The 57391-nt window shown below is 58.4% G+C and carries 53 protein-coding genes, 1 pseudogene and 1 other annotated feature (1 of these 55 cut by a window edge); of the genes and pseudogenes, 32 read left to right on the top strand and 22 right to left on the bottom strand.

The window, feature by feature from the left end:
- The 3 genes from MA04_RS15815 to MA04_RS15805 form a co-directional block, all read right to left on the bottom strand.
- Positions 1-166, bottom strand: the beginning of a protein-coding gene (locus MA04_RS15815) for a glycerophosphodiester phosphodiesterase family protein (RefSeq protein WP_163125796.1). The gene continues 1136 nt to the left of window position 1, outside the view; only the first 166 of its 1302 coding nucleotides appear in the window; its start codon is at positions 164-166; the stop codon falls past the left edge of the window.
- 423 nt (positions 167-589) lie between these two features.
- Positions 590-3415, bottom strand: a complete 2826-nt coding sequence (gene uvrA, locus MA04_RS15810) for an excinuclease ABC subunit UvrA (RefSeq protein WP_163125794.1) — start codon at positions 3413-3415, stop codon at positions 590-592.
- Between the two features lie 132 nt (positions 3416-3547).
- Complete coding sequence (locus tag MA04_RS15805; RefSeq protein WP_014996079.1) at positions 3548-4195, bottom strand: LuxR C-terminal-related transcriptional regulator; 648 nt, start codon at positions 4193-4195, stop codon at positions 3548-3550.
- A gap of 231 nt (positions 4196-4426) precedes the next feature.
- On the opposite strand from MA04_RS15805, the gene MA04_RS15800 reads away from it, so the two are divergent.
- The 6 genes from MA04_RS15800 to MA04_RS15775 all read left to right on the top strand — a co-directional run bounded on the left by MA04_RS15800 (position 4427) and on the right by MA04_RS15775 (position 11841).
- Positions 4427-5794: an MFS transporter gene (locus MA04_RS15800; RefSeq protein WP_163125788.1), complete on the top strand. Its 1368-nt coding sequence runs from the start codon at positions 4427-4429 to the stop codon at positions 5792-5794.
- Between the two features lie 67 nt (positions 5795-5861).
- Positions 5862-6380, top strand: a complete 519-nt coding sequence (gene ssb, locus MA04_RS15795) for a single-stranded DNA-binding protein (RefSeq protein ID WP_022995824.1) — start codon at positions 5862-5864, stop codon at positions 6378-6380.
- 179 nt (positions 6381-6559) lie between these two features.
- Complete coding sequence (locus MA04_RS15790) at positions 6560-7840, top strand: tyrosine-type recombinase/integrase (protein WP_013743912.1); 1281 nt, start codon at positions 6560-6562, stop codon at positions 7838-7840.
- Positions 7833-9374, top strand: a complete 1542-nt coding sequence (locus MA04_RS15785; RefSeq protein ID WP_013743911.1) for a site-specific integrase — start codon at positions 7833-7835, stop codon at positions 9372-9374. Before MA04_RS15790 ends, MA04_RS15785 begins: the two co-directional genes overlap by 8 nt.
- Positions 9367-11376 carry an integrase gene (locus tag MA04_RS15780; protein WP_013743910.1) on the top strand — a complete coding sequence of 670 codons (2010 nt, stop codon included), beginning with the start codon at positions 9367-9369 and terminating at the stop codon, positions 11374-11376. Before MA04_RS15785 ends, MA04_RS15780 begins: the two co-directional genes overlap by 8 nt.
- A gap of 36 nt (positions 11377-11412) precedes the next feature.
- Positions 11413-11841 (top strand): hypothetical protein, encoded by a 429-nt coding sequence (locus MA04_RS15775; protein WP_041682769.1) that lies wholly within the window; start codon positions 11413-11415, stop codon positions 11839-11841.
- A gap of 777 nt (positions 11842-12618) precedes the next feature.
- Here MA04_RS15775 and MA04_RS15770 read toward each other — a convergent pair.
- Positions 12619-13847, bottom strand: a protein-coding gene (locus MA04_RS15770; RefSeq protein WP_394356160.1) for an IS3 family transposase whose coding sequence is annotated in 2 segments (ribosomal slippage) — positions 12619-13559 and positions 13559-13847 — 1230 coding nt in all. Because the reading frame shifts where the segments join, the coding sequence is not laid out codon by codon here.
- Positions 13453-13569: a sequence feature (AL1L pseudoknot), on the bottom strand. It overlaps the preceding gene by 117 nt.
- Before the next feature lie 51 nt (positions 13848-13898).
- Between MA04_RS15770 and MA04_RS15765 the strand changes: the two genes are divergently transcribed.
- The 3 genes and pseudogenes from MA04_RS15765 to MA04_RS15755 all read left to right on the top strand — a co-directional run.
- On the top strand, positions 13899-15566 hold the full coding sequence (locus MA04_RS15765; protein ID WP_013743901.1) for an integrase: 1668 nt from the start codon (positions 13899-13901) through the stop codon (positions 15564-15566).
- Between the two features lie 28 nt (positions 15567-15594).
- Positions 15595-16035 (top strand): hypothetical protein, encoded by a 441-nt coding sequence (locus MA04_RS15760; protein WP_231586609.1) that lies wholly within the window; start codon positions 15595-15597, stop codon positions 16033-16035.
- 195 nt (positions 16036-16230) lie between these two features.
- Positions 16231-16470, top strand: a pseudogene (locus tag MA04_RS15755) (integrase core domain-containing protein); the annotation flags it as partial.
- Between the two features lie 232 nt (positions 16471-16702).
- Here MA04_RS15755 and MA04_RS15750 read toward each other — a convergent pair.
- The 6 genes from MA04_RS15750 to MA04_RS15725 form a co-directional block, all read right to left on the bottom strand.
- Complete coding sequence (locus MA04_RS15750; protein WP_013743899.1) at positions 16703-17572, bottom strand: LysR family transcriptional regulator; 870 nt, start codon at positions 17570-17572, stop codon at positions 16703-16705.
- A 4-nt stretch (positions 17573-17576) separates the two neighbouring features.
- Positions 17577-18578, bottom strand: a complete 1002-nt coding sequence (locus MA04_RS15745; protein WP_026485313.1) for a phosphonate dehydrogenase — start codon at positions 18576-18578, stop codon at positions 17577-17579.
- Between the two features lie 19 nt (positions 18579-18597).
- On the bottom strand, positions 18598-19398 hold the full coding sequence (gene phnC / locus MA04_RS15740; protein WP_041682765.1) for a phosphonate ABC transporter ATP-binding protein: 801 nt from the start codon (positions 19396-19398) through the stop codon (positions 18598-18600).
- Positions 19399-19431: 33 nt separating this feature from the next.
- The gene (gene phnE / locus MA04_RS15735) at positions 19432-20280 is read right to left on the bottom strand and encodes a phosphonate ABC transporter, permease protein PhnE (RefSeq protein WP_013743895.1); all 849 of its coding nucleotides are present in this window, start codon (positions 20278-20280) and stop codon (positions 19432-19434) included.
- 123 nt (positions 20281-20403) lie between these two features.
- Positions 20404-21300 carry a phosphate/phosphite/phosphonate ABC transporter substrate-binding protein gene (locus tag MA04_RS15730; protein WP_013743894.1) on the bottom strand — a complete coding sequence of 299 codons (897 nt, stop codon included), beginning with the start codon at positions 21298-21300 and terminating at the stop codon, positions 20404-20406.
- A gap of 24 nt (positions 21301-21324) precedes the next feature.
- A complete protein-coding gene (locus MA04_RS15725; RefSeq protein WP_003118418.1) occupies positions 21325-22185 on the bottom strand; it encodes a phytanoyl-CoA dioxygenase family protein in 861 nt (286 codons plus the stop codon).
- A 317-nt stretch (positions 22186-22502) separates the two neighbouring features.
- Here MA04_RS15725 and MA04_RS21805 point away from each other — a divergent pair, with 317 nt between their 5' ends.
- From MA04_RS21805 to gspD, 4 genes are all read left to right on the top strand, one after another.
- Positions 22503-22730: an SRPBCC domain-containing protein gene (locus MA04_RS21805; protein WP_121739573.1), complete on the top strand. Its 228-nt coding sequence runs from the start codon at positions 22503-22505 to the stop codon at positions 22728-22730.
- A 1023-nt stretch (positions 22731-23753) separates the two neighbouring features.
- Complete coding sequence (gspN, locus tag MA04_RS15720) at positions 23754-24473, top strand: type II secretion system protein N (RefSeq protein ID WP_262461483.1); 720 nt, start codon at positions 23754-23756, stop codon at positions 24471-24473.
- Positions 24474-24682: 209 nt separating this feature from the next.
- Positions 24683-25549 (top strand): type II secretion system protein N, encoded by an 867-nt coding sequence (locus MA04_RS15715; protein WP_240342743.1) that lies wholly within the window; start codon positions 24683-24685, stop codon positions 25547-25549.
- Between the two features lie 94 nt (positions 25550-25643).
- Positions 25644-27752, top strand: a complete 2109-nt coding sequence (gene gspD, locus MA04_RS15710) for a type II secretion system secretin GspD (RefSeq protein ID WP_163125786.1) — start codon at positions 25644-25646, stop codon at positions 27750-27752.
- Between the two features lie 96 nt (positions 27753-27848).
- Here the strand turns inward: gspD and MA04_RS15705 are convergent, their stop codons facing one another.
- Both MA04_RS15705 and MA04_RS15700 read right to left on the bottom strand, forming a co-directional pair.
- Positions 27849-28904 (bottom strand): hypothetical protein, encoded by a 1056-nt coding sequence (locus MA04_RS15705; RefSeq protein ID WP_163125784.1) that lies wholly within the window; start codon positions 28902-28904, stop codon positions 27849-27851.
- Positions 28891-30387, bottom strand: a complete 1497-nt coding sequence (locus MA04_RS15700; RefSeq protein WP_022995819.1) for an adenylate/guanylate cyclase domain-containing protein — start codon at positions 30385-30387, stop codon at positions 28891-28893. The genes MA04_RS15705 and MA04_RS15700 overlap by 14 nt, the downstream gene beginning before the upstream one ends.
- Positions 30388-30747: 360 nt before the next feature.
- Here MA04_RS15700 and MA04_RS15695 point away from each other — a divergent pair, with 360 nt between their 5' ends.
- Positions 30748-31725: an alpha/beta fold hydrolase gene (locus tag MA04_RS15695; RefSeq protein WP_163125780.1), complete on the top strand. Its 978-nt coding sequence runs from the start codon at positions 30748-30750 to the stop codon at positions 31723-31725.
- 147 nt (positions 31726-31872) lie between these two features.
- Here the strand turns inward: MA04_RS15695 and MA04_RS15690 are convergent, their stop codons facing one another.
- Positions 31873-33879 (bottom strand): SDR family oxidoreductase, encoded by a 2007-nt coding sequence (locus tag MA04_RS15690; RefSeq protein ID WP_163125778.1) that lies wholly within the window; start codon positions 33877-33879, stop codon positions 31873-31875.
- 252 nt (positions 33880-34131) lie between these two features.
- Here MA04_RS15690 and fabR point away from each other — a divergent pair, with 252 nt between their 5' ends.
- From fabR to MA04_RS15665, 5 genes are all read left to right on the top strand, one after another.
- The gene (gene fabR / locus MA04_RS15685) at positions 34132-34764 is read left to right on the top strand and encodes an HTH-type transcriptional repressor FabR (protein ID WP_163125776.1); all 633 of its coding nucleotides are present in this window, start codon (positions 34132-34134) and stop codon (positions 34762-34764) included.
- 116 nt (positions 34765-34880) lie between these two features.
- Positions 34881-35240, top strand: a complete 360-nt coding sequence (locus tag MA04_RS15680; RefSeq protein ID WP_163125774.1) for a putative quinol monooxygenase — start codon at positions 34881-34883, stop codon at positions 35238-35240.
- A gap of 108 nt (positions 35241-35348) precedes the next feature.
- A complete protein-coding gene (locus MA04_RS15675; RefSeq protein ID WP_163125848.1) occupies positions 35349-36278 on the top strand; it encodes an AAA family ATPase in 930 nt (309 codons plus the stop codon).
- Positions 36279-36288: 10 nt separating this feature from the next.
- A complete protein-coding gene (locus tag MA04_RS15670; RefSeq protein ID WP_163125772.1) occupies positions 36289-37644 on the top strand; it encodes a VWA domain-containing protein in 1356 nt (451 codons plus the stop codon).
- A 134-nt stretch (positions 37645-37778) separates the two neighbouring features.
- On the top strand, positions 37779-38330 hold the full coding sequence (locus tag MA04_RS15665; RefSeq protein ID WP_163125769.1) for a porin family protein: 552 nt from the start codon (positions 37779-37781) through the stop codon (positions 38328-38330).
- A gap of 56 nt (positions 38331-38386) precedes the next feature.
- Here MA04_RS15665 and MA04_RS15660 read toward each other — a convergent pair whose 3' ends face one another.
- Together MA04_RS15660 and MA04_RS15655 are read right to left on the bottom strand one after the other, a co-directional pair.
- A complete protein-coding gene (locus MA04_RS15660) occupies positions 38387-39712 on the bottom strand; it encodes an ABC1 kinase family protein (protein WP_163125767.1) in 1326 nt (441 codons plus the stop codon).
- A 233-nt stretch (positions 39713-39945) separates the two neighbouring features.
- Complete coding sequence (locus MA04_RS15655; protein WP_163125765.1) at positions 39946-40377, bottom strand: hypothetical protein; 432 nt, start codon at positions 40375-40377, stop codon at positions 39946-39948.
- Between the two features lie 267 nt (positions 40378-40644).
- Between MA04_RS15655 and MA04_RS15650 the strand changes: the two genes are divergently transcribed.
- Positions 40645-41025 (top strand): hypothetical protein, encoded by a 381-nt coding sequence (locus MA04_RS15650; protein ID WP_014996058.1) that lies wholly within the window; start codon positions 40645-40647, stop codon positions 41023-41025.
- 275 nt (positions 41026-41300) lie between these two features.
- On the opposite strand, the gene MA04_RS15645 is transcribed toward MA04_RS15650, so the two are convergent.
- The gene (locus MA04_RS15645; RefSeq protein ID WP_163125763.1) at positions 41301-41486 is read right to left on the bottom strand and encodes a hypothetical protein; all 186 of its coding nucleotides are present in this window, start codon (positions 41484-41486) and stop codon (positions 41301-41303) included.
- 191 nt (positions 41487-41677) lie between these two features.
- The gene (locus MA04_RS15640) at positions 41678-42508 is read right to left on the bottom strand and encodes an SDR family oxidoreductase (RefSeq protein ID WP_163125761.1); all 831 of its coding nucleotides are present in this window, start codon (positions 42506-42508) and stop codon (positions 41678-41680) included.
- A 199-nt stretch (positions 42509-42707) separates the two neighbouring features.
- On the opposite strand from MA04_RS15640, the gene MA04_RS15635 reads away from it, so the two are divergent.
- Complete coding sequence (locus tag MA04_RS15635; RefSeq protein ID WP_163125759.1) at positions 42708-43724, top strand: AraC family transcriptional regulator; 1017 nt, start codon at positions 42708-42710, stop codon at positions 43722-43724.
- 41 nt (positions 43725-43765) lie between these two features.
- On the opposite strand, the gene MA04_RS15630 is transcribed toward MA04_RS15635, so the two are convergent.
- On the bottom strand, positions 43766-44155 hold the full coding sequence (locus MA04_RS15630) for an MAPEG family protein (RefSeq protein ID WP_022996682.1): 390 nt from the start codon (positions 44153-44155) through the stop codon (positions 43766-43768).
- A 137-nt stretch (positions 44156-44292) separates the two neighbouring features.
- Here MA04_RS15630 and MA04_RS15625 point away from each other — a divergent pair, with 137 nt between their 5' ends.
- On the top strand, positions 44293-44706 hold the full coding sequence (locus tag MA04_RS15625) for an HIT family protein (RefSeq protein ID WP_262461472.1): 414 nt from the start codon (positions 44293-44295) through the stop codon (positions 44704-44706).
- Complete coding sequence (locus MA04_RS15620; RefSeq protein WP_262461470.1) at positions 44694-44885, top strand: CPXCG motif-containing cysteine-rich protein; 192 nt, start codon at positions 44694-44696, stop codon at positions 44883-44885. Before MA04_RS15625 ends, MA04_RS15620 begins: the two co-directional genes overlap by 13 nt.
- A gap of 18 nt (positions 44886-44903) precedes the next feature.
- Here MA04_RS15620 and MA04_RS15615 read toward each other — a convergent pair whose 3' ends face one another.
- Genes MA04_RS15615 through MA04_RS15605 form a run of 3 tightly spaced genes read right to left on the bottom strand, consistent with a single transcriptional unit; the run spans position 44904 to position 46806 of the window.
- Positions 44904-45188 (bottom strand): SelT/SelW/SelH family protein, encoded by a 285-nt coding sequence (locus tag MA04_RS15615; RefSeq protein ID WP_163125751.1) that lies wholly within the window; start codon positions 45186-45188, stop codon positions 44904-44906.
- A gap of 8 nt (positions 45189-45196) precedes the next feature.
- Positions 45197-45790: a YajG family lipoprotein gene (locus MA04_RS15610; RefSeq protein WP_262461469.1), complete on the bottom strand. Its 594-nt coding sequence runs from the start codon at positions 45788-45790 to the stop codon at positions 45197-45199.
- A 44-nt stretch (positions 45791-45834) separates the two neighbouring features.
- Entirely contained in the window at positions 45835-46806 is a 972-nt protein-coding gene (locus MA04_RS15605) for a polyprenyl synthetase family protein (protein ID WP_163125747.1), read from the bottom strand.
- Between the two features lie 247 nt (positions 46807-47053).
- On the opposite strand from MA04_RS15605, the gene rplU reads away from it, so the two are divergent.
- The 4 genes from rplU to proB all read left to right on the top strand — a co-directional run bounded on the left by rplU (position 47054) and on the right by proB (position 50138).
- Positions 47054-47365 (top strand): 50S ribosomal protein L21, encoded by a 312-nt coding sequence (gene rplU, locus MA04_RS15600; RefSeq protein ID WP_014996048.1) that lies wholly within the window; start codon positions 47054-47056, stop codon positions 47363-47365.
- Positions 47366-47392: 27 nt separating this feature from the next.
- Entirely contained in the window at positions 47393-47653 is a 261-nt protein-coding gene (gene rpmA / locus MA04_RS15595; protein ID WP_014996047.1) for a 50S ribosomal protein L27, read from the top strand.
- A 156-nt stretch (positions 47654-47809) separates the two neighbouring features.
- Positions 47810-48994 (top strand): Obg family GTPase CgtA, encoded by a 1185-nt coding sequence (cgtA, locus tag MA04_RS15590; protein WP_262461464.1) that lies wholly within the window; start codon positions 47810-47812, stop codon positions 48992-48994.
- Between the two features lie 34 nt (positions 48995-49028).
- The gene (proB, locus tag MA04_RS15585; RefSeq protein ID WP_262461462.1) at positions 49029-50138 is read left to right on the top strand and encodes a glutamate 5-kinase; all 1110 of its coding nucleotides are present in this window, start codon (positions 49029-49031) and stop codon (positions 50136-50138) included.
- Between the two features lie 80 nt (positions 50139-50218).
- Here the strand turns inward: proB and rpsT are convergent, their stop codons facing one another.
- Entirely contained in the window at positions 50219-50488 is a 270-nt protein-coding gene (gene rpsT, locus MA04_RS15580) for a 30S ribosomal protein S20 (protein ID WP_026949548.1), read from the bottom strand.
- Positions 50489-50824: 336 nt separating this feature from the next.
- Here rpsT and murJ point away from each other — a divergent pair, with 336 nt between their 5' ends.
- The 5 genes from murJ to fkpB all read left to right on the top strand — a co-directional run bounded on the left by murJ (position 50825) and on the right by fkpB (position 57230).
- Entirely contained in the window at positions 50825-52411 is a 1587-nt protein-coding gene (murJ, locus tag MA04_RS15575; protein ID WP_262461460.1) for a murein biosynthesis integral membrane protein MurJ, read from the top strand.
- A 75-nt stretch (positions 52412-52486) separates the two neighbouring features.
- Complete coding sequence (gene ribF, locus MA04_RS15570) at positions 52487-53419, top strand: bifunctional riboflavin kinase/FAD synthetase (RefSeq protein WP_097058765.1); 933 nt, start codon at positions 52487-52489, stop codon at positions 53417-53419.
- Positions 53416-56232, top strand: a complete 2817-nt coding sequence (gene ileS, locus MA04_RS15565) for an isoleucine--tRNA ligase (RefSeq protein WP_262461458.1) — start codon at positions 53416-53418, stop codon at positions 56230-56232. Before ribF ends, ileS begins: the two co-directional genes overlap by 4 nt.
- Entirely contained in the window at positions 56225-56770 is a 546-nt protein-coding gene (gene lspA, locus MA04_RS15560; RefSeq protein ID WP_262461457.1) for a signal peptidase II, read from the top strand. Before ileS ends, lspA begins: the two co-directional genes overlap by 8 nt.
- The gene (fkpB, locus tag MA04_RS15555) at positions 56760-57230 is read left to right on the top strand and encodes an FKBP-type peptidyl-prolyl cis-trans isomerase (protein ID WP_262461455.1); all 471 of its coding nucleotides are present in this window, start codon (positions 56760-56762) and stop codon (positions 57228-57230) included. The genes lspA and fkpB overlap by 11 nt, the downstream gene beginning before the upstream one ends.
- Positions 57231-57391: the final 161 nt, after the last annotated feature.

Below are 57391 nucleotides of genomic sequence, written 5' to 3'. Positions count from 1 at the left end.
GCGGCCCCAGTTCCACCGCGCCGGCGACATGGGCAGGGCGGTGGCGGTCGGGACCGTGATCGGCACCGTGGCCATAACCGTTGCCTTTGCCGTTGTTGGCACAAGCGGCGGTAGCCAGACCGAGCAGGGACAGGGCAAGCATGGAACGAGTCAGGGTCGAACGCATGGTGGGAACTCCCTTCTTGAGTTATTGGGGGGGACTTCCCAACCTAGAAGTGTTCTATGACGATCCGGTTAGCGTCGTCTCCCCGCCCGGACCGGATGTCTGAAGTGTGCACTGCGTCACGATCCTCCGGGAGAAGGGGCCTTTCAGGGCAGGGGGTTCCATCCAGACCCGCTGCGAGTGAACTTCGGCGTTCTGGGCTTCAACAACGACGAACCTTTCTGGAAAGGGAGAGGGTGCCCTCCATCCCGGTGTGGTGGTTTGCTCGCGGTGGAAAGGACATCCGTATTCGTCGCCGGTCACCTCGAAGTGGAACCGTGCCAGGCCTTTGTGGGACGCTGCTTCACGGCGTTCCGCAAAGGCCTGGCACGGCTCCGCTGTCTCTGATGGAGGGTAAGGCCGTTTTCCGCTAAAGCGCGATGAACCTTATTTTTTCCCCAGTAGAGGTTTCAGAAAGCGTCCGGTGTGGCTGGCTTTGACCTTGACCACCTGTTCCGGGGTGCCCTCGGCGATGATCTCGCCGCCGCCGTCACCGCCCTCCGGGCCGAGATCAACGATCCAGTCGGCGGTCTTGATCACGTCCAGGTTGTGTTCGATCACGACGATGCTGTTGCCGTGGTCGCGCAGCCGATTGAGTACGTCCAGCAGTAGCTGGATATCCTGGAAATGCAGCCCGGTGGTGGGTTCGTCGAGAATGTAGAGGGTGTTGCCCGTGTCGCGACGGGACAGTTCCCGCGCCAGTTTCACCCGCTGCGCCTCGCCGCCGGACAGGGTGGTGGCGGCCTGGCCCAGCTTGATGTAACTCAGACCCACGTCCAGCAGTGTCTGCAGACGCCGTTGCAGGGCCGGCACTGCGTCAAAAAACTCACGACCTTCCTCTACGGTCATGTCCAGCACTTCGTAGATGTTCTTGCCCTTGTAGGTGATTTCCAGGGTTTCCCGGTTGTAGCGTTTGCCTTCGCACACCTCGCAGGGAACATAGATGTCTGGCAGAAAGTGCATTTCCACTTTGATCACGCCGTCGCCCTGACAGGCCTCGCAGCGGCCGCCCTTGACGTTGAAGCTGAAGCGGCCGGGCTTATAGCCCCGTGACCGGGCTTCCTGGGTGCCGGCGAACAGCTCCCGCACCGGTGTGAAAATGCCGGTGTAAGTGGCCGGGTTGGAACGCGGGGTGCGGCCGATGGGGCTCTGATCGATATCCACTACCTTGTCGAAGTGGTCCAGACCCTTGATCTCCCGGTACGGAGACGCGCGCAGGGTAGTGGCCTTGTTCAGGCGGGTAGCGGCCACCGGGTACAGGGTGTGGTTGATCAAGGTGGACTTGCCGGAACCCGAGACGCCGGTAATGCAGGTGAACAGGCCCACCGGCAGTTTGAGATGAGCGTCTTTGAGGTTATTGCCGCTGGCGCCGGTGAGCTCCAGCCAGCGGTCGTTGGCGGCGACCCGTTTTTTTGGCACGGCAATGGCGCGCCGGCCGGACAGATAATCGCCCGTCAGGGACCGTGGATTGCTAGCCACGTCTTCCGGCTTGCCCTGAGCCACAACCTGCCCACCGTGCACGCCGGCGCCGGGGCCAATGTCGATGACATGGTCCGCCATACGAATGGCGTCCTCGTCATGCTCCACCACCAGCACGGTGTTGCCGAGATCACGCAGCCGGGTCAGGGTGCTGAGCAGGCGCTCGTTGTCGCGTTGGTGCAGGCCGATGGAGGGTTCGTCGAGCACATACATCACCCCTACCAGGCCGGCGCCGATCTGGCTGGCCAGGCGGATACGCTGGGCCTCACCGCCGGACAGGGTCTCGGCGCTGCGCTCCAGGGTCAGATAGTCCAGGCCGACATTGACCAGAAACTGCAGACGATCGCGGATTTCCTTGAGAATCTTCTCGGCGATTTCGCCCCGGCTGCCGGCCAGTTTCAACTGATCGAAATAGTCGAACGCCTTGCCCACCGCCATGCGTACCACCTGGGGCAGCGTGATCTCGTCGATGAACACATGCCGGGCGGCTTCCCGAAGCCGGGAACCGTGACAGCTCGGACAGGTGGACGTGGACAGGTAAGTGGCCAGGTCCTCGCGTACCGCCTCCGATTCGGTTTCCCGGTAGCGACGCTCCATGTTGGGGATGATGCCCTCGAACGGATGGTTGCGGCTGATGATGTCTCCGCGGTCGTTGAGGTAGCGGAATTCCACGTTTTCCTTGCCGGTACCGTAGAGGATCTTCTTGCGAACGGCTTTGCTCAGCTTCTTGAACGGCACGTCCATATCGAAGCCAAGGCTGTCCGCCAGAGAGGTGAGCATCTGGAAGTAATAAACGTTGCGGCGATCCCAGCCGCGAATCGCGCCCTCGGCCAGAGACAGTTCATCACTGGTGATGACCTTGTCCTCGTCGAAGAACTGTTTGACGCCAAGACCGTCGCAGCTCGGGCAAGCGCCGGCCGGGTTGTTGAACGAGAACAGGCGCGGTTCCAGTTCCGGGATGGAGTAGCCGCAGTGCGGGCAGGCGAACTTGGCGGAGAAGGTGGTTTCATCGCCCTTGCCGTCCATGGGGGCGATCACTGCGATGTCATCCGCCAGGTGCAGGGCGGTCTCGAACGATTCGGCCAGACGGTTCTGCAGATCCGGGCGAACCTTGAAGCGATCCACCACCACTTCGATGGTGTGCTTCTTGTTTTTGTCCAGGGTGGGGGTGTCGTCCATATCGTAGATGAGGCCGTTCACCCGCGCCCGCACGAAGCCCTGGGCACGCAGTTCATCGAACAGATGAAGATGCTCGCCTTTCTTCTCCCGCACCACCGGCGCCAGCAGCATCAGCCGGGCGCCGTCTTCCATGGCGATCACCTGATCCACCATCTGACTGATGGTCTGGGCCGCCAGCGGCGTATCGTGCTCGGGGCAACGCGGCTCGCCCACCCGGGCGAACAGCAGACGAAGATAGTCGTAGATCTCGGTAATGGTGCCCACGGTGGAGCGCGGGTTATGGCTGGTGGACTTCTGTTCGATGGAGATCGCCGGACTCAGCCCTTCGATGTGGTCGACATCAGGCTTTTCCATCATCGACAGGAACTGCCGGGCGTAGGTGGACAGTGACTCCACATAGCGGCGTTGCCCTTCCGCGTAGAGCGTATCGAACGCCAGCGATGATTTGCCGGAACCGGACAGGCCGGTGATCACCACCAGCTTGTCCCGTGGAATGTCCAGATCCACGTTTTTCAGGTTATGGGTACGGGCACCGCGCACCAGAATGGTATCCATGGGTACTGCCACCTACTGTCAAAATGAACAGTGGAGTATAGGGGAAATGATATGAAGGAGAAAAGAAATGAACGGCCGGACGGCAATGCCGTCGAAAGGGCCGACACGCCGATGCGTGTCAGCCGGGGCGGATTACAGGTTTTCCTGGGCCCAGTTCACGGCCTGCAGGCGGTTGGAGGCGTTGATCTTTTTGAAGATGTTGTAGATGTGGGTCTTGATAGTGTGCGGGCTGAGGTTCAGAGCAGTGGCGATTTCAGAGTTCTTGGCGCCGGTGGCCATCACCTTCAGCACTTCCACTTCGCGATCGGTCAGGTTCACCTCGCTGCGTGAGAAGGTCTTGTTGAAAGCGCGGCTCTTCACCAGGTATTGCTGCAGCACCTTACGCGGGAACCACAGTTCGCCTTCGAAGATCGCCTTGATGCCCTTGGTCAGCAGACCCTGGGGGCAATCGTGCAGGAAACCGCCGTTGACCATCGGCAGCCCGGCCAGGCGCGACAGGGAAGCATCGTCGTCCACATTGAAGACGCCGGTGAGCACGTCGCAATCCAGGCGCTGATCCACGGCCAGGAGGTGATTGATGACGTCGTTGACGTCCACCGAGTGGTAATCCACCAGGAACAGGTTCTGCTCCGCTCCTGCGAGATCGTCTTCGGCTACCATGTCGACCGTTTTCACGGCGGTGGCGGGAATGGACTCCTTAGCGAGAAACTCGGTAAGCAGGGCGTTTTGCAGGTGCTGGTTACCAACCACGTACACCTTCTGAGCGGGGATTTTATCCATGGAGTCTTCCGTGATGCGCTGAGGCTATCGGAGTGGCTACGAAAAATACCGTATTGTGCAAAAATCTATCACCCCTGGCGGGGCGGTTCAATTTGCTATTGCCTTAAGTGACAAGGTTTTACAGGTTCGAGCTTGACCAGGGGACCGCCGAGACGTTTTGTCCCCGCCCGGTGCCGGGGGAATCTGATACACTTGCCGCCCCCTAACCAGTCGCACCGGTTGCCAATCACCATGACGGACGAGTCCACCGCCGCCCTGCGGCGCACGGAAATCAGTACCAGCAGCTCTCTGGCCGCGATTTTTGCCCTGCGCATGTTCGGGTTGTTCATGATCCTGCCGATCTTCGCCGTGTTCGGTGGGCAGCTCGAGGGCGCCACGCCACTATTGATTGGTACCGCCATCGGCGCCTACGGCCTGATGCAGGCGTGTCTGCAGATCCCCTTTGGCATGCTCTCGGACCGCTTCGGGCGCCGCCCGATGCTGCTGATCGGCCTGGCCCTGTTCATGGCCGGCGGGGTGGTGGCGGCGCTCAGCGACACCATATACGGCGTCATCCTGGGGCGCGCCCTGCAAGGATCCGGCGCCATTGCCAGCGTCATCATGGCGTTGATTGGCGATGTAGTGAGCGAGCGCAACCGCACCAAGGCCATGGCCCTGATCGGAATGTCGGTGGGCGGTTCCTTTATTCTGGCGCTGATTCTGGGACCGCTGCTGGCTCACTGGCTGGGGCTCAGCGGTCTGTTCTGGCTGACCGTGGCGCTCGGTGCCGTGGCGTTGCTGGTGGCGTTGCGGGTGCCGGCGCCCAAGGTCATGCTCGATGAGGCCCTGCCGCCATCGCAGCGGTTCCGGCAAGTGCTCGGTAGTCCGGACCTGCGCCGTCTGGATCTGGGCATCCTGGTGTTGCACCTGACCATGACCGCGTCCTTCGTGGTGCTGCCCAAATTATTGCAAACCCGGCTCGGTTTGAGCCTGGATCAGCATAGTCTGTTGTACCTGGTGGTTCTGGTGGCCGGTTTCCTGGCCATGATTCCGTTGATCATCGCCGCGGAGCGCCGTGGCGCGGTGCCGATCAAAAGAGCGGCGGTGGCTCTGCTGATCGTCGCCGAGGTGTTGCTGGCGGTGGCGGGCGAGACCCTGTGGCACTTCGTGCTGGCCCTGTTTGTCTATTTCATGGCCTTCAACCTGCTGGAGGCCCTGCTGCCCTCCATGGTTGGCCGCGCCGCGCCGGCCGGCACCCGTGGCACCGCCATGGGCGTGTATTCCACCAGCCAGTTCCTCGGCGTGTTCATCGGCGGTCAACTGGGCGGTGCCCTGTTTCAGTGGGTGGGCGCCGAGGCGGTTTTCTATGGGTGCGCCGCCATGGCGCTGTTCTGGTTGTGGCGTCTGGTCGGCATGAAGGAACTGCCAAAGCTCGATAACCGGGTCATTCAGCTGAACCCCGCTGACGACCCGCGCCATACGGTGGAGCGGCTGCGTGCCGTGCCTGGCGTGCTGGAAGCGGTGGTGGTCGCCGAGAAGCATCTGGCCCTGCTGAAGGTGGATAACCAGCTGCTTGACGAGCGCGCGCTCCAGGCCCTCGCCGCCGAAGGGCAAAACTGACAGAATACCTGTTTATCCAGTTACGCCGCCGCAGGGCGGCCCGTCGAATTTGAGGGAGTGAAAGGCCATGGCGAGAGGGGTGAATAAAGTGATACTGATCGGCAACCTGGGTGCCGATCCGGAAACCCGCTTCATGCCCAGTGGCGGGGCGGTGACCAATGTCCGCCTGGCCACCTCGGAAACCTGGAAGGACCGGCAGACCGGTCAAATGCAGGAACGTACCGAATGGCACCGGGTGGTGTTCTTCAACAAGCTCGGCGAGATCGCCGGTGAATACCTGAAGAAGGGCAGCAAGGTCTACATCGAAGGTTCGATCCGTACCCGTAAATGGCAGGGGCAGGATGGCCAGGACCGCTACACCACCGAGATTGTCGCCAACGAAATGCAAATGTTGGACGGCCGTGGTGACGGCGGTGGCGGCTTCGGTGGCGGGGACCGCCAGGGCGGCGGGGCGCCCCGTCAGCAGCAAGGAAGTTACGATCAGGGCGGCGATGACTACAACCAGGGCGGTGGCCAGAGCAGTGGCGGCCAAGGTGGTGGTTTCGGCGGCCCGGCAGACGATTTTGACGACGATATCCCGTTCTAAGGCTTACCACTCTCTTGAGTGTCAACAAAACCCAGTAGCTCGTTGAAGCTACTGGGTTTTTTCTTTTTGGCAGGTAAATTGCCCACATCTCTCAAGTCTTAGTAAGGCGTACTGTATTTGCAGTGTAAACAACATATGTTTAGTGTTCTGTCTTATCGAAAGGACAACCTCTTAAACATATGCAAGCAAGGTCTTATCGTGTCGTAATGGTGGTTAAAGCAGATGGGGAGCGCTTCCCCCTGCTGACACGTGATGGCATGCCCTTGTGGGCTACCACGCTGTATAGCCTGACGGAGCTGCGCGCAAAGAATAGAGCAACCAAAACGCTTGAGGCGCATCTGCGGGCTCTGGCGCTCTTCTATGTATTCCTTGATCAGCACGGGATTGATCTTGATTACAGAATTTCTGAAGGCGAGACGCTTCACATGCATGAGGTGGATGAGCTGATTCAAAATTGCAGGCTGCAAATGCGCGAGGCCTATCAAAACAACGCTGCTGCAGATTCTTTGTCTCCGGGGTTTCGAATAGGCAATTTGGAACGGTTTAGAAAAAGCCCCGATATGCGTCGGCAGAAAAGCGTTGTTCCACATTTGGCGGCTACGCGCATACAGGCAATCTGTAACTATTTTGAGTGGCTGATGCTCGACAGGATAGACCGAATTAGGGCTAATCCAAATTTACGTCAGATGCTAGAAACATCCTTTCAGCGTACCTTAAATGCGCTGAGAGCACGGAGTCCCAGAATTGATCTGCGTGGGAAGGTCCTAGAGCGAGAAGGGCTTAGCCTTGAGGCACAGAGGCGATTATTGGAAGTTATTGATCCTTGGTTTCCGGGAAATCCTTGGCGCAACTGGGGTGCAAAAGTACGCAATCAACTAATCATCGAGTGGTTGTATCGCCTGGGGGTGCGCAGAGGAGAGTTGCTGGGAATTCGCATTGGTGATATAGATTTTCGAAAGGGGCAGGTCACGATTCACAGGAGGGCCGATGACAAACAGGACCCCAGGAAAAATCAGCCAAATGTAAAAACAAAGGCTCGGGTGCTGAGCGTTGATCAAGATTTATTGAAAAAAACGCAGGAATATATCATGAACTTTAGGCGCAGATTGGAGGGCGCTCGAAGGCATGATTTCTTATTTGTCACAGTGGATACCGGAAAGCCAATTTCCATCCCCGCGTTCGACAAAATTTTCAAGGTGCTTAGAAGCAGCGGAAATGATCTGCCTGTACTGCTATTTGCTCATCTTCTTCGTCACACATGGAATGACAATTTTTCACGGCAAATGGATAAAAATGAAGTGCCCGAGGACAAAGAGAGAAAATATCGATCCTACCTCATGGGATGGTCTGAAACCTCTGGAACAGCCGCTACGTATACGAGACGGCATACGAGAAAGGTAGCAGAAAAAATATCCCTGTCGATGCAGGCTCGTGTAATCGGTGGAGGCCGTGATGCATAGTACAGCCATATCTCACGTTAACAATGTGGATTCTGGCCTTCTTCCCGAGATTGCGTATTCGCGTTCCGGTGTTGCGTTTAATCCGCGAGAGGGAGTGTGGAAATTCAGGGATGCCGTGAATGATGTTCGTCTGAACTTCGACGATCTTCCAATATCTGATTTACTAAAGACGAGCTTAAAGAAAACGTTGCTTTGGTATATGCAAGACCGAGCCTCATCATCAGCAATGTCGCATTTAGGTGGGTTTCGTAAATTTTGTATATTTGTTAGAGAAAATACAAGCTCGATACTGGAGTCGATTGATGAGAATGCATTGATTAGCTATCGAGCAAGCTTGCCTGTAAGCAAGAAATGGCAGTTTGGGGTGCTGTCGACATTGCTTAGGAAATGGGTGGGCTTGAACCTTCCTGGTGTGACGGAGGTTGCCGCTAAACTGCTGTCCGATTTAAGGAATCCAGGAATGCAGAAGGGGAAATCTATCCTTAATTCTGATCCTATCCATGGCCCTTTGAATGACATAGAGTTTCAGATGGTGTCCTCTGCCATGAAGAAGACATACGAAGATAAAACCCTACAGCTATCCGACTATGCCCTGCTTCTGCTGGTAATGGGGTTAGGGCAAAGGCCTGTCCAGTATGCCTCTCTCAAGGTTTGCGATGTTTGTCGTATTGAGACCGAGCATGGACTAATAAGCTACCTGCTGAGAATGCCTCGTGCAAAACAGAGATTGCAATTGGCGAGGTCGCAGTTCACAAATAAGCTGCTCAATCCCGAGTTGGGAGGGTATGTGTGGGCTCATGCTGAGGAGGTGAGGAAAAAATATTCTATTTTTATCAGTGATGTAGAAGAGTGTCCTCTCTTTCCCGATCCATTGCATGCACGGCATAATTATTTGCCTGGTTTTGAGCTTCATCAGACATCACAGGAACTAGGTGCACACCTCACGAAAATAGCAAATCGTCTGCGGGTGATTTCGCCACGTACCGGAAAATTCATAAATCTAACGACGTACCGTTTCCGTCGCACAACAGGGACGCGAGCTGCGCAGGAGGGCTATGGCGAGTTAGCGATTGCCGCACTGTTGGATCACACAGATACACAGAATGTTGGTGTGTATATTGAAGCGCTGCCCGATATCGTTAAGCGCATTGACAAAGCAATAGCGTTGTATATCGCGCCTCTGGCACAAGCGTTTGCTGGGAAACTTGTGGATCGAGAACAGGACGCTGAGCGTGGCGGTGACCCCAGCAGCAGAATTACGAGTCCGGTTATCGACGCCAAACCCATGGGGAGCTGCGGTAGCTACGGATTCTGCAAGGCGTTGGCTCCCCTGGCTTGTTACACCTGCGGCGACTTTCAACCTTGGCGGGAGGGGCCTCACGAAGCCGTCTTAGACTATTTGTTGGCCGAACGAGAGCGTTTGGGCAAGTCAGCAGATATGCGTATAGCTGCAGTTGAGGATCAAACCATTTATGCGGTGGCTGAGGTGATCCTATTGTGTCGTAAGCAGTTGCAGGGTGATAGAAATGGCTGAGATTATCGTTTTTCAACCTCGCCCTGAATTGGATGCCGCTCAGAATATGCGAGGATTTATAACTTCCTGTCGAGACCTGTTGACGGTGTTTGGCACGGATTTGGATTTTGATGCTTTGGTTTGGGACGTGACGGAGTATCTGGAAATTAAGGGACGCGGAAAGAAAAGGCATCGATTGATATTCTCGACATTGGAAACTATGGAACAGTCAGATCCTCAACCTTTTAGTGAGCCATTTCTGTCTTTTTCTAAGTCGTATATCCGCTATATGCACGGAGTCAGGCCGACAAAAAATATTGCCTTCCGTTTGGCAGCTTTGCGTGCTTTGCATTCTGCATTGAACGAGTCTAGCAGTTGCAATCCTGTGCACCTTAAGCCGATACATTTTAATCGTGCAGGTCAAATGATTAGCGAGAGATACAAGATGACCACGGCATACAGAATTGCCGGTCAACTGGAAATGGCCGCAGATTTCCTGTCAGAAAATACACTAACCTCAGTCAGGTTTTCCTGGAGGAACAGTCTTCCTCGGCCTGGTGATGCTGTTAGGATTGGTAAAGAGTTTGAAGTCAAGAGGCTGCAGAAAATACCGTCGCAGGAGGCGTTGGATGCATTACCGAAAATTTTTCGGATGGCGTTGAGCCCTCCAGATGTGCTGTTTTCGTCCGTGGCTGCAATCCTATGTGCAGCTCCAGATCGCGTTAATGAAGTGTTGTCTTTAGCGCATGATTGTGAGGTGTGGGAGAAGGGAACGGGTGACGATGATCTTGTGTATGGCTTGAGGTGGAGTGGCAGCAAGGGAACTGGGGAGATAACTAAGTGGCTAATTCCCTCTATGGCTTCCGTAGTGCAAGAGGCGATTGAGAAAATTCGCCGTGTTACATCAGAAGCACGAACCATTGCGATATGGTACGAAGAGAATCCTCACGGCTTATATTTGCCAGACGAGATGGAATATTTACGAAACAAAGATTTATCCATGCTCGAAGTGGCCGATATAATCGGGTTGTCCGGTGCTGAGAGTTCGTCGCGTCAATGGTGCAAAAATAATAAAGTGTCCCTTATCAGTATGGGTACAGGATATGTAGCGCGGTTTTCTGATGTTGAGAGGGCGATATTGAGATATCTGCCGGCTTCATTTCCTTATGTAGATCATGGGCATTCCTTGAGGTTTAGTGACGCGCTATTCGTTGTTCAGCGTAATGGAATGCACATGCAGCGGGGGACGTATCGTTGCATGATTGAACCTGTCACGATAGATCAAATTAATTCAGGATTTGGCTCAAGAGTTAGGCATGGCTTTCCGTCAATTTTTACTCGACTGGGATTTGCTGCGCTGGATGGCTCCCCTCTAAAGGTTACCAGTCATCAGTTTAGGCATTATTTGAATACATTAGCCCAAAGCGGCGGCATGAGTCAGCTCGATATTGCAAAGTGGTCGGGCCGAATTGATATCCGACAAAACGAGGTGTATGACCACATGTCGGCTCAAGATATGTTGGCTCAGATACGTGAGGCGGCTGGAAACGAGAAAAATATAAGTGGGTCGCTAGCTAAAATCTCCCCTAACATGCCTGTTTCACGAGAAGACTTTGTGAAGTTAAGGTTTCCCACCGCACATACGACTGATCTCGGCTTTTGCGTACATGATTTCACGATGAGTCCCTGTTCGCTGCATCGAGATTGCATTCATTGCGAAGATTTAGTCTGTATTAAGGGCGATGAGAGTCAGGGCATGCGTGTACGAAAAATGCTGGATGAGTCTCGTGCCCTTCTTAAGATAGCTCAAGAAGGGGAGAGCGAGGGCTATGCAGGTAGCAATCGCTGGATAGAGCATCAAAAATCCACAGTTGAGCGTCTTTCGATGCTATGCGCTTTGGTGGAAAACCCAAAAATCAGACAGGGGGCAGTATTGCCACTTTCCCTGATGCAGAAGAAAGTGCTAATTGAAAAGGAAGGTACGTCTGTTTCTCGGATCTCCTTTTCTCCTAAATCGCGCTAGCTAATTGATAGGGAAAACGTCTGACGAGCGATTGATATGGCAGAAAAGAAGCGAGCTAAAAACCTTTCGGAATCGGATATCGACAGGATCGTAGATATTCTTGATGGTTGGAGTGGCACTCCCCTAACTTGGAGCTTTTTAATTGACGAAATCGAGCGGAAACTATTTCGGCGCTACACTAGGCAGGCATTAAATCGCTACCATAGGATTAAATTGGCATATGCAGTAAGCAAAGAACGTCACCTGCCTCAGGCATATGAAAATGAGTTGTTGCATCCCGAACTCAGGGTGGCGCTTGAGCAAATAGAAAAATTAACTGCACAGAACCGGAGATTGGAAGAGGAAAACCAGCAGCTTTTGGAACAGTTCGCACGCTGGGCATATAACGCATATCAGGCTGGGATAAGCGAGGCGCAGTTAAATCGAGATCTGCCCCCGGTTAACCGAGGTCAAACAACGCGATAAATCGGAGTATTTTTCAGTAGCTTTGCGTCGATTGCGGGGGCAGGTATGACCATTGATGTAGCGGCACTGAGGCTACGTGAGAATGGCGAAAAGCACCCAATGATCCTCGATATATTGCAGAAATGCCGTACGAATTCGCGTTCAACCGAGACTTGGGGGGATCGCTTTGAGTGTCTGATGTGAGCCCTTTTGACGCTTAATCCTCAGTATTTGTCGATTTTGAGGCGCTATCGACCGTTGATTACTTGACGGGAGAGCTTAGGGATGCCGCAGGTTGCTTACAGGCCTATAATACTGTATAAATATACAGTATTATAGGCCTGTGTTTGTGAGCTGCAACGCATCTATAGATCAGACCCTGGCAATTTGACGTCTGGACGTCAAATTGCTATGCTTAAGCGCTATGGAGGAAGGTATGTTGCGTAATGCCCCTGGGAGTGTACGAGATTCGATCGTGGAGTTTCTGTCCACAACGACGAGCGCATCAATTCACGACATTCAGGAAGCCGTCGAGTCTCGGATTGGTAATGTCTCAGCATCCTCGGTGCGCTCCTACCTTAATCTCAATGTGCCTGGGGTTTTCGAGCGCGTGGGTAGAGGGACCTACCGGCTGACTGGTCAAGTGAGCCAGCCTACGGCCGACGTGTCCGACATTCCGATTTTTCGGCATGGACTTGCAACGCTGTACCACGCAGACTGTTTTGACTGGCTTAGGGAGCAACCCTCGCAGTCGGTACATGAACCGCCCCGGGTTCCGTGGAGGCTGGTTGGTTTAAGTTAGACCTTGAGGGCGACCTTTTTAGTCAGTTGCCGATAATAATTTTCTTCGGCTTCTGCCGGTGGAATATACCCGATTGGCTCCAGCAGTCGGTGATGATTGAACCATGACACCCATTCCAGAGTAGCCAGTTCGACCGATGCCTTGGTTTTCCAAGGGCCTCGACGGTGGATCACTTCGGCCTTGTATAAGCCGTTAATAGTCTCTGCCAAGGCGTTGTCGTAGCTGTCTCCACGACTACCCACCGAGGGCTCGATACCGACCTCAGCGAGTCGCTCTGTGTACCGGATAGAGACGTATTGAGAACCCCGGTCACTGTGATGCACCAGACCATCGGTCTGCGCCGGTTGACGGTCGTACAACGCCTGCTCCAACGCATCGAGCACGAAGTCGGTATGCATGGAACTGCTGACACGCCAGCCCACGATACGGCGGGCAAACACGTCAATCACGAAGGCCACGTACAACCAGCCTTGCCAGGTCGATACGTACGTGAAGTCCGATACCCACAGCTGATTAGGACGGTCGGCTTTGAACTGCCGATTCACGTGGTCCAGTGGGCATGGTGCCGACGTGTCGGCTACGGTGGTGCGAACCGACTTGCCGCGCCTGGCTCCCTGGATGCCCATACGTTGCATCAACCGCGCCACCGTGCAGCGTGCCACGGCGTGCTCTTCACGGTGCAACTGACGCCAGACCTTATCGGCCCCGTAGACCCTCATGTTCCTCTCCCAAACCCGCTGAATCTCAGGCATCAGAACCGCATCTCGCTTGGCGCGTGCACACAGTAGCTGCGGATTCCTTTTTTGTGCGGCATAACGTCGGTAGCCTGACGGGGCAATCTGCAAGACCTTGCAAAGTGGCTCGACCCCGTAAGTTTCCCGATGCTCGTCAATAAACCGTCGGATTACTTCAATCGGCGGTCGAGCTCCGCCTGGGCAAAAAAAGCGCTCGCCAGTTTCAAGATTTCATTGGCTCGGCGCAACTCCTTGACCTCGCGCTCCAGTTCTTTGACACGCTCGCGCTCGGCGCTAGGCACCCCGTCGCGCACGCCGGAATCGATCTCATGCTTGCGCACCCATTCGTTCAGCGTTTGCGCCACACAGCCAATCTTAGGCGCAATCGATTCGATGGTCGCCCACAGCGATGGATACTCGCCCCGGTGCTCCAGAACCATACGTACGGCACGCTCGCGCACCTCAGGGGAAAATTTGTTTTGCTTCTTCATAGCTCCATTTTCTCAGATGTTGGAGCCTCTACAAAACCCGGGGCGGTTCAGATGGCGGGCGAATGTTTCCAGGGTAGCGCTTTTGGTACTGGAAACCAAATTGAGCGAATTGCGTCTTTCTTAGAAAGGCACCGCCTTGTCATGATTCCATCCAATAACTGGCAGAATCCTATAAAACGACAACGGGATAGGGGCAGAGTCGGTAAGCAATTTGATGAGGAGCGCGCCGCAAAGTTGCCTTCGGAAGCGGCGTTAGAAGCGCTTCCGAAAGTCTTCCGGCTTGCAGATGAAACTCCCTACGTGCTGGTGTCATCTATTGCTGCAATCCTGTGCGCTGCTCCTGACCGAATTAATGAGGTCCTCCTTTTGTCCGTTGACTGTGAGGTACGGCAAAAGCAATCGGATGGATCGGAGGCCTATGGTCTTCGGTGGTGGCCTGCCAAGGGCGCTGACCCAATGGTGAAATGGATCGTTCCGTCCATGGTCGATGTGGTGGTAGACGCGATTGCGAAGATACGCAAACGCACAGATCACGCTCGTAATGTAGCGCGATGGTACGAAGAAAATCCGAATCAAGTTTATTTATCGACCGAGTTTGAATACTTGAGAGGGCAAGAGTACCTTAAGAACATTGAAGTCGGACGGGTTCTCTTCGGAAAGGACGTGGACCGGAGCATCATAAATTTGTGGTACCGGAACAAAAACATAAAGACAGCCACTATTGGCGGGGTACGGTGCTATCGCTTCGTTGATATTGAGCGCAATGTACTATCCATGCTCCCATTGCACGCTCCTTGGCTAAACAAGGATCTCGGTCTGAAGTATAGCGACGCACTCTTCACTGTATGTAGAAATGACCTAGCGGCGGATAAGGCTACTTGGCCTGGGGTTGTTGCGACAGTAAGCATCAACCAGGTGAACAACAGGCTGGGCCCGAAAACAGGCAGTCACCATGAAACCATCTTTAGTCGTTACGGATTTACAGAGCCTGACGGTAGCCCGATCAAGGTTACGACACACCAGTTCCGGCACTATCTAAATACACTGGCACAAGCGGGGGGGTTGAGCCAGCTCGATGTTGCCAAATGGTCCGGACGGAAGGACATTCGCGAAAATGCGACGTATGACCATGTGTCCGCTGATGAGCTAGTATTAAAGATTCGTGGTGCATTAGGGGATGACAGCCAGATGTTTGGCCCGTTGGCCAATCTTCCCAAGCGCATCGTAATTCACCGAGATGAATTCGCCCGCCTTAAAGTTCCGACTGCTCATACTACCGAATTCGGTGTGTGTATCCATGATTACACCATGGCTCCCTGCCAGCTACATGCTGACTGCCTCAATTGTTCTGAGCAGGTCTGCGTAAAAGGCGATGAGGTTCGGTCAGCCAGGATTCGGGATGAGCTGGTGACTGCTAGAGAGAATCTAGAGGCAGCCAAGCAGGCTCATGCTGACGGTTACTTTGGAGCTAGTCGGTGGGTAGACCATCACGAGCTGACGGTAAAAAGGCTGGCTCAATTGTGTGCCCTTCTTGATGACCCCAGTATTCCTCATGGTGCGGTCATCCAACTGTCAAACCTTCCTGTCCCGTCAAGAATCGAGCAAGCCAAAGTAGCTCGGGCCGCTTTAACGCACCGGCCGGAGCCCTCTCCTAGTGCGATTATATCGACTGAAACCATGCGCAACCTGATGCTCGCGATGGAGAAAAATGATGGCTAGAAATAGGCCGAAAGTTCGAGCACGTAACTTGGAAGACCAGGATATAGAAGCCATAGTTAGCATTCTCGACGGCTGGGAGGGGAAGCTTACTTGGGAATTACTCATTGAGATTGTCGAGCAACGACTTAACGCCCGATACACAAGACAAGCCCTAAATCAGCGGGTTCGCATAAAGCAGGCCTTCCAATTAACGAAGAGCCGCGTTGCAGGGCTTCCAAATGCTCGGTCAAAAAGCTCCCTTGGCTTGGGAGCTACAGAAGCACAGGCGCTTTTAGAACGTCTTGAGCGTATTGAGGCCGAAAATGCCCGGCTTAAGGTCGAGAACGAAAGACTGCTGGAGCAGTTTGTTGTGTGGGCTTACAACGCTAGCAACCGGGGCCTGGATGCCCAGTTGCTGAGCCAACCGCCGCCAAGAGTTCACCGAGATCAAACTAAACTCGGAGTTGTCCGAAAGGCTGCCAAGTTGTAGTTGACCTTACTGCGAGATTACGAGTTATTAATAAGCTTGTATGGGGCGATGCGGGCGTCGGTCTATGGCCCTGCACAGTACCAGCTCAATACCGTCTAATCTGTACCTGCGCAACCGATACCATCTCACAGCGAAGAGAGGCTCCGGCAGGCAAACTTCTGCTGAAGGAGTTAGCTTTTCGGTATCCCCGCTATGGGCAAGCCATGGCAGCACGGCACCACCGAAAGTTTCAATGGCAAACTGCGTGACGAGTGCTTCAGTCTGGAATGGTTTCGCAACCGGATCGAGGCCAGAATCGTCATCGCGGATTGGCGGCGCCATTACAACGAGGTACGACCGCATTCCAGCTTGGGCTACCTGACGCCGTTGCAAATGGCCCAAAGCTTGAGGAACTGTTTATCAATCCATGCCATTTCCCAAATGGCGGTGGTATGAAAAAACGGAGCAGGTCACTTTATCGGGATGAGAGGCTAGACTTCAAAGGTTTTGTCCTCAAAATTTCAAGAGCCAGTCGTTTGACTGGCTATTTTGTTTGTTGCCCTCGCCCATATCTTTCACTCCGTCGTAGCCGAAGCTGCCGTGGAAAGAATCGGTGTGGCGACGCCACAGCCCGAACTTCGGCGCCCAGGGTCGGCGGCGGCATTACAAGCCGAGCTCACAAGCCGATTTAGTGCGGACGGCTCAAAAGTATGTCGACGAAAGCAGCGATGGACGGATGCTTCAGCATGCCATTCCGAAACACGATGTAGATCTCCTTCCGGGGCGGATCGCCCTCAAAGGGAACCGTTGAAAACAAGACAAGTCGGGACTCGTTCTCGACGGACGCTTTCATCACGACTGATATCCCCAGTCCTGCCTGCACAGCACTTTTTACAGCGGCGGTACTGCCCAGTTGCAAGGAAACACTCAGCGTATTTGCCCGTGTACCGAGATACTGCCGAAGGACCCGTCCGGTGCCCGAGCCCGCCTCGCCTCCGATCAAGACTTGGTTTTCAAGCTGGTTCGGCCCAACACTCCGCATGCCCGCCCACGGATGCCCCAGCGGTACGATAAGTACCAGCTCTTCTCGTCGCCACAGCTTGGCAGCGAATCCCGGGCGCTCGTCCCATCTTTCGACGACAGCGATGTCCAGGTCGTAATTCTCTATGGTCCGCGCTATCGCCTCGTTTCTATCGATGACCACCTTGACTGAAAATGGCGTTCGCTCTTCAAACTCTTTTATATATGGCTGAAGCAAGTATATGCCCGTGTTAGAACTCGCACCAATCGTGATTTCATCTTTCTTTTCAAATAGAGTTCCGGCTTTACACGCCAGGTTGACGAGCTGTTGCGCATACGGCAAAAAAGTTTCACCCTCGGCTGTCAAGCTGCAACCGGCATTGCTTCGCACGATCACTTCCATCTTAAGCGACTCTTCAAGCTTCTTGATATGCTGCGTCACCGTCGACTGCGAAATGTCGAGTTGTTTTGCGGCGTCGCGGAAGCCCCCGGCTGCGACTACGGCCAGAAAACTCTCAACGTGATCGAGATTAATCACTCAGTCATCTCCCCGCTCCAACATGGTTGACCGCTCCGCGTGGAATGCGCCCTTGCAACGCTTCGAGGATACTGAGGGCGGCTTCACGCTCGATTTCCATCCGTACCGATTTGACCGCCGAACCCAGGTGAGGCGTAAAGAATGTGGGTAAAGCAGGATCAAGCAATTCGTCAGGAATAGAATGCGGCCTGTCGGGACGCGCCCATTCCTCCATCTCGAAGACGTCTGCGGCGTAACCGCCCAGATGCCCCGTCCGAAGCGCATGCACCACGGCCCGCTCATCTACGATGGAGCCGCGACAGGCATTGACGAGGTACGCACCGGGCTTCATGCGGTCTAATGCCCGAGCATTTATGGTGTGGTGGGTATCTGACGACATCGGCAGCATGGGAATGATGAAATCGCTTGTCGCCAATAGCTGGTCCAGCGATGTTCTGCTCGCATTCCATGCCCTTTCCGACTCTTGCGGCAAAGGCTGCGGATCCGTGTACTGAATTTGCATATCGAAGGCGGCCAGCCGCTTTGCGACCGCCCGCCCGACCGCTCCCGTCCCAATGATGCCGGCGGTTTTACCCGTCAAACCTGTGCCATAAAACCGCGGGGTCCAACCATTGAACTGGCGTGATCGAATGTAATTATCACCTTGCAGCATATTCCGTGTGATGCTCAGCAACAGGCCAATCGTTAGTTCAGCTGTGGGACTCGTAAGCAAATCAGGAACAATCGTAAACCAAATCCCATGGCGGGTACATGCCTCGACATCAAAGTTGTCATATCCTTTAAGCGCGGCGCCGATGACCTTCAGATTGGGGCACGCGGATAGAAAATCCGCATCTATGCTATCCGGCATAAACACCATCATCCCGTCCGCATCATTGGTGCGCAACAGTACCTCTTCCCGCGACATGGTTGAATCGGACTGATTGGAAATTACTTCAGCGGCGGTCTCAAGGAGGGCCAGCGTGTCAGGGTGGATTCGATGCGTTGTTACGATTCTTGGTTTCATGGGACCTCTGAGGAACGAACTACGCGACATGCCGCTGCAACGGCTCGTCTCTGTCGCTGTGTACGGCACGCTGCTGATAAATGGATCGTATCTTTTGCATCATGCCTTGATCATTCGGTTGGTTAGCCATATTCAAACTGATTCGCCCATCCCGCAATCCCACGACTCGATCAGACACTTCAAGTGCCAGGTCTACCTGGTGCAGGCTGCACAGGACCGCGACATTAAGATCTGTAGCCGCGGCTTTCAGCGTTTGCAGAACCGAGCGCGCCGTCAGCGGATCGAGGCTGGAGACGGGTTCGTCCGCAATAATAATCTTGGGCTTCTGCGCCAAGGCTCGCGCTATCGCAATACGCTGTTGCTGACCGCCTGACAGCAGTTGCGTAGGCGTGTTTGCATAATCGAGCATGCCGACCCGGTCCAGACATTCGAACGCGAGCACTTTGTCAGCCCGGCTGAAGCTTTTCAATGTGACGCGCCAAATGGGCATCTCTGCCAGACGCGCACCCAATACATTCTCGAGTGCTGAGAACCTTTTCACCAGGTGCAGTTGTTGGAACACGAACCCGATCTGGCCACGTACTGCCCGCAGACGCGCCGGAGACAGTTCATGTATGGATTCTCCGAGCGCCACGATAGAACCGGAGTCAATCGGCTCAAGGCCAGTGAGACATCGGAAAAGCGTCGACTTCCCTGCCCCGCTTGTGCCGAGCAAGGCAACCATTGAGCCGTGACGTACTTCGAAGTCAATCGATTCCAGGACAACTTTATTGCCGTATGACTTACCGACATTCTTTAACTGCAACGCTACATCTTTCATTGCGAACCGCCCTTCCAGTAATACGTGAAGCAATCAGTTATTCGCAGGGAGAGTTTCGAATCCCTCGCGTTTTGTGTCCAATATCAAGTACCTGAGCCGGTCACTGATGAAATCGATTGCCGACACCATCAGCAATACAACCGCCAGTACCGTAATCATCTTGTTGAATTCCAACAAGTCCACAGTATCTTTCAGGGTCTGCCCAATTCCACCTGCGCCTACGATGCCCAGTACTGTGGACGTTCTGACACTGAATTCCCAAATGTATAGAACGCTCGCGATCAGGTGCGGCATAACATCCGGGATCAGACCGTAGCGGATAATCTTTGCCCTGCTGGCACCGGTCAAGGCGAGCGCATCCAATGGCCCTTGGTCAACGGGCTCGATGGCTTCAGCAAACATTTTGCCGATTGCCCCTACCATGTGGAAAGTAATGGCCAGTACGCCGGAGAACGGACCGAAGCCCACTGCTGCTACAAATACAAGTGCATAGACAAATGTCTCCGTGCCGCGGCTGGCGTTCAGGATGGCGCGGGATACCCGATAGGTCCACTTGTTCGGACAGGTATTACGCGCAGCCATGAGTGCCAGCGGAAATGCCATGATTGTGGCGAATATCGTGCCAATCGTCGCCATGGCGAGCGTCTCGCCAGCCCCTTTTAGAATGACGTCCAGGTCGCTCAGGTCGGGTGGAAACATCTGCACGACGAATGACCATAGTCTCGGTAAACCGGCGCCTAGCTTCTGGAATTCTATCTGACACACGTACCAGGCCACTGCCAGCAAACTGAGTACTACGACCGACGTTGCAAAATGCCGCTTTCTCCTGGCTACGTCCCTCTTGACATTAGCCAGCATGACTTCTTCGATTCGCTGATTCATTGGTTCATCCTCTGTGGTATCGCGATGCGCGCCCGTATGTTCGTGCAGCGGAGACAAGGAGCTGGCGTGCGTCAGTCCACCTTGTCGTCCGCTGCCCTCATCCAAGAACGGACCCCTCGTGCTTTATAGTTTTCCCAGGATGCGGCCGGCGTCTTCGATTACCTTGTAATCGCTGTGCTTTGCCTTCACGAAGCCGTTATAGCCCGAGCCCATCAGCGACTGTGCTTTCTCTTCGGACAAGGACGTCAGTATTTCCGTGATGCGCGCTTTCAGAGCAGGATCAAAATCCTTCGGCACGGATATCGCGTCGTTCGGCAGCTTGCTGGATTCCCACACGATCTTGGACTTCGAAGGATCGATTTGACCCGCTTCGATCATCCCGTTCCGGCCCCGATCCATATCGGATCCGAGGTCGATCAGTCCGTGCTGAATCTGTGATTCGTTCTGGCCAAACGTGGCACCTTCACGATATTCAAAATAGCTCGCAGGGTCGATGCCGATGCTCTTGAAGTACGCCATCGGGATGAGCCAGCCAGAAGTGTTGCCCTGATCACTGAGTGACAGCTTCAAACCCTTCGCGTCCTCGGGCCATTTTTTGATCGGCAGATCGGCGCGACCGACAATGAGGGCTTTGTAGAACGGCTCCCCGCGGTACTTGGCCGTTGCAAGCACTTCGGTGCCGGCCTTTTTATTCGACAAGACATAGCCCCAGGGTCCGAGCCAGCCCACATCGACATGGCCATTTGTCATTGCCACAGATATTGCCGCCCAGCTTTCCGGGGAGACGATTTCATAGGTCGCGCCGAGCTGGTCGGCGAGATACTTGAATATCGGCTCAAACTCTTTGATGGTCTGGCTAGGCGTTGGACGCACCGGCGCAATTGCAAAACGCAGGTGAAGTTTACCATTGACAACCTCAGCTGCCTGCGCGGGTGTGCACACTATGATTGTGGCGATAAAGGCAAGAATGGCGCGCGTTAACGCCTTCTTGAATTTCGAAAACAGAGTAAAAACTTGCATTATGACCTCAGTGAGTTAAAGACTTCAGTAGTACTTTTGAGTCAAAGCTCGTTGACTTTCAAAGATGCGATCACCGTACATCGACAACGGATACGGGACAGTCAAAGGGAGTTCCACCATGCGCGGGAATACGGTGGATCGGCCAGAGACCATGAGGCTTTCATAATCCCCATAGTTGCCACAGCCCAGAAGTGGCCAGGCATCAGCCGCGGCATAGCCGATGAGCAGAAAACGCCGCCTGATCGTTGAGTGGTTTGGGCCTGAACCATGAAGGGTCCGGACGTGATGCAACGTGACAGTTCCTACGGGTCCCGTCAGTAACTCCCCTTCTGTCGGGTCGAGCGCTTCGTCCCAGTTGGAGCGAGAGATCGCGTGGCAAAACTCGCCCGTCTCGACGTTCCGGTGGTCGTACACTTTTCCTTTGTGGGAGCCTGGCAAGCATGCCATCGCGCCATTTTTCTCACTTGTCTCGTCGAGGAAAATTCCGAGAGTAAGAAAATCATCGTTTGTGTGGGGATAGAATGCCCAGTCCTGATGCCACTGGACTGGCGCGCCTGATGGCGGCTTGAAGTTGATTTTGCTATTGTGCAAACGGATGTTTTCGCCCAGGAAATGCCGAAGCAAATCGACGATTTTTTCCGACCTGACCAAAGAATCTATTGCATCGAAATAAAGGTGAGGATTCTCGACGCGACGCAGTAGCTTCGTCGTCTCGCCATTCTTCTTTTCGAACTGGTAAGTCTCATTGTCCGAAGCTACGCCAATAGCTCCCAATTCAATTTGCTTGACGTCTTCAAGAATCTTCGCTACTTCCTCCGCGGAGAAAAAGCTTTCAATCTTCGTATATCCCTTGTCGAGATATTCGCGTTGCTGCTCTGCAAACATGGTGATGCTCCGAGGTCTTCCAACGAATAATCGGGAGGGCAAACTGCGGCTCCTTCCGGCATGCTGATTCGATCATGTAATCAATAAGTAACTTTGATCTACAGATCGATCATGAAAGGATGGTAGATCGTCGGTATGACATAGGCATGACAGCGGGACGCGGAATGCAACACAGAAGGATGGTCGCAGCGCCTGGCAAGCGCCGCCCGTGTCGCTTTCTGCCTACGTCACAATAGGCCTTTGCACGATAATATCTGCTGTTCACCCCCGCAAATGGCAGTGAACAACCCGCTGCCACCAAACTGGAGAGAGCCGCTATGCAACTCACCGTCGAGACGAACGTACGAGCCCCGATTGAACGGGTGTGGGAGGCGTACACCACACCCGACGAGATAATTCGCTGGAATGCGGCCTCAGATGACTGGCACACCACCAGGGCCATTGTGGAGGAGTGCATGCGGTGCCATCAGTGGCGGTCGCTCAGAGGACGGCGCCGAGTATGTGACAGAGGCCATCCTTTACTTGGAGGATTCCAATCCGCATGACAATCGAGCCGTTCGAGTGACTATTGAAGGACAGAGAGTAGGGTATCTGTCGCGACAGAATGCGCGCCTTTATCGAAAGCAATTAAAACAATTGGGCCATGCGCAGATCGTCTGTAAGTGTGATGCAATGATAGTCGGCGGGTGGCACCGTTCACCTGCGGATGCGGGGCACTTCGGTGTCAAGCTTGATCTGCCAGTTGTATAGTTCCTGCCTGTCCATTCAAGCCTATACGCTTCACGGGTTCGTGGAGGACTGTAAACAACCTCGTTGGTCGGTCGGCATTTGTTTACATAAACTTTTTCTCAGTGCTCTCCCTATTGAGAAAAGCCCCATTGTTGCTGGGGAAATTTAGAAGTTTACAAACTTAGGTATACATAACCGTTCTGATTGTCCCGCCACCCGCCCAGGGGCCTTTGGTCCCTGGGCGTCCCCCGGCGCTTGCCGACGTTTCCATTTCCTGAAATCCCCGGTTCCGTGAATATTCCATGACAAAATGACGGTCATGGCGGTCACGGCTCGTCTTGTTAATGCGGTTCACCTGTTGGCGGCATGTTGCCCGCCGTCGATGTGGTCGGGCGGCATCAAGCATCAATCCAGACAATTGGCATATTCTCGTTGCCCCCGCTCCCGGGGCAACGATCTTTTTCCGCTGCGCTATGCAGGCCTCCTTCTCTCTTGTTTCGGCACCGCCTGTCACGGTTGGGTCATAAGTATTCGCCCCGGGTTGGGCCGTCATGAGCGTGTCATTGTGATGGCCCACCCTGGCGCCCCTTCTTGTGAAATCGCGCCGTCTTGCCTACCGCGCGGCATTGGCCGTATTTGATCAGGTGCTAGCAGGCTCCGGATTGAGGTACAGTTAGCGTTTCGGCTTCGTTAGTGGCGCGGTCGTACCAGCCGGTCCGTCGGGATTCGGCCAGGCAAGTTCATTGGGGTAGTGGATTCATGACCATGGATGCCATGAAAAATAAACGTCTGTGTCAGCACCATCGTGTGCCTGGCAGGATGTCGGATGTTGGATCGAAATGATGCGTCGTGGTTTCGCCTTGGGGGCGGTGTTTGTTGTCAGCCTGATCCTGTTTCTCATTGTGTTGATGCCCGCGGCGGTGCTGGTGGAACGTATTCCGCAACTGCGCCTGGGCGGTGCGCCGCTGACCCTGGCCGACGCCCGGGGCCGCTGGTGGAGCGGCTCCGCGGCGGTCAGTTGGCGCGATCAACAGGGGCGGGTGCGCTGGGAGGTCAATTGGCACGGATTGACGCCGGGGCTTGATCTGGCCATGGTATCCAACGATTTGGATGTGCAAGGCTGGTTGGGCGTTGCCTGGGGCGACTGGCGCCTGGAGCAGTGGCGCGCCAATGTGCCGGTGGCCATGGTGAGCCGCTATATTCCCCAGGGTCAGGCCGATGGCACGGTGAGGATGACACTGATTGCCCTGGAACTCGCCGATGATGCCGTGGTCGATGCCAAAGGTACCCTTGATTACAGTGGGGGCACGGTTGGCTGGGGACGTGGTGAGTCCGCGCCGGTACCGCCACTTCAGGGACGTCTGAGTATGGTGGAGACCGGTCCGTCGCTGGTGGTGACGGACCCCGAACAGAAGCAAGTGTTCGCCGCGCGGGTGGCGGAACAAAAACTGAACGTACAAGTATTCAGGGCGTGGCCCCAATTGCTCGGGGTCAGCCAGGGGGGGGATCCCTCCGATGTGGTGTTCCAGATGAGTCAGCCGTTCCCGCCAGGACGCTGAAATATAGCACTGGAAAAAAAACCGCATTTTTTATATTACGGTAATGTGTCCGCTGTAGGGTCGGTCGATGTCGGCACGCGTGAACGTGTGTTGATGTGGCGGGCCCGGGTGAACAAGGACATCCGGCCAGCCCTGGGGCGTCGGTTCCGGTACGGGAACGGCGGATATCAGTGGCGGTTGGTATAACGATAACGGGAAGTGACGCTTTTATGATTCAGTGGGCCCAAAGGGGAAACGCGCAGCAATGGCAGCCTCCGCTCCGTTTGGCGGTGATGTTGCTGTTGCTGGTGGGGCTCGCTTATGTGATCGCACAGACCGTCTGGCTGCTGAGTTACGGTCCCAATGACCCGGTACCGGAATCAGGGCTGCATACTGTGTCCGCCTCCGGGCAGGGCGGAGACCGTCGTGGTATCTCCCCGTCGGAAATGGAATCCTGGAACCTGTTCGGGGTGTACCAGGGGCAGGAGGAAGCCAGCGACAAGCCCGTCGATGCTCCGGATACCCGCCTTAAACTGCAACTGCTTGGTATCTTCCGCAGTCTGGACCGCACCCAGTCTTCCGCCATCGTTGCTGAAAGCGGCGGCGATGCCGAACTATACCGCATCGGCGATGCCCTGCCGGGCAATGCCACCGTCGAAGAAATTTACGCCGACCGTATCATTCTCAAACGCGTGGGGCAGTTGGAAACCCTGCGTTTGAACGAGCTGGCCGCGCTCGGCGGGGTTTCGGCATCGTCGCGGCCACCGCCTCCCCCTCCGCCAAGACGGCCCCAGGAGCCGTCACCGTCCGCTGAGGCGGACCTTGGCCAGCAGCGCACCACCCTGATTCGCCAGCTCGGTCTCAAGGCCGTCGCCGGTGGCGAGAGTCAGGGGTATTCGCTGGGCTCTTCCGCGCCAAAACAACTGATTGAGCAGGTCGGCCTGAATCAGGGCGACGTGATTTTGTCGGTGAACGGGTACCCCCTGGGCACCGAGGAAAATGACCTGGCGGCGTTGCAGTCGTTCCAGGAGTCCCAGAGCGCCACCATCGTGGTACAGCGTGGCGATCAGGAATTCACCGTGAGTTATCCACCGTAGCGAGACCTTTATGGAGCCCCTGAAACAGCACCGCGGAGTTTCTGCCAAGAGGCTCCTGGCACCGGCCCTAGGCAGCCTCCTGGCTGTCCTTGTTGTGTCCGTGAGCCTGCCGGCCCACGCGCAGCGCGCCGGCCAGGACCAGGTGGTGCAGAATGCCGATGGCAAGACATGGACCGTCAATATTCGCAATGCGGATATACAGGCGTTTATCAGCCAGGTGGCGGAGATGACCGGCAAGAATTTCGTGGTCGACCCGCGGGTCCGGGCCCGGGATGTGACGGTGATATCCAATCAGCCGCTGACGGCCGCCGAGGTCTATGAGCTGTTCCTGTCGGTATTGCAGGTGCACGGTTACGCCGCGGTGCCTTCCGGTGATGTGGTCAAGATCGTCACCAACACCACCGCCAAGCAAAGCAACTTGCCGATGACCGAGGCCAACGAGGCCGGCGGTGAGGAACTGGTGACCCAGGTGATCGCGGTGCAAAACTCTCCGGTGGAGGAGTTGGTGCCGGTACTGCGTCCCCTGGTGCCCCAGTACGGCCACCTGGCGGCGGTAGGCTCCGCCAACGCCCTGATTATCAGCGACCACGCGGACAACATTCAGCGCCTGCGCGCCATCATTCACCACCTCGACAATACCGAAAGCGAGGAGGTGGAAATTGTTCAACTGCGGCACGCTTTTGCCGGCAACATGGTGTCGTTACTCGATCAACTGGTCAGTAGCACGCAGGCGGCCGGGGGCGGTAATCGTCGTGCACCGAGAACGGAGTCCGCCACGGTGGTGGCCGATGAACGCACCAACCGCCTGATCCTGAAAGGCGATCGGGCCACCCGGGCGCGTTTGCTGCCATTGATCACGCGGTTGGATACGCCGTCTTCCGCCTCCAGCCGGGTTCAGGTGATTCGCTTGAGCCACGGCGATTCCGAGGATATGGCCGAACTGCTGATGAATTTCGCCCAGGGGGCGGCGGCGGTGCGCAAGGGCGGGGAAAGTAGCGGTGCCGCGGGCGGTGCCAGCGGCGCCGCCGTGGCCGGCACCGGCGACAATAAAGTGTCGATCCAGGCGGATGCGTCACTCAACGCTCTGGTGATTCGCGCCGAACCGGAAATGATGAACGAACTGCAATCGGTGATCAGCCAGCTGGACGTGCGCCGCACCCAGATCCTGATTGAGGCGGCGATTGTCGAGGTCACCGGCGATAAGGCCGACAGTCTGGGCTTTCAATATCTGGCCGGTAGCAGCAGCGGTGGCTATGGCGGTGTCAATTTCTCCGGTCAGGGGCTCAGTGTGCAAGGGCTGATTCAGGCCATGCTTACCGACGATCCCACCAATCTGACGCTGGGCGACGGTATCGCCGCCGGTTTCGGCGAAACCGATGCGGATGGCAACCTGCGTTGGGGCGCACTGGTTCAGGCCCTGGCCAGCACCACCAATACCAACCTGTTGTCCACGCCCAGCATCCTGACACTGGATAATCAGGAAGCCTCCATCATCGTGGGGGAGAACGTGCCGTTCATTACCGGGCAGTCCACTTCCTCCAGTTCCACCACCGCCAACCCGTTCACCACCATCCAGCGGGAAGACGTGGGGCTGACCCTGAAAGTAACTCCGCATCTGGCGGGTATGGATACCATCCGGCTGGAACTGGACCAGGAAACCTCCGCGGTGAAGGATGATTCCTCCGCCTCCGATATCATCACCACCAAACGCCAGTTGACCACCACGGTGCTGGCGGATGACGGTCAGACCATCGCCCTGGGCGGTTTGATCAGCGATGATGTGCAGAAGACGGTGCGCAAGGTGCCGTTACTAGGGGATATTCCGCTCCTGGGCGTGTTGTTCCGCTCCACCAGCGAGACCCATGTGAAACGCAATCTGATGGTCTTCATCAAACCGACCATCCTGGAAAGCAATGAACGTCTGGTGGAGATGACGCGCGACAAGTACATGGGGATCACTGCCATGCAGTTCAGCGTCGATGAGAATGGCGAGTTGGTACAGGAAGTGAAGAACCCGCTGCCTACCCGGGTCGATCGCCTGTTCAATGGCCGTACCAGCACCTCCGACGACTATCGCCGGGCCTATGAGCGTGAGCAGCAGCGCAGCGCCGATGAGAGTGTGGTGCCGCCGGCCTCCGGACCGGTGATCAACGCCGAACAGGGCTCGGCGGCGCAGAACAAAAAGTCCGGCGACGAACAATAACCCCCTCCGGAAGCGGTTGGAGTCCCAGCCGCTTCCTCTCCTTCCTTTCAGAGCTTTTCGGTGAGTTGGCGCTTGTTCAGACGAGAGAGGCGCGGGCTATTCCGATGAGGTGGCGTCCAGGGCCCGCAGATTGTTGAGGACCCGCCGGGTTCTTTCCAGTTTCTTGTTGAGCTCCACGTTGTCGGGTGCAAGGGGCTTGAGTTCCTGCCAGATGGCGTACGCGGCTTGGTATTCACCACGGGCGTAGAGGGCATCCCCGGTGGCCATATCCTTGGTGTAGCGTTCACGGCAAAGCGTCTCCACCTCGTCGCGTAAAGCGGTGAGATGGTTGTTGGGGGCGGACCGCAGGTACTCCCGTATCGCCAGCAGGTCCTTCAGGGAGCCGCTCTCGCGGTAGGCCGTCATCAACGACTCAGAGCGTTCCCGTTGGCGTTGAGTCTGTTGCTGCTCGGCCCTTTGGCGTGCCCGGGCCAATACCTGTTGCGCCTGACCCAGGGCCTCAGGCGCGGGTTGATCCGGCTGCAACTGATGCGCCAGATGCAAGGCTCGCTGCGCCCGTGACCAGTCGCCTTGCTCGGCGTAGGTGTTACCCACCTTGGTGAGCCGCTCGGTCAAATCGGCTTTCAAGGCCTGGCGAAGTTCAAGGGTTTGTCCCGCCTCCGGCAGGGTGTAGCCGGTGAGCGCGCTGTCCAGAGCGGCACTGTCCAACAGCGCGCGGGCCTGGGCTTGCCACCATTCGGAAAGGCGTTGCCGCAGGCGCCGGGCTTCCTGCTGGTGCAGTGATTCGCGCAAGGCCACCAGCGGGCCGGGATGGATCAAATGGCCGCCAGTGGACTCCAGCAGTCCCTGGGCGTCACGCCATTGCTCCTGCCCGGCCAGACGCTGCGCTTCCGCCAGGGTTTGCTCTCGGTATTCGCGGCTCGCCTTGATGATGTCTTCACGCTGTTGGCTCAGTTCCGGCTGATCCGGGTCTTGCAACAGGCGCGCATCCAGCATGGTCAGCGCTTCCCGATAACGGTGTTCATGGAGCGACTGTTCCAGCGACTTCCGGGTAACCTCCGGTGATGGTGGCGTGGTCTGGCATGCGCTCAGGGCGACCAGTCCGGCCAATAAAAGAAGAGGGGGGCGGCGCGCTGAATCAGGACGATGCACGGTGTCCGTCCGTGTTGAGGCGGGTCAGGAACTGGGCGATACGTTGCTCCATCAGAGTCTCGGACAAGGCGTGCACGCCATCGACCCGGTAAGTGCTGACCGGCTCCTGCCGGCCGCGAACGCGCATGGAGCCGTATTCCAGCGCCCGCACCCGGGGAGCGATGTTGGCGTCCTTGAACACGGCGGCGGCGGCGATGATTTCGCCGGCGGCGGCCATGTTGGAAAGCCGTGACGCCAGATTCACGGTATCGCCGACCACCGTATATTGCATGCGGTCACGGGAGCCCAGGTTCCCGGCCAGCATGGCGCCGGAATTGATGCCGATACGGAATTCCACGGTGGTCAGGCCACGGGCCTGCCGATGTTCGTTGAGGCGCTGGATCAGGCGCTGGATCATCACCGCGCAGCAGAGGCCATGGAACAAGTGCTCGGGATCCTCTTCCGGCACCCCGAACACGATCATGGCACAGTCACCCATGTACTTGTCGATGGTGCCGCGATAGGAATCCGCCGCCCAGGCGACGGCATCGAAGTAAACGTTGAGCATATGGGCCACCGCCTCCGGCGCCAGGCTTTCCGACAACCGGGTGAAGCCGACGATATCGGCGAACACCACCGTGGCGTTGACGTCGCGACCGCCGAGGGTGACCTGATCCAGGTCGGCCATCATGCTTTTCGCCACCGAAGGACTGACGAAACGCTGCAGTACCCTTTCCACCTGATCTTTCTCCAGCATGCTATGGGCCATGCTGTTGTAGGCTTCGATCAGCAGACCGATCTCGTCATTGCGGCGTTCACGAATACGGAACTGCAAATCGCCACGCCGCATGGCGCTGGTGGCGGCCAGCAGATCACGGATTGGCTGGGACAGCCGGCGGCTGATCACGAAAGAGGCGATTATGGCGATCAGCCCCATGATCACGGTGGCGGTGATCATGGCCGTCCGGACCTCTTTCTGGGCCAGAGCGATAGGTTGATCGGAGAGAGTGATCGCCACCGCGCCGACCTGGATATCGTTGACCATTACCGGGGAAATATAGGTGCTCATGGGCGAGCCGGCCATGGTCCAACGGCTGACGCCCGCTTCGCTCAAGGGGCCGCGCCGGGCCGGCTGCACTCCCGCTTCATCGATCAGGCCGCCGTCCCGGTCAAACAGGGTAGCGCCGTAAATATTGTCACTGCGGACCAGATTATTGATGTGCACCTTGAGCAGGAAGCGATCCTCGGCCAGCAAGGGTTCACGGGCGGTATGCGCCAATTGGGAGGCGATGGCGCCACCGAAGCTGTCCGCCTGTTGGCGCATACGTTCAAGCTGATTGTTCAGCAGGAGGGTGCCGAGAACGGCCATGCCCAAAAGAATCATGGCGGAGATCGACAGACCCATCTTCCACGCCACCGGGAAGTAGGCGGGCAGATAAGGGCGCAACAGCCGGCGGAACCGGTGCTTCTTTTGTTGCGGTTGCTGTCTTGAAGGATCGTCCACGCTGCTGTTCCTAGAGCCCGTTTTGCTAATGCCCGTCTTTGCTGAAGCTTGACCGGCGGTATCGCCGCGCCGTTGCCGGGGATGGCTCATGCCCGGACCGGGTGCCGTCGACATCGGATTGGTATTCTACCTGAATGGCCGCCCCGCCGAGGAATGGATCGAGGTCCGTCCCCGCCAGCGGCTTGCCAGGTTGTGGCTCCGGTGTCACATTGCCAGAATGACGCAGGTTAGGGAACCATGGAATGGGCCTCGTTTCCACCCAACCAGCATGACGGGCTTCGGTGTCGGATGCGTTACGCATCCGGTAGCCGGGTAGTTCGGGTTTATTGTCCCGGGAAAAGCGGGTTCCAGGAAATCACGATGGGATTTATACAAGAGCGGCGCGTGCCCGCCAACGGTCTGGATATGTTCATTGCCGAAGCGGGCGTCAAGGGCGCCCCTTTGGTGTTGTGTTTGCACGGCTTCCCGGAATGCTGGGCCTCGTGGCGCTACCAGTTGCCGGTGCTGGCTCAGTCCGGATACCACGCCGTGGCGCCGGATTTGCGCGGCTACGGCGAAACTCGTGGAGCAGCGACGGTGGAGGACTGCCGACTGTCCCGGTTGGCCGAGGATGTGGTGGCCTTGATCGACGCCCTCGGTGCTGAGCGGGCGGTGCTGGTGGGGCATGATTGGGGATGCGCGCTGGCATGGGAAGTGGCCAGGACCTATCCGGAGCGAGTGACGGCGGTAGTGGGATTGTCGGTCCCCTACGGCGGCCCCTCGCCGCGTGCGCCCACCGAGGCGATGCGGGAGCTGTTCGGAGATCATTTCTTTTATATGCTCTATTTTCAGCAAGCCGAAGTGCCGGAGCGGGAGCTTGGAGAGGACGTTCGCTATAGCCTGCGGGCTCTGTTTCACAATCTTTCCGCCGAAGGCATGGCCAACTTCCAGGTGGCGCCGGACGACAGCGGCGTGCTGGATTCCATGCGCGTGCCGGCTCGGCCCTCGCGCTGGATGCGTGAGGAAGACCTGGATTACTACGTGGCCCGTTTCGACAAGACCGGGTTTACCGGTGCGCTCAACTGGTATCGGGCCATGGATGCGTCCTGGGAAGAAAGCCGCGCTGACGACAACTGGACGATCCCGGCGCCGGTGCTGTTTCTCGGTGGCATGCAAGACCCGGTATTGATGTTCAGTCAGAAGGCTCTGGCACGCATGCCGGACTACGTGCCGAATCTGAATACCGTGGTACTGGACCAGTGCGGGCACTGGATCCAGATGGAACAGGCGGCGGAAGTGAATCGGGAGATGCTGGCGTTTCTGGCGGAGGCGGCTCCACCCGGAGTGGATCACCCCTAACCCTGATCTGTATCAAGGGCGGCCAGGCGTGGATCGGCGACTATTCTCTCCGGGGCGCAAGCCCCGCTGCGTATGCTTCCGGTATATCCGGTTTTTCAAGGCCCCACGGCGGGGCCTTTTTTAATGGTGCCGCGTGGAATGAACCCGCTACCAGTGAATCCCCTTGAACAGCCGCGAGAAGGCGGCTTGCTCGCGGCTGATCCGCTTCGGCGTGCGCTCGCGTCGCCCCACCGCCGCCGCGGAGTCGGAGAACAATTTGTAGCCGGTGTTCATGATCGTTTCCGTGGCCCGGGGGGTAATGAAATGCATCACCTGGCCGAGGATGCCGAGACTGGTGGCGATCCGCTTGGGTTGACGCACGATGGCGTCGCAGATCATATCCGCCGCCTGGCTGGGGCTGATGGTGGGCACGTGATTGTACAGCTTGGTGGGCGCGATCATCGGCGTGCGCACCAACGGCATATTGATGGTGGTGAAGCGGATACCCTGGTGAGCCAGCTCGCTGGCGGCGCAACGGGTGAACGAATCCAGCGCGGCCTTGGACGCCACATAGGCGGAGAAGCGCGGTGCGTTGGTCAGAACGCCGATGCTGGAAATATTGATGACGTGTCCGCTGCCCTGTTCGAGCATGCTCGGTAACAGGCGCATGATCAGCCGCAATGAGCCGAAGTAGTTCAACTGCATGGTGCGTTCGAAATCGTGGAAGCGATAGACCGAGTTGACCACCGAGCGGCGAATCGAATGGCCGGCGTTGTTCACCAGGATGTCGACCCGGCCGTAATCCGCCAGAACCTCCTTCACCAGATCATCCACGGATTCCAGCTTCGAGACGTCGCAACGGTAGGCTCGGGCGATGCCGCCCACCTGCTTGATCTCGTGCAGGGTCTCTTCCAGTTTCTCCGGAGTGCGGGCCACTACCAACACGGTAGCGCCGGCGCGGGCCAGCTTCAGGGCCGAGGCCTTGCCGATCCCGGAAGTGGCACCGGTGATCAGCACGATCTTGTCCTCCACCTTGTCCGGCAAAGACGGTAGTGGCTGCAATTCGTCCTTGCGCTGATCCCGCTCGGGGTCCAGGTGGTTTTCCCAGAAATCCCATAACTGCTGGATGTAGCTTTCCAGATCCGGCACGCCAATGCCGCTGCCTTCCAGCGCGGCCATGGTCCGCTGGTTGTCGTACTGGGTCGGAAAGGCCAGGAACTGAACGATGGTGGGGGGGATGTCCAGACTTTCCAGCAACTGGTTGATCAGGGCCTTCGGGGTCAGCGCGTTGACGCCCTTTTTGACGAAACCGGGTACCGCATTGAAGACGCGATTATCCAGGCGCACCGGCATGCGTGGCGCTTGGGCGGCACCGGCGATGATGTCCATCACCTCACTGAAGTTATAGCTGCGCTCGGCGGTGAGGTGAAAACACTGGCCGTTTCCTTCGGGCTGATGGGCGATGTGGTCCAGTGCACTGGCGACGAAGTCCACCGGCACGATGTTGAAATGGCCGCTCTCAACGCCCACCAGCGGGAACCAGTTGGGCAGATAATCCTTGAGTTTCTGGATCAGTTTGAAGAAGTAGTACGGGCCGTCGATTTTGTCCATTTCCCCGGTCTGGGAATGGCCCACTACCAGGGACGGCCGGTAAATACGCCAGGGGATCTGGCTTTCCTGGCGCACCAGGGCTTCCGATTCGTGCTTGGTCAGCAGATAGGGATTGTCCAGGCCGGAGGCCTCTTCGAACATGTCCTCGGAGAAGGTGCCGGGATAGAGTCCGCCGGCGGCCACCGAGGAAACATGATGGAAACAGCCGGCTTGCAGCTGCTCCGCCAGTTTCAGGGTTTGGCGGGTGCCTTCGATATTGGTGTAACGCTGGGTGTTCTCGTCCGCATTGAGATCATAGATCGCGGCCAGATGGAAAAAGTGGTCGATCTGGCCGGTCAGGTCATCCAGGTCCCGCTTGCTCAGGCCCAGGCTCTTTCTCGTCAGATCGCCGGTAATCGGCACCAGACGCCGCTCTTCCACGCCCAGTCGTCGCCGCAGAGCCTCCAGCTTGTATTCGGAGCCTGGGCGAACCAGGGCGAAGACCCGGCTGTCTTCCCGTTTCAGAAGCCGGGCAACCAGAAAGCGGCCGATGAAACCGGTGGCCCCGGTGACGAAATAGTTCATGGCGGTCAATCCCTCGTTAGCACGCACAATGTGTTGTAGAGCCTGTTTATGATCTTGCCGGGCACCTGGTCGATGATGCGCCCCTTGTCCGGGCGATACCAGCATGGACCGGCTTCGCTTTTATAACTAACAAGTGTTAGTTATTTTGTGATCATTATGTCCGGATGTCAATAGTCTTCCATGGCTGTTGCAAGAAGCCGGCCTTTTATGGCTATATAGGGATAAGCAATAACTAACAGTTGTTTGTTGAAAATGACGGAAACCCTGCGACAGAAGCAGAAAAAGGAGACCCGCGAACGGATTCTGGACGCGGCCCGGCACCTGATGGCCGGAGGGCGGGGCCTGGACAGCCTGGGATTGCGCGAGGTGGCCCGTGAAGCCGGCCTGGCCGCCACGTCTCTGTACAATCATTTTCCCGACATGGAAGCGTTGGGGCTGGCATTGATTGACGAAGCCTGCTTTCGGTTGCGTGTCGCCATGTCGGAAGGGCGTCGCAGCATGATTGAGATCGGGCCACGCCAGGCGATCCAGGAACTGGTGGGCCGCTTCGGCCGCTTCATTCTGTCCAATGAAGGAGAGTTTCGTCTGTTGCTGCAGCAACGGCTTGGGCGCAGCCGGCGCTATCGGGCGCGTATTCACGGTGAGCTGCAGTTGCTGGTGGATGAACTGGCCGAGGATATTCGCTCCGTGGTGGCGGCCCAGGGGCGCCCGGCGGTACCCGCCGAGCGTGAAGCGGAAGCGGCGGTATCGCTGATGTTCGGGCTTGGCGTGGCGATGCTCGACGTCTCTCCGGCGCGGCGTGAGGAATTGGCGGCCAATGCGGTGGAGCAACTGGCGATCCTGGCTCTGGGGGGCCGCCGCTGGGCTCGAGGCGAACGCCTCTAGCCGTCTTCCGACGGCTTTGATGCGGTGCGCGAAGCCGGCCGTCGACGGCGCCATCAGCGGGCTGCCGCGATTTGTGCTACAATACCGTCCTTTCCCAATCTATCCCCTGGAGCACAATGGTAATCGTCAAAGGGCTCATTCCGGTGCGGGATGATCTGCGGGATGACGCCTTGGCACTGATTCAGACTCTGGCCCGCGAAGCGCGCCTGGAGGACGGCTGCGTTTCATACGAAGTCTACGTACAAGCTGATTCCCCCCGGGTCATCATGTTATGGCAGCAGTGGCGCAATCTGGACGCCCTTGAACGCCATTTCGATTCCGATCATCTGGATGATTTTCTCGACCGTATCCCCGACATGATCGACGGTGAAGTGCATTCATTGCGTTTCGATGTCACCGGTGAGGACGAAGAGGAGATCGACGATGCCCCGCCACGTCTCGACGTGGTATTGGGAGACGATACCGTCCTGCATTGACGCCGTATGTCGGTTTCGGCCATGGCGGCGTCCATTCCTTCCTGAGACCCTGTCGGTGAATCCCCTACACTGGGGGAACCGGACGTGGATAACCGAGAACAAACGCTCATGAAGACCCGTATCGATTCCGTGGATGACGTGATCGCCAGTTTTGCCCGCCAGGGCTACATATGCGATCAACGCACCGCGCTGGCGGTCTATCTGGCCGCCCAATTGCAAAAGCCGATTCTGGTGGAAGGCCCGCCGGGGGTGGGCAAAACCGAACTGGCCAAATCCGCCGCCGCCTTTCTGGAAGCGCCGCTGATCCGCTTGCAATGTTACGAGGGGCTGGATGAGAGCCGCGCCCTGTACGAGTGGAAATACGGCAAGCAGTTGCTCTATACGCAATTACTGCGCGACAAGCTCAGTTCCTTGCTGTCCGATACGGAGAATCTGGAACAGGGCATGGCGCGTCTCGGGGACCTGGGTGACGCTTTCTACAGCGATACTTTCCTGGAGCCACGACCGCTGTTGCGGGCGCTGCGCGCGGATGAGCCGGTGGTGCTGTTGATCGACGAGATCGACAAAGCGGATCAGGAATTCGAGGCCTTCCTGCTGGAGCTGCTCTCCGATTTTCAGATTTCCATCCCGGAACTGGGTACGGTGCGTGCCCGCCATCGCCCTCTGGTATTTCTCACCAGTAACGATCAGAGGGAGCTGTCCGACGCTCTCAAACGTCGCTGCCTGCATCTTTACATTCCCTATCCGGAACCGGATCTGGAGCGGCGAATTGTCGCCGAGCGAGTGCCGGAGCTTGGCGATCGGCTGCGTGAGCAGCTGGTGGGCTTCATTCAGCACCTGCGCGAGCAGGATATGAAGAAACTGCCCGCCATCTCTGAAACTCTGGACTGGGCCCGGGCTCTGGTGCTGTTGCACGCCGACAGCCTCGAGCCGGAGCTGGTTGAACAGACGCTGACCCTGGTCCTCAAGAACGAACAGGACGTGACGTTGGCGCGTGGCCTGTTACCGCACTGGTTCAGCAAGCAGCGCGCGGGTTGAGGGTCGAGCCATGGCCGATCGTCGCTTGCATGAGTTCGTGCGTGCCCTGCGTGGGGCGCAGATTCGTATTTCTCCGGTGGAAGCGGAAGAAGCGCTGCGGGCCGCGGCGCTGATTGGTTACCACCCGCGCGAACAGTTCCGCGAAACACTGGCACAAACTCTGGTCAAGGCCCAGGTGGACCGGGCCCGCTTCGATCAGTGTTTCGATGATTTTTTCCATTTCGAATCCATCGAAGCGGACGGCGATGAAGACGCCGAGGTGGGTGCTTTGCCCGACACTACCGATGTGGACACCGGAGACCTGTCGGAAACCACCGCCAATCTGATGGCCCAGTCGCCGGAGCAATTGACTCAGAGTCTTGCCGAGGCCGCCGCCCAGCAGGACTTCACCGCCATGCAAGTGATCACCCAGCAGGGATTGTTCGCCCGGCAGTTGGTGATGAACATGGGAATGGGATCGGTGGACGACGATATTCTGCGTTTGGCGGCGTCACCGCGCCGTCGGGATCAGAACCGGGCGGAGCAGTTGCGGGATTGGCGCCAGCAGGTGCGGGAGCGAGCCAGCCAGTATGTGCGGCGACAATTCGAGTTGCACGGCCGGGCCCATGGCCGTGCGCTCAGAGAACACTCCATGCGGGCGGCTCCGTTTCGCGAACTGCGTGAATACCACCAGATTCAGGATCTGGTGCGACGCATGGCGCGCCGCCTTGCCGCTTTGCATCAACGCCGGCAAAAACGCGCCAAACGTGGCGCCATGGATGCCCGCCGTACCTTGGTCTCCAGCCTGCGCTATAACGCGGTGCCGGTGCAGTTGCACTGGCGTGAACGGCGCAAGCTGAAGAGCAAAGTGTATGTGATTTGCGATGTCTCCGGATCGGTACGAGAGGCGGCCCGGTTTTTGTTGCAGTTCCTCTACGCCATGAACGATGTTCTGCCCCAGGTGCGCAGCTTCGCCTTCGCTGCCCGCTTCGACGAGGTCACCGATGACTTCCGTCAGTACAAACCCGAGGTGGCGGTAGGGCGCATTCTCGACCGGGTTTCCGGCAGCGGTACCGATTATGGCTACATGTTCGAGTCTTTCCAGGAAGCCTGTGGCCGGGAGATCGATCGACGCAGCACAGTGATCATTCTGGGAGATGCACGCAACAATGACTTGCCCGCGGGCGAGGAACATCTGGCGGAAATCTCGCGTCGTGCCCGCCAGGTGTTCTGGTTGAACCCGGAGCATCCGTCACGCTGGAACAGCGGTGATGCCATCATGGCCAAATACGAACCCTACTGTCGGGCCGCCCGCCGCTGTTCCAGCCTGAACGATCTCAGCCGTTTCGTGGATTACCTGTTGCGGGCGTTAAACAACGCACAGTAGTTGAATGAAACTTTAAAATGCGAACTGCTTCGCTCGCTTTTAACGCCATTTAACCTCGCTCCTGAACTCCCCCGGATAGCATAAGTCACACCGTTGTAACCCGAGTGGTTCGACTCGCAAGTAAGGAGTGATTTATGTTGACCCGGAAATTCGCGACAGCAGTGGCTGTTACTTTCTCGCTCACCGCGGGTGGGGCCTACGCGGCCGGTCCCTTTATCGGCGGCAACTACACTCAAATGCAATACGATAACGAGGAGTACGACAGCGACACGCTGAAGATTGACTCCGCTGTTTTCCGTGCTGGGTATGAGTTCAACGACTATCTGGGAATGGAAATTCGCGGCGGCATGGGATTCGATGAGGACTCCCGGGGTATCGTCGACTTTGAAATGGACAATATGTATGGCGCTTATGTGAAATTGTCAGCGCCTCTGGCGGAATCGGTGCATCCTTACATCATCGGCGGCTATACCAAAATGAAAGGCACGGTGAAGGCCGAGGGGAGCCTGGCGGGCGTCAATTATCAAGTGGATGACAGCCGTCGTTTCGAGGATCAATCCTATGGCGCGGGCATTGACGTGAACCTTACCGATACCCTGGGAATGAACCTCGAATACATGCGTTACTTCGACAAGGACGAAGAGGAAATTTCCGGAATCAGCGTGGGTTTACGCTCGGCGTTCTGAGTTGCCGTTCTTTGGTAATCTGGAAGGCGGGGTAAGGACCTTAGGCAAACCAGGGATTACCCCGCTTTCGATGCCGCCATGCTGGATTGAAGGCGCGGCAAAAACGCTGAACGAACCCCCAGAGCTTTCATGGTCCAGTAGTGTCCGCTCACCACCCTCTCCACCAGTAATGTCCGGGAAGAAGGCTGAAATGTCAGCAGCGCCGACAGCGGCGTCTTGCGTACCGTTTCCACTATATCCAGGTGAACCCGGGCGTTGGCGAAATTGACCGGCTCGGGAGAAAATCCACTCAGTATCAGAGGCACCCAACGATCGTAGAACCCCGGTGGCGGGTGACTGTCGGGCCGACGCGCGCCCAGTTCGATCAGACCGGCATCGAGGCACTGCCAGTCGCCCCTGGTGGCGGCGTTGATCACCTTGCCGAACAATTCGATATCCTCTTCGCTCAGTTGCTTCACCGCGCCGAAATCGTACATCACAATACTGCCGTCCCGGCGGAAAGCGAAATTGCCGGGGTGGGGATCGCAATGCACTGTGCCCAGCTGAAAAATCTCCGCCGCCAGGGCGTCAAACAAGCGCTCGCCCAACTGGTTGCGCAATGGCTGGTCGAAGCCATTCTCGTCGTTGACCTGATGTAGAGAGACGCCGTCTTCACGGCTCAGGGTGAGCACAGCCTCACCGGACAGGGAAGCGTGGACCTGGGGAATCACCAGCCAGGGCTGGTCACGGTGGAACTCGCGCAGGTGATTCAAATTGCGCGCTTCCTGATGGTAATCCAGCTCTTCGTTGAGTCGTGAACGGATCTCCTGAAATACCGCATCCAGCGCGGCTTCATTCACCTTGAGCAGGCTGCCGAGTTTGAGAATGCGCTTCAGGTGGCGCATATCCGAATCGATCGAGCTGCGCACCGCCGGATATTGCACCTTGACCACCACCGATTCTCCATCCCGGGTAACCGCGTCATGGACCTGACCGATGGAGGCGGCCGCGAATGGCGTTTCGGAAAACTCACTGAAATGGTCGCCGAGTTTACCGCCCAGATGGGTTTCCAATTGCCGCCGGATAACGTGGAACGGCATTGGCGCGGAAGCGTTCTGCAGTACCGCCAATTGCTCACTGATTTCCTTGGGCAGGATGTCTTGCATCTGCGATGCGATTTGCCCCACTTTCATCACCGCACCTTTCATTTCTCCCAATGTGGCCGCGACCTCCCGGCCAATATGACGCATCAGGGCTTCGCGGTTGGTCTCTCGCAGAGCGTCATCCTGGAACCAGCTTTTGACCTGATGAGTGGCCACGCGAGTGGCGATGGAGGTGGTCATGCCCGTCAGCTTAAGCAGGCGTCCGCCGCCGGAAAGCGGGTTGCGGATTCGTTTGGCCACGGTGTCCTCCATGGGATCACTACGGTGATGGGGTTCCCATGGTGCTCTAATCCGGCAAGGAAGGCGATGGGGTTAACACGATGGCAAGACTGCATGCCGATTCGCTGGCAAGCCAGCTTCCCACGGCGGTTTTGTGGTCCCTCTGTGGGAAGCTGGCTTGCCAGCGAATGCTTTGCGAAAAAAAGGGGCCGATAACGGCCCCAGGTAAGGAGAGAAGTGACAGAAAATCAGAATCAGGCGCGCTCTTTCTCGCCGGCGCTGACCAGCTCATCCAGCAGCTTCTGGCCCTGTTCGCGCACGGTGGAAATGGCGCCCACACCCGCCAACACGAACTCGTTGCTGCTTTCCGCTTTCTCGCCGCGCTCTTCTTTGCCGGCGGCAACCAGGTTTTCGTAAAGCTCCTGGCGTTTTTGCGGTGCCTCGTCGATCAGTTGGCGGGTGCTGAGAAACAGGCCGCGGCTGGCCAGAGCCAGTTTTGATTTGCCTTCGGCCTCGTCGCCGTAGGCTTGAGCACCGGTGGACAGATAGTGTCCGTAGAGCTCCTCGGATTTCTCATTGGCCTTGCTGTAAGCACCCAGGCTGGCCAGATAGAGGGTGTTGGCCAGGCTTTTGGCACGGTTGACCAGGTTGGCCCGTTCTTCACGCAGTTCTTTCAACTCGCCCATGGATCGCCTCTCGTCAGCGGGTCTTTTGGGGATCGACAAACGCCTTGGCGTCGTCGGAGAAAAAGGTTTGGCGAGAACGATCCGCCAAAGTAGGGGCCTAGAGTACGAGGTGACGCGGTGTGGCAAGGTTGTGATTGTCAGACAATAAAACAACGCCTGTTGCCCGGCCTTGTGATGCGTATCAACCTGGCCCCGCCAAGTCGCCCGTGGCAGAGATTTCAGACCGTCCGTACACTGCCTGAAGAATAAAATGTCGAGATGGATTCCATGAGTGAAGCGTTTATTGCCAAGGTGCCGGAGCGCATCTGGGCGGGGGGAAGGCCGGCTCGAGCCCGGCAATGGGAAGCGGAATTCAACGTGGCCTCCTGGGTACGGGTGACCGGAGCCCGGGGCCGGGTGGAACTGCGTGTGTGTTGCCTGGATGAAAAGGGCGAGCAGGCGGTGGTGGTCGACTGCGCCGAGGTCCAGGGAGAAGGCAGTGCGTTGTTGTCCGGGGTGGTCAAACTCCGGCTCAGTGACAGCGTGGAGCAGATCCAGGTGACCCTGGGCCTGTCCGATCCGTCCATGCGTTATGTGGTGGAAGAGCTGTACATGCAACGCCGGGGCATGGCATTGGATCCCCAGGACAAGCTGATTTCCAACTACTAAGAGCCTGTTCAAAGTCTTTACGCCACCGCGTTGCCGCTGGAAAAGCCGCCAGAGGGCGTTGGGGACTGCAGGCTCTGGTGGTTCCAAAGTCAAAGGCCACAGCGTCCTCTGGCGGCTTTTCCAGCGCAACCCGGAGGGCCGGGCCCCTTTTGCCGCCAGGCCGCGATTACGCTTGTTTATGTAGAATGACTACACCGCACAATCGGAATCACGACCTGACGACAAAATGAGCTCCGGCGCGGCGGTGTAAAGACTTTGAACAGGCTCTAAGCGATTCAGGCAGTGCCGCCCGCGGTACGGCGGGGTTTGGTGTTGGTCGGTCGCGGTTGGGGCCGGGGCGTCTTACGGTCTTGTTCCAGCAATGACTCCGGCCAGCAGTGGAAGTCCAGACCGGTGAGCCGGTTCAGGTTTTCCAGGGCGGTTTCGGGGTCGCGCTCTTCGAGGCGTATGACCTTGCTCATGATGTCTCACCTGATCGTCGTCTCCATTGGATAGCGAGAACCGTGCCAGCCTCTTCTCCCTGATTATTTCTTTTTAAATCAGGGGGATATGTTTTTTGTCCCCGAAGCCCGATGATCCGGCGCCGCGCCCTGCGGCAGGATGTGACGGTTTTTGCCAGCCACCACGGCGCTAGTGGATAGCGGCCTGGCGATCAGGAATCCAGGAAAAAGTCCGGTAGCAACTGATCATCGCTCAGCGACGGGTCCACCTTGTAGCGGTCCAGATCCACGCCTTCCGCCGCCAGGACCTCATCATCAATAAAGAAGTTGCCGCTGCACTGGTTCGCTGGCTGGATCAGGATGGCGTGGGCGGCGTCGGCCATGATGCTCGGCTGGCGTGATGCCTGCACGGACTGCTCGCCACCAAGGAGATTGCGTACCGCGGAGGTATTGATGGCGGTACGTGGCCACAGCGCGTTGACGCCCACCCGGTTGCGGTACTCATCCGCCAGGCCCAGCACGCACATGCTCATGCCGTACTTGGCCATGGTGTAGGCCAGGTGGCGCCCGAACCAGGCCGGGTTCAGATTCAGCGGCGGTGACAACATCAGAATGTGAGGATTCTCCGCCCGGCGCAGCAGTGGCAGACACAATCGGCTGGCGAGGAAGGTGCCGCGGGCGTTGACCTGATGCATCAGGTCATAGGACTTCATGCTGGTGCTTTCGGTGGAAGTGAGCGAAATGGCGCTGGCGTTATTGACCAGAATGTCCAGGCCGCCAAACGTTTCCTCCGCTTGTTGTACCGCATCCGCCACATCTTCCTCGTGGCGAATGTCCCCCACGCACACCAGGGTCTTGCCGCCGGCCTCCTGCATTTCCTCTGCGGCGGAATAAAGCGTGCCGGGCAGCTTTGGGTGAGGTTCGGCGGTTTTCGAAAACAACACGATATTGGCACCGTCGCGGGCGGCGCGCAGGCCTATGGCCTTGCCAATGCCACGGCTGGCGCCGGTGATGAACAGGGTTTTGCCGCTCAGTGTCGACATGATGTTCTCCTTTATGCGTGCCAGGGGAGGTTTACAGAGTACGCCTGCTGCCGGAGAGGTGGAAAGAGGGGCGGCGCGGTTGACCGCAGGTGCCCGCCCGGCGGGCTTCAGGGGCAATGCCGGCCGGGGAGAGGGCTGGGTATGGTGTGCAGGTCTGTCATTTCAGGCCAATGCAAGAGATCAAGACGGGAACGGCAAGATGACAATTCTAAAAATGAATCCCGAAGAATACGCGGTGTCCGCGGAGTATCTGATTCCCTTCATGGAAGTGATGAAGAAACGCGGGTTCAGCGAGGAGCAGTTGCTGGATGGAACCGGTGTCCGCCGGGGATGCTGGCGCGAGGCGAAATCGAGGGTGTCGGCGACGCTGTTGCGGCGGGTGGCCCGGCGTGCCGTGATGCTCACCAACGAGCCCTGGCTCGGGTGGGAGCTGGGAGCGGCGACGCCGCTGTCTTCCCACGGTTTTCTTGGGTATGCGGCGATGAGCAGCGAAACCCTGGGGGACGCCATTGAACTGGCGGTGAAATTTTTCCGTATCCGCAGCACCCTGATTCAGCTCGAGTCCTTTGTCGAAGGCGACTGGGCGGTGTTGCAGGTCAATGAAATGCTGTCTCTCGGTGATCTGGCGCCGTTGCTGACGGAGAGCCTGTTCTCCAGTTTCCATTTCATGGGGCTGCAAATGCTGCCGGAAGTGGAGCTGTTCGGTGAGCTGCGCTTTTCCTATCCGGAGCCGGATTACTTCCAAAGGCTGCGACCGCTGATTCCGGTGCCGGTGTACTTCGATTGCGCCTACAGTCAAATGCGCTTTCCCGCGGAGCGTTTGCAATACCGGCTGCGCTTCGCGGATCCACGCCTGTCGCGTCTGGCGGAGGTGCAGTGCGAGCAGGAGCTGGCCCATATCAAGGCGCCGCCGCCGCTGTTGGGGCGGGTGCGTAGAATCATCCTGGCGCGCTCGGGCCGGTTCCCCGGCGTCGAGGAAGTGGCCAGTGAGTTGCACATGTCCTCCCGCACGCTCAAGCGCAAGCTGCAGCAACTGGGGACCAGCTATCAGACGCTGCTCGATGATCTGCGCAAGGGGCTGGCGGTGGAATACCTGTCACAAAGCCGTCGTTCGGTGGATGACATCGCCGCCGCGCTGGGCTATTCCGATGCCTCCAATTTCGCCCGTGCGTTCCGCCGGTGGACTGGCAAGAGCCCGTCGGACTATCGCGGCTAGGGCGCCGAGACTGTCGGAGCGTGGCCGGTAAACCGCCACGCTCAATGAAGGATCAATGAGCTGATGGCGCCGCCGAGGGCGCCCAGCAGCAGTGTCAGGGTCGCCAGGAAACCAAGCAGGAAGCCGGTGCCGCGATCACGGGGCTGTTCCAGATAATGATTGAAGTAGAGCTGGCGGCCGATCAGGAACAGGCTGCCCACCACCGCCGCCGCGCGCGGCTCCAGGTACCAGCCACATAACCATAACGCGGGCAGGAACAGCACCAACTGCTCCACCGTGTTGGCATGGATCCGGTGACTGCGCTCAAACAGTTCATGTCCGGCCACGGCCGGCGCGCGGATCTGATATTTGACTCGGGCCCGTCCCACTAGAAAACTGAACAGGGCGCATTGCAGCAAGGCAAGCACCGTGACGATGGCCACCCATTCCATAACCGTCCCCCCAGACAGAAAAGCATGTGTCGCCGCCAGTGGCGGCACAGCCTTGATAGGCTCTAATAATTTTGGCGTATCATGCTAGCCTGGATGGCGTGGTATAGCGAGCCGTGCCCATACCAAGTGGAGAGGTTATGACAGCGGTGATATTGCACGAACGCCTGGCGGCAGATACCGGCGCCGTGGCGGAAGATGAGTTTTGCTGGATTCGCTGGCTGCGCGACGGCCGCTTCCCCTGGCTGGTGGTGGTTCCGCGCCGGCTCGATATCCGGGAGTGGCACCAACTGGCGGAGGAGGAGCAGCACCGGCTGTTGAAGGTGGTCAATGGATTGGCGGCGGAACTGGAGCGGATCACCGGTGCCGACAAGATCAATATCGGGGCGTTGGGGAATCTGGTGCCCCAACTGCACGTGCATGTGATCGCTCGCTTCCGTGACGACCCTTGTTGGCCGGGGCCCGTATGGGGGCAGGGGGTGCCGCAGCCAGTGGAGCGGACGCCGCGGTGGCTGGCGCAGCTGGCGTTGCCGGAGGGGGCGTGGATACGCTGATTCCGGTATCGGTGCAATGTCCCCATTGCTGGCAGTATTTCGAGGCGCTGATTGATCCCTCTCAGGGCGATCAGGAGTATGTGGAGGACTGCCACATCTGTTGCCAGCCGCTGGTGCTGACCGTGGTGCTGGCGGATCCGGAGTTCCCCGAAGTCAGCGTGCGTCCGGAAAACGACTGACGTCGCCTGTACGGTGGGTTATTCCGGCGGACGGCGGTCGATGTGGCCGAGGGGGCGGTCCGGGCAGGCGATATCGCGCACCCGGCGTTTCAGTTCGGTGATTTCCGGAAAACCGCCGTCCGCGGCCCGGTCCCAGACCAGTGTGCCATCCACACTGATCTGAAACACGCCACCGGTACCTGGCCGTAGAGTGACTTCCTCCAGTTCTTCCGAAAACGTGGAGAGCAGCTCCTGGGCATACCAGGCGGAGCGCAGCAGCCAGTTGCATTGGCGGCAGTAGTGAATGCTCACTTGGCCGGCCATGAAGCCGCTTACTCGGTATCGCCGGGGAAGTCGGCGCCAGCCAGAAAGGCCAGCATTTCCGGATCCTGCAGCAGGCGCTCGATGGCTTTGGCCAGAATGTCGTTGATCATCTGCCGGTTTTGCGCCAGGGACGGCGTGAACGGCGTCTTGTGTTCCACGCTGCTCTTGTAAGTGCCGGTGTGCGTGGTCGGACCACGGCGGGCTTCCGCCTGCAGCACCAGGTTCAGGTCGACCCGGTTCACCACCGAGCCCGGCTCCGGAATATAGTCCAGCTGTTCCAGGCGGACTTCCAGAGTGGTGGCGTCTCCGCCGGGATTGAAGGCGTTGAAGCCCAGGCTCTGCAGGCCGTTGCGGACAGTGTCGGCGATCGCCGCCTTGATGTCGTTGCTGGGGATCAGCAGGGCGGTTTCGTCGTAAACGCCGCCGCGGCTGCCGAACTCATTTTTGCCGCGGGAATCGACGCCAACAACCTGTACCGAACGGTTATGGCCAACGTTGGAGGCTTTGACCTGCACTTGCGGGTCGACCTCAATGCGCTGCGGGCTCAGGGCACAGCCGCTCACAATCAGGGCGGCAATCAGAACGGTCAGTAGGGAACGCATGAGTCTTTCCTCATCTAGTTCTATTCAGGGCTCTATTCAGGGTTCTAATGGGTCCGTTTCAGGGATTCCAATGCCAGGGTTTGCAGAGCCTCTTTATAACGGGACTCGGGCACGGTCTCCAGTGCCGCCAGGGCGAGCCGGGTCTGTTCCTCGGCCACCGCCACGGTGTGGCTGAGGCCGCCGGAGTCACGCACGATGTGGATGATGTCCTGCAGGCGGTCCAGACCGCCAGTGCGGATGGCGTCCTTGATCAGTTTGGCCTGCTGCGGAGAGCCGCTGCGAATGGTGTGGATCAGGGGCAGGGTAGGCTTGCCTTCGGCCAGATCGTCGCCCACGTTCTTGCCCAGTTCTTCCACATCGCCCTGATAGTCGAGCACGTCATCCACCAATTGGAAAGCAATGCCGAGGTGGCGGCCGAAGGTGGCGAAGGCCTCGGCCTGATCCCGTCCTTCGGTGGCGCCCAGCACGGCCCCGGTTTCCGCCGCGGATTCGAACATCTTCGCGGTCTTGTGGTGGATCACCCGCATATAGCTTTCTTCGGTGGTGTCTGGATCGCGGCAGTTGATTAACTGCAAGACCTCGCCTTCGGAGATGGTGTTGGTGCTCAGGGACAGGATTTCCAGCAGCCGCTGATCTTCCAGCGCCACCATTAACTGGAACGAGCGTGAGATCAGGAAATCGCCCACCAGCACGCTGGCGGCGTTGCCCCATACCGCGTTGACGGTGGGGCGGCCGCGGCGCAGGCCGGATTCGTCCACCACATCGTCATGGAGCAGTGTGGCGGTATGCAATAATTCGATTACCGAGGCAACGTTGACGTGCTTGTCGCCGGAATAGCCGGCGGCGCGGGCGCAGAGCAGGCACACCAAGGGGCGCAGACGCTTGCCGCCGGATTGGATGATGTACTCGCCGACCTCGCGGATCAGGGGAACATCCGTATCCAAATGGTGTTGGATGAAGCGGTTGACCGCCTCGAAATCGTCGGCGACGTTGGAACTGATGGCCTTAAAATCCATGGGGCAGCAATCCAGCAGAATGAGCGCGAACAGCGGGCAATGCTAGCAGGGGGCGGCGGGCAGTCAAGAAAAGCCGGAGGCGGGCAGCCGATGGCCACCGTTCGATGGCGCCGGGCTTGAGTCGCGGCCTGCTTTGACGTACACTTCGCGGCCCTTTTTAGTCATCGTCCAACGGGCCCCCAAAGTGACTCCTGTCTGTAGATAAGATAGGCAGGTCCGCCCGCGAGGATCATCTGGAGTAAGACGGATGTACGCAGTCATCAAAACCGGTGGCAAACAATACCGTGTGGAGGAAGGTGATATCCTCCGCGTGGAAAAAATCGAAGTGGGCACCGGTGATACCATCGATTTCGACCAGGTTCTGCTGGTTGCCGATGGCGACGACATTAAAGTAGGTCAGCCGCTGGTGGAAGGCGCCAAGGTCAGCGCCGAAGTGGTCGAGCAGGGCCGCCACAAGAAAATTCATGTGGTCAAGTTCCGCCGCCGCAAGCATCACCGCAAGCAACAAGGCCATCGTCAGTGGTACACGGCGGTGAAAATTACCGGGATCCAGGGCTGATTCTGGTCAAGGCAGGAGGATTGAGACATGGCACATAAAAAAGCCGGTGGTAGTACTCGTAACGGTCGCGATTCCGAAAGTAAACGCCTTGGCGTGAAGCGCTATGGTGGCCAGTTGGTTCAGGCGGGCGAGATCATCGTTCGTCAGCGTGGCACCCGCTTCCACGCTGGTGTGAATACCGGTATCGGTAAAGACCACACCATCTTCGCCAAGGCCGAAGGTCGCGTTAAGTTTCAGGTGAAAGGCCCGAACAACCGCAAATATGTGGTGATCGAACCGGTCGCCTGATCCCCGCGGATCGGCCTGAAAAACCCCGCGAGGTTCACTCCCGCGGGGTTTTTTATGGCCGCCATACAGGTGGCCAGCCTGCGCACTGTCGCGGCGGTGAATTCACCCTGCGCCTCGCGTTAAACTATCCCTTACGATTTCCAAGAGTCCTTCACCATGCAATTCGTCGACGAAGCCACCATTGATGTCCATGCGGGCAAGGGCGGTGATGGCTGTCTGAGTTTCCGTCGTGAGAAATATGTGGAATTCGGCGGCCCCGACGGCGGCGATGGCGGGGCCGGCGGCCATGTGTTCGTGCGGGCCGACAGCAATCTCAATACCCTGGTGGATTACCGCTACGAACGCATTTTCAAGGCGCGTAATGGTGAGCCCGGCAAGGGACGCCAGATGACCGGTAAATCCGCGGATCACGTGGTTCTCACCGTGCCGGTGGGGACCACCATCGTTGATGTGGATACCGACGAGGTGCTGGCGGATCTGGCCGGGGATGGTGATCAGGCGATGGTGGTGCGTGGCGGCCGTGGCGGCCTTGGCAATGTGCACTTCAAGAGCAGCACCAACCAGGCGCCGCGCAAGACCACCAAAGGCACCCCGGGGGAGTCCCGGCGTCTGCGGCTGGAGCTGAAAGTGCTGGCGGATGTGGGGCTGCTGGGCATGCCCAATGCCGGCAAGAGTACCCTGATCCGCTCCATTTCCGCGGCCAAGCCCAAGGTGGCGGATTATCCGTTCACGACCCTGGTGCCGAATCTGGGGGTGGTGAAGGTGGACCGCTATCGCAGCTTTGTAGTGGCGGATATTCCTGGCCTGATTGAGGGCGCGGCGGAGGGGGCCGGTCTCGGTATCCGCTTCCTCAAGCATTTGGCGCGTACCCGGTTACTGTTGCATGTGGTGGATATCGCCCCGATGGACGGTGATCCGGCCGATCATGTCGATGCCATCGCTGATGAGCTGGACCGCTTCTCTCCGGCGCTGGCCGAGCAGGAGCGCTGGCTGGTATTCAACAAGATCGATCTGATGGCCGACGATGAGGCTCGTGAGCGGGCCGATGCCATCGTCGAGGAACTGGGCTGGGAAGGGCCGGTGCATTTGATTTCCGCCGCCGCCGGAGTTGGCTGCGAGGAATTGGTGTACGCGCTGATGAATGCCCTGGAGGATCGTCGGCGGCTTGAGGAAGAGGATCCGGAATACGCGGCCGGGCAGCGGGAACTGCGCTCACGCCTGGAGCAGGAAGCGCGCGAACGGGTTCAGGAGATCAAGCAGGAAAACCGGCGCCGACGCGACGACAATGATGACGACGACGATGACGATGACCACGATGTGGAGATCGTCTACGAGCAATAGATCGTAAACAGGCTCTTAAGGACGACGGTGCACCATGGCGCGACGCGCACGTTGGGTAGTGAAAATCGGCAGTGCCCTGCTGACCAATGATGGCAAGGGTTTGGACCGGCAGCTGATGCAGCAGTGGGTGGATCGCCTGGTGCGGCTCATGGACCAGGAAGTCGATCTGGTGGTGGTGTCCTCCGGCGCTGTCGCCGAGGGAATGACCCGACTGGGCTGGCTGCGCCGGCCGGAGTCCATTCATGAACTGCAGGCCGCCGCCGCGGTGGGGCAGATGGGGCTGGTGCGGGCCTGGGAAGCCTGTTTCCGCCGGCATGACCGGCACACCGCTCAGGTGCTGCTGACCCATGATGATTTATCCGACCGCAAACGTTATCTCAATGCCCGTGCCACCCTGTTGACCCTGCTGGGGCTGTCGGTGGTGCCGGTGGTGAATGAGAACGATACCGTGGTCACCGACGAATTCCGCTTTGGTGACAATGACACCCTGGCGGCGCTGGTGGCCAATCTGGTGGAGGCGGAGCGCCTGGTGATCCTTACTGACCAGGAAGGGCTTTATGACGCCGACCCCAGGCAAAAACCGGATGCCAAACTGATCCGGGAGGCCCGCGCCTCGGATCCCGCCATTGCCGGTATGGCGGGCGGTGGCGGTTCCGGGCTGGGGCGGGGAGGCATGGCCACCAAGGTGCGGGCGGCACGGCTGGCGGCCCGTTCCGGCACCATCACCACCATCGCTTCCGGACGGAGCCCCGATGTGATCGGGGAGCTGGGAGCCGGGCGGGCGCCCGGTACCACGCTGATGCCGGACACCTCACCGCTGAATGCCCGCAAACAGTGGCTGGCCGGGCATTTGCGCATGCGTGGCCGGCTGGTGCTCGACGACGGTGCCGTGCGCCGCCTGCGGCAGGCCGGTTCCAGCTTATTGCCGGTAGGAGTGGTGGATGTGTTCGGGCAGTTCTCCCGGGGCGAGATGGTGGTCTGCGAAAGCGAGCAAGGGGAGAGGGTGGCCTGCGGGCTGGTCAACTACGACGCCGCTGACGCGCGCCGGATTTGCCGCAAGAAAAGCTCGGAGATCGCCGGGGTGCTCGGCTATATGAACGAGGAAGAGCTGGTGCACCGGGATAACATGGTGGTGTTCGGGTAGTGTGGATATGAGGGGCGCCAGCAGAGTCTGGCGGCCATAAAAAAACCGGCCGAAGCCGGTTTTTTTATGGAACGCTAGATTCAGGCGGCGGACATGGCCTTGATCTTGGCGTTCAGGCGGCTCTTGTGGCGAGCTGCCTTGTTGGCGTGAAACTTACCCTTGCGGGTGGCCTTGTCCAGCACGGAGGTCGCCGTTTTGTAAGCTTCCTGAGCGGCGCCTTGGTCGCCGGACGCAATGGCCGCGTTCACCTTTTTCAGGTAGGTGCGCACCATGGAACGCATCGCTGCGTTATGCTGACGACGCTTTTCCGCCTGACGCGCACGCTTGCGTGCTTGCGGTGAGTTAGCCAAGGTCCTGCTCCTATAAAATCGGTAGTCTGTATTCAGTTCAGTATTCGGTACTGCCCGTGGCTGCAAGCGGCCATGGGTTTTAAAGACGCGCAACTATGCCTATCCGAAACGCGCTTGTCAATGGGAACTGGCGCCCCGGCGGTGCATTCGCTACGCTTGCCCGGCTTTGGGGAGGCCGGGTGGTCTGATGGCTTCCCCGGACATCTTCCCGCAGCGGGAGCTACGAAGAGGCTGTGGGAAGCTGCCTTGGCAGCGAATCGGCGTGTAAGCGAATTGCCGGAAGTAGTGGCTCTCGATGATTTTTTGAGCCTGGTCAGTCTGTTAAGGAGACCATGAATGGAGCAACGGGCGGATCAAGGCGAAGCCGGCGCGCCTGAACCGGGCAAAAAGGGCGGTTTGCTGGCGTCCACCGTGGTGGTCAGCGCCATGACCATGCTCTCCCGCGTGCTTGGGCTGGTCCGGGACGTGGTGCTGGCCCGTCTGCTGGGTTCCTCCGCCGGTACCGACGCGTTCTTCGTGGCCTTCCGGATTCCCAATTTCCTGCGCCGGCTGTTCGCCGAGGGGGCCTTCAATCAGGCTTTCGTGCCGGTACTCAGCGAGTATAAGGAGCGGGGCAGCGCCGCCGCCACCAAGGCCCTGATCGATCGGGTGGCCGGTACTCTCGGTGGCACCCTGGCGGTGGTGACGCTGGTTGGGGTGGTGGGTGCGCCGTTGCTGATCTGGCTGTTTGCCCCCGGTTTTGGTGACGATCCGCAAAAACGGGCGTTGGCGGTGGAAATGCTGCGGCTGACTTTCCCGTACCTGTTCTTCATTGCGCTTACCGCCTTTGCCGGGGCCTTGCTGAACACCTGGAGCCGGTTCGCGGTGCCAGCCTTTACTCCGGTGTTGTTAAATCTGTGTTTGATCGGCAGCGCTCTGTTTCTGGCGCCTCATTTCGCCGAGGGACGGATGGCGGTGGCGCTGGCCTGGGGGGTGCTGGTTGCCGGCGTCGTACAATTGCTGTTCCAGTTGCCGTTCCTGGCCCGTCTGCATCTGCTGCCGGTGCCCCGTATGGCCTGGCGTGACCCCGGAGTGCGGCGCATTCTGGCGTTGATGGCACCGGCCCTGTTCGGGGTGTCGGTCAGCCAGATCAACCTGTTGCTGGACACGGTGTTGGCGTCGCTGCTGCAGACCGGTTCGGTGACCTGGCTGTATTACTCCGATCGCCTGGTGGAACTGCCGTTGGGGGTATTGGCCATTGCCATTGGCACGGTGATTCTGCCCAGCCTGTCCGCCAAGCACGCCTCCGCCTCCACCGAGGCTTTCTCGCGAACCCTGGACTGGGCGTTGCGCCTGGTTCTGCTGTTGGGGATTCCGGCGGCTCTGGCGTTGGCGGTGTTGGCCGAGCCGCTGCTGTCGACCTTGTTCCGGCACGGTGAGTTCGGCGTTCGGGACGTGGAGATGGCAGCGCAGTCGCTGCGCGCCTACAGCCTGGGGTTGGCGGCCTTCATGTTGATCAAAATCCTGGCGCCGGGCTACTTCGCCCGGCAGGATACCCGCACCCCGGTCAAGATCGGCATCATCGCCATGATCGCCAACATGGTCTTTAATCTGGCGCTGGTCTGGCATCTGCAGCATGCCGGGCTGGCCCTGGCCACGGCACTGTCCGCCTGGCTGAACGCCGGTCTGCTGTATCTCGGGTTGCGCCGTTCCGGCGTATATCGTCCCGGTGGTGGTTGGGGCTGGCACTGGGGGCGGATGCTGGTGGCGGGGCTTGCCATGGCGGTGGTGACCTGGCTGCTGGCGGAGCGCGCCGGCGTCTGGCTGGTCGGCGGGGTGAGTGAACGAGTAGGCTGGCTCGCCCTGGTGGTGGTGGCCGGGCTGGCGGTTTATGGCCTGGTGCTGCTGGTTCTTGGCCTCAGGCCTCGCCACTTGCGCCGATGATTCCTATAATCTGCCCTCTTTTACCTCTGGGGCATGGCCAATGGGCCGCCGACGGAGGCGGGCAGTGAGGACCGAATGCGACTGATTCGTGGCGTGCACAATTTAAGGCCGGCGCACCGTGGCTGTGTGGCCACTATCGGCAATTTCGATGGTGTGCACCGTGGGCATCAGCGCATCCTGGACAAGGTGGTGGCGGAAGCCCGTGCCCGTGGCGCTCTGGCCACGGTGATGTTGTTCGAGCCGCAGCCGCAGGAATTCTTCCTAGGTGACCAGGCGCCGGCCCGTTTGATGAATCTGCGTGACAAGCTGATCACCCTCGCCCGTTACGGCGTCGATCAGGTGCTATGCGTGCGTTTCAATGACGCCTTCCGTAACCTGGAAGCCGAACAGTTCGTCCGTGACATTCTGGTCGATGGTCTCGCCGTCGAGTATCTGGTGGTCGGGGACGATTTCCGCTTCGGCCGCGGCCGGGTGGGGGATTTCGCCTACCTGGAACAAGCCGGCGAGCGGTTCGGGTTCCAGGTCTGTGATACCGCCACCTGCCAGATGACCGGTGAGCGAGTATCCAGTACCCGGGTGCGCTCGGCACTGGCGGCCGGTGATTTCGCGTTGGTGGAGCAACTGCTGGGCCGTCCTTACGACATCAGCGGTCGGGTCCGTCACGGTGACAAGATCGGCCGGACCTTGCAATTGCCCACGGTGAATCTGGCGCTCAAGCGGCAGGTCCCGCCGGTGCAGGGCATTTACGCGGTGACGGTGGACGGGGCGGGCCTCGAAGACCAGCCCGGAGCGGCCAATGTGGGCACCCGGCCCACGGTCAATGGCGTGGAAAACCGCCTGGAGGTCCATCTGCTGGATTTCCAGGGGGATTTGTATGGCGCCCACCTGACGGTGCACTTTCATCACTTCGTGCGCCCGGAGGAAAAGTTCGCCAGCCTGGATGAACTGAAAGCCGCGATTCAGCGGGATGTGCAACAAGTCGAAACCTATTTCCAAGGGACATCATGACCGACTACAAGGCGACACTGAATCTTCCCCACACCGACTTCCCGATGAAGGCGGGTCTGGCCCAGCGCGAACCCCAGCGGCTGGAGCAGTGGGGTCGAATTAACCTGTATCGCAAGATGCGGGCCGCCGCCGAGGGCCGGCCCAAGTTCGTGCTGCATGATGGTCCTCCCTACGCCAATGGCGTGATTCATATTGGCCACTCCATCAACAAGGTGCTCAAGGACATCATCGTCAAAGCCCGCGGCTTCGAGGGCTTCGATGCGCCCTATGTGCCTGGCTGGGACTGTCATGGGCTGCCCATCGAGCACAAGGTGGAGCAAAAGGTGGGCAAGGCCGGTCACAAAGTGGACGCGCGCACCTTCCGCGAGGAATGCCGGGCCTACGCCGCCGAGCAACTTGAACTGCAGAAAGCGGATTTCATCCGCCTGGGCGTGTTCGGGGATTGGGAACATCCCTATCTGACCATGAACTACGACACCGAGGCGAACATCATTCGCGCACTCGGCAAGATCGTCGACAAGGGCCTGCTTACCAAGGGCTTCAAGCCGGTGCACTGGTGCCTGGACTGCGCCTCCGCCCTGGCGGAAGCGGAAGTGGAATACCAGGACAAGAAATCCCCGGCCATCGACGTCGCCTTCGCCGTGGTGGACCCGGCGGACTTTGCTGCCCGCTCCGGCGTGTCGGCGGAGCAGCCGGCCCTGGTGATCTGGACCACCACGCCCTGGACGTTGCCCGCCAACCAGGCGGTAGCAGTGCATCCGGAGCTGGAGTATGTGCTGCTGGACGGCACCCAGAACGGCAAGCGCCGTCAACTGGTGGTGGCCGAGGCCCTGGCCGACGCGGTGATCGAACGCTTTGATCTGCAAGAGGTGACCCGCTCCGCGGTGTTCCAGGGGCAGGTGCTGGAAAACCTGGTGTTGGCGCATCCGTTCCTGGATCGCGAGGTGCCGGTGGTGCTCGGCGAACACGTCACCACCGACGCCGGTACCGGCTGTGTGCATACCGCGCCGGGACACGGTGAGGATGACTTCCTGGTGGGGCAGCGCTACGGTCTGGAAGTGGATTCCCCGGTGCAGGACAACGGCGTGTTCCGCGCTGATCTGCCGGTGGTCGGCGGCTTGCATGTGAACAAGGCCAACGGCCCGGTGATCGAGGCCCTGGAAGCCGCCGATGCATTAATGGCGTTGCGGACCATCACGCACAGCTACCCGCATTGCTGGCGTCACAAGACATCGATCATTTTCCGCAGCACCGCCCAATGGTTCATCGCCATGGAAAAAGGGGATCTGCTGGAGCAGGCCCGTGCCGAGGTGGATCAGGTGCAATGGATCCCGGACTGGGGCAAGGCCCGTATCGAGGGCATGTTGCGTGACCGCCCGGACTGGTGCATCTCCCGGCAACGTACCTGGGGCGTGCCGATTGCCTTGTTCGTTGACCGCAATACCTCCGAGCCGCATCCGGAAACGCCGCGTCTGATCGAGGAGGTGGCGAAACGGGTGGAGCAGAACGGTATCGAGGCGTGGTTCGAGCTGGACCCGGCGGAACTGCTCGGCGAGGACGCTGAACGTTATACCAAGGTCACCGACGTGCTTGACGTCTGGTTCGACTCCGGTACCACGCATTTCTCCGTGCTGGAGCAGCGCCCGGAACTGACGGTGCCGGCGGATCTGTATCTGGAAGGCTCGGACCAGCATCGCGGCTGGTTCCAGTCTTCGTTGCTCACCAGCGTCGCCATGCGTGGCAAGGCCCCTTACAAGGGGGTGCTGACTCACGGCTTCACCGTGGATGAGCAGGGCCGGAAGATGTCCAAGTCCCTGGGCAACGTGATCGCGCCGCAGGAAGTATGGAATGATCTTGGTGCCGATATCCTGCGTCTGTGGATCGCCTCCACCGACTACCGCGGTGAGATGACGGTCTCCAAAACCATCTTCAAGCAGGTGGCGGACAGCTATCGCCGTATTCGCAATACCGCCCGTTTCCTGCTGTCCAACCTGAACGGCTTCGATCCGGCCCGGCACCAGGTGGCGCCACAGGACATGCTGGCGCTGGACCGTTGGGCGGTGGCCCGCACCGCGCAGCTGCAGGAGGAACTGCGCGAACTGTATGAAAGCTACCAGTTCCATCTGGTCTACCAGCGCCTGCACCATTTTTGTGCGCTGGAACTGGGAGGCTTTTATCTGGATATCATCAAGGACCGTCAGTACACCACCCGGGAAGACTCGGTGGCGCGCCGCTCCTGCCAGAGTGCGCTTTATCTGATTGCCCAGGCGCTGGTGCGCTGGATGGCGCCGATCCTCAGCTTCACCGCCGAAGAAATCTTCGAGCACCTGCCCGGTGAAGATCGTCCCGAATCCGTGTTCCTCACCACCTGGTTCGACGGTCTGTTCCCGCTGGCCGGTGATGAGGCCATGGGCATGGCGTTCTGGGAGCAGGTCCAGGCGGTCAAGCAGGCGGTGAACAAAGCCATCGAGGAAGCGCGCAACCGTAAGGAATTGCGCGCCAATCTGGCCGCCGAAGCCACGCTGTTCGTGACTCCGGAACTGCAGGCATTGCTGGAGCAACTGGGCGAAGAGCTGCGCTTCGTCACCATCACTTCCACCGCCACTCTCAAGCCGCTGTCGGAAGCGCCGGAAGGGCTCGAGGCCAGTGCGGTGGAAGGGCTCAAGGTGCAGGTGGTGGCGTCCGCCCACAGCAAATGCGCCCGCTGCTGGCATCACCGCGAAGATGTGGGCAGCCATGCCGAACACCCGGAACTGTGTGGCCGTTGTATCAGCAATGTGGATGGCTCCGGCGAGGAGCGCTCCTATGCATGAAGTCGGCGGCGGGCGCGATGCGGACAACGTGAGCATGACGAAGAGCAGCGCCAGGTGGCTGCCGGGCCAACTCGGCTGGCTCTGGCTGACTGCGTTGGCCATTGCCCTGGACCAGATTACCAAGCACATGGTGGTGGCTCGCTTCGACTTGTTCGAGCGGTTGGAAGTGCTGCCGTTCTTTAACCTCACTCTGGCCTATAACACCGGTGCCGCGTTCAGTTTCCTGGCCGAGGCGGGGGGTTGGCAGCGTTGGTTCTTCACGCTGGTAGCGCTGGGGGCGTCCGCGCTGATTCTGGTCTGGCTGGCGCGGCTTCGTGATGAGCGTTTGCAAGGCGCGGGATTGGCCCTGATTCTGGCCGGCGCCCTGGGTAACCTGTATGACCGGATCGTGCTGGGCCATGTGGTGGATTTCCTCGATTTCCATTGGGCAGGCTGGCACTTTCCGGCGTTCAATCTGGCCGATACCGCCATCACCATCGGTGCCGGCCTGATCATTCTCGACATGATCCTGGGAGGGCGTGGCCGCCATGAACGATGAGTTGCGCGTCGGACCGCAAACCCGCATTACCCTGCATTTCGCCGTGCGTTTGATGGACGGCACGGAGATGGACAGCACTTTCGGTGGCGAGCCGGCTACTTTTGTCTGGGGTGATGGCTCCTTGTTGCCCGGTTTCGAGCGCGCCATCCTCGGCCTCAAAGGCGGAGATCGGCGCAGTGTCTTCATCGATGCCCAGTCGGGGTTTGGTGAGTACAACGAGCAGAACGTGCAGCATTTCCGCCGTGACACCTTTGCCGCTCCCGATGGCATGGAAGTGGGCACGGTAATGAACTTCGCCGACGCCGCCGGAGCCGAACTGCCCGGCGTGGTCTCCGCCCTGGATGAGCAATGGGTGACGGTGGATTTCAACCACCCCCTGGCTGGCCGCGAACTGACCTTTGAAGTGGAGATCGTGCGGGTCGAACACGATGCTCCGGAGCAAACGGTGAAATTGAATTAATAGTTAATGGTGAATAGTTAACAGCGAAAAAAGGCCGATATTTTCTGTGGGAGCTTGCCTGCAAGCGAATGGGGGCCGCTCAGGTTTGGCAATATGCGCTTGCAGGCAAGCTCCCACAGCGGCTAAAAACCATGGACTGGCCCCATTTAAGTAGACACGGA

It is taken from the genome of Alloalcanivorax balearicus MACL04 (assembly GCF_025532145.1).
In the GTDB taxonomy this organism is placed as follows: domain Bacteria; phylum Pseudomonadota; class Gammaproteobacteria; order Pseudomonadales; family Alcanivoracaceae; genus Alloalcanivorax; species Alloalcanivorax balearicus.
The sequence above is the reverse complement of the archived record's forward strand: the minus strand, read 5'-3'. Positions and strand labels throughout refer to the sequence as shown.

Coding starts and splice junctions, on each gene's coding strand:
- MA04_RS15665 (WP_163125769.1), top strand. CDS start 37,779: ATGTTGACCCGGAAATTCGCGACAGCAGTGGCTGTTACTTTCTCGCTC.
- rpmA (WP_014996047.1), top strand. CDS start 47,393: ATGGCACATAAAAAAGCCGGTGGTAGTACTCGTAACGGTCGCGATTCC.
- MA04_RS21805 (WP_121739573.1), top strand. CDS start 22,503: ATGCAACTCACCGTCGAGACGAACGTACGAGCCCCGATTGAACGGGTG.
- MA04_RS15645 (WP_163125763.1), bottom strand. CDS start 41,486: ATGAGCAAGGTCATACGCCTCGAAGAGCGCGACCCCGAAACCGCCCTG.
- MA04_RS15605 (WP_163125747.1), bottom strand. CDS start 46,806: ATGGATTTTAAGGCCATCAGTTCCAACGTCGCCGACGATTTCGAGGCG.
- gspN (WP_262461483.1), top strand. CDS start 23,754: ATGATGCGTCGTGGTTTCGCCTTGGGGGCGGTGTTTGTTGTCAGCCTG.
- MA04_RS15805 (WP_014996079.1), bottom strand. CDS start 4,195: ATGGATAAAATCCCCGCTCAGAAGGTGTACGTGGTTGGTAACCAGCAC.
- MA04_RS15790 (WP_013743912.1), top strand. CDS start 6,560: ATGCAAGCAAGGTCTTATCGTGTCGTAATGGTGGTTAAAGCAGATGGG.
- MA04_RS15610 (WP_262461469.1), bottom strand. CDS start 45,790: ATGCGTTCCCTACTGACCGTTCTGATTGCCGCCCTGATTGTGAGCGGC.
- MA04_RS15690 (WP_163125778.1), bottom strand. CDS start 33,879: ATGAACTATTTCGTCACCGGGGCCACCGGTTTCATCGGCCGCTTTCTG.
- MA04_RS15780 (WP_013743910.1), top strand. CDS start 9,367: ATGGCTGAGATTATCGTTTTTCAACCTCGCCCTGAATTGGATGCCGCT.
- MA04_RS15615 (WP_163125751.1), bottom strand. CDS start 45,188: ATGGCCGGCCAAGTGAGCATTCACTACTGCCGCCAATGCAACTGGCTG.
- ssb (WP_022995824.1), top strand. CDS start 5,862: ATGGCGAGAGGGGTGAATAAAGTGATACTGATCGGCAACCTGGGTGCC.
- phnE (WP_013743895.1), bottom strand. CDS start 20,280: ATGAATCAGCGAATCGAAGAAGTCATGCTGGCTAATGTCAAGAGGGAC.
- MA04_RS15670 (WP_163125772.1), top strand. CDS start 36,289: ATGGCCGATCGTCGCTTGCATGAGTTCGTGCGTGCCCTGCGTGGGGCG.
- MA04_RS15630 (WP_022996682.1), bottom strand. CDS start 44,155: ATGGAATGGGTGGCCATCGTCACGGTGCTTGCCTTGCTGCAATGCGCC.
- rplU (WP_014996048.1), top strand. CDS start 47,054: ATGTACGCAGTCATCAAAACCGGTGGCAAACAATACCGTGTGGAGGAA.
- uvrA (WP_163125794.1), bottom strand. CDS start 3,415: ATGGATACCATTCTGGTGCGCGGTGCCCGTACCCATAACCTGAAAAAC.
- MA04_RS15775 (WP_041682769.1), top strand. CDS start 11,413: ATGGCAGAAAAGAAGCGAGCTAAAAACCTTTCGGAATCGGATATCGAC.
- cgtA (WP_262461464.1), top strand. CDS start 47,810: ATGCAATTCGTCGACGAAGCCACCATTGATGTCCATGCGGGCAAGGGC.
- MA04_RS15635 (WP_163125759.1), top strand. CDS start 42,708: ATGACAATTCTAAAAATGAATCCCGAAGAATACGCGGTGTCCGCGGAG.
- MA04_RS15680 (WP_163125774.1), top strand. CDS start 34,881: ATGGTAATCGTCAAAGGGCTCATTCCGGTGCGGGATGATCTGCGGGAT.
- MA04_RS15625 (WP_262461472.1), top strand. CDS start 44,293: ATGACAGCGGTGATATTGCACGAACGCCTGGCGGCAGATACCGGCGCC.
- ribF (WP_097058765.1), top strand. CDS start 52,487: ATGCGACTGATTCGTGGCGTGCACAATTTAAGGCCGGCGCACCGTGGC.
- MA04_RS15650 (WP_014996058.1), top strand. CDS start 40,645: ATGAGTGAAGCGTTTATTGCCAAGGTGCCGGAGCGCATCTGGGCGGGG.
- MA04_RS15695 (WP_163125780.1), top strand. CDS start 30,748: ATGGGATTTATACAAGAGCGGCGCGTGCCCGCCAACGGTCTGGATATG.
- murJ (WP_262461460.1), top strand. CDS start 50,825: ATGGAGCAACGGGCGGATCAAGGCGAAGCCGGCGCGCCTGAACCGGGC.
- fkpB (WP_262461455.1), top strand. CDS start 56,760: ATGAACGATGAGTTGCGCGTCGGACCGCAAACCCGCATTACCCTGCAT.
- MA04_RS15675 (WP_163125848.1), top strand. CDS start 35,349: ATGAAGACCCGTATCGATTCCGTGGATGACGTGATCGCCAGTTTTGCC.
- proB (WP_262461462.1), top strand. CDS start 49,029: ATGGCGCGACGCGCACGTTGGGTAGTGAAAATCGGCAGTGCCCTGCTG.
- MA04_RS15715 (WP_240342743.1), top strand. CDS start 24,683: ATGATTCAGTGGGCCCAAAGGGGAAACGCGCAGCAATGGCAGCCTCCG.
- MA04_RS15745 (WP_026485313.1), bottom strand. CDS start 18,578: ATGAAACCAAGAATCGTAACAACGCATCGAATCCACCCTGACACGCTG.
- ileS (WP_262461458.1), top strand. CDS start 53,416: ATGACCGACTACAAGGCGACACTGAATCTTCCCCACACCGACTTCCCG.
- phnC (WP_041682765.1), bottom strand. CDS start 19,398: ATGAAAGATGTAGCGTTGCAGTTAAAGAATGTCGGTAAGTCATACGGC.
- MA04_RS15640 (WP_163125761.1), bottom strand. CDS start 42,508: ATGTCGACACTGAGCGGCAAAACCCTGTTCATCACCGGCGCCAGCCGT.
- MA04_RS15730 (WP_013743894.1), bottom strand. CDS start 21,300: ATGCAAGTTTTTACTCTGTTTTCGAAATTCAAGAAGGCGTTAACGCGC.
- fabR (WP_163125776.1), top strand. CDS start 34,132: ATGACGGAAACCCTGCGACAGAAGCAGAAAAAGGAGACCCGCGAACGG.
- MA04_RS15785 (WP_013743911.1), top strand. CDS start 7,833: ATGCATAGTACAGCCATATCTCACGTTAACAATGTGGATTCTGGCCTT.
- MA04_RS15800 (WP_163125788.1), top strand. CDS start 4,427: ATGACGGACGAGTCCACCGCCGCCCTGCGGCGCACGGAAATCAGTACC.
- MA04_RS15725 (WP_003118418.1), bottom strand. CDS start 22,185: ATGTTTGCAGAGCAGCAACGCGAATATCTCGACAAGGGATATACGAAG.
- lspA (WP_262461457.1), top strand. CDS start 56,225: ATGCATGAAGTCGGCGGCGGGCGCGATGCGGACAACGTGAGCATGACG.
- MA04_RS15765 (WP_013743901.1), top strand. CDS start 13,899: ATGGCGGGCGAATGTTTCCAGGGTAGCGCTTTTGGTACTGGAAACCAA.
- MA04_RS15655 (WP_163125765.1), bottom strand. CDS start 40,377: ATGGGCGAGTTGAAAGAACTGCGTGAAGAACGGGCCAACCTGGTCAAC.